General features: G+C 61.2%; 58 protein-coding genes and 2 pseudogenes (2 of these 60 only partly in view). 22 read left to right on the forward strand and 38 right to left on the reverse strand.

Features of this window, described 5'->3' with window-relative positions; translation table 11 throughout:
- A protein-coding gene (locus AC1D2R_RS01110) for an aldo/keto reductase (protein WP_477963922.1) crosses the window boundary here: on the reverse strand, positions 1-307 show its 5' end (the start). The gene continues 644 nt to the left of window position 1, outside the view; 307 of the gene's 951 nt are visible here — the first part of the coding sequence; its start codon is at positions 305-307; its stop codon lies off the left edge, out of view.
- 180 nt (positions 308-487) lie between these two features.
- Between AC1D2R_RS01110 and AC1D2R_RS01115 the strand changes: the two genes are divergently transcribed.
- Positions 488-1,474, forward strand: coding sequence for a Gfo/Idh/MocA family protein (locus AC1D2R_RS01115; protein WP_477963924.1), 987 nt, complete (start codon positions 488-490; stop codon positions 1,472-1,474).
- Here the strand turns inward: AC1D2R_RS01115 and AC1D2R_RS01120 are convergent, their stop codons facing one another.
- Genes AC1D2R_RS01120 through AC1D2R_RS01135 form a run of 4 tightly spaced genes read right to left on the reverse strand, consistent with a single transcriptional unit; the run spans position 1,475 to position 3,967 of the window.
- The gene (locus AC1D2R_RS01120; protein WP_477963926.1) at positions 1,475-1,867 is read right to left on the reverse strand and encodes a GtrA family protein; all 393 of its coding nucleotides are present in this window, start codon (positions 1,865-1,867) and stop codon (positions 1,475-1,477) included.
- A complete protein-coding gene (locus AC1D2R_RS01125) occupies positions 1,860-2,222 on the reverse strand; it encodes a DMT family transporter (protein WP_477963928.1) in 363 nt (120 codons plus the stop codon). Before AC1D2R_RS01125 ends, AC1D2R_RS01120 begins: the two co-directional genes overlap by 8 nt.
- Before the next feature lie 11 nt (positions 2,223-2,233).
- A complete protein-coding gene (locus tag AC1D2R_RS01130; protein WP_477963930.1) occupies positions 2,234-2,938 on the reverse strand; it encodes a class I SAM-dependent methyltransferase in 705 nt (234 codons plus the stop codon).
- 27 nt (positions 2,939-2,965) lie between these two features.
- The gene (locus AC1D2R_RS01135) at positions 2,966-3,967 is read right to left on the reverse strand and encodes a glycosyltransferase (protein WP_477963932.1); all 1,002 of its coding nucleotides are present in this window, start codon (positions 3,965-3,967) and stop codon (positions 2,966-2,968) included.
- A 155-nt stretch (positions 3,968-4,122) separates the two neighbouring features.
- On the opposite strand from AC1D2R_RS01135, the gene AC1D2R_RS01140 reads away from it, so the two are divergent.
- Positions 4,123-5,964 (forward strand): hypothetical protein, encoded by a 1,842-nt coding sequence (locus AC1D2R_RS01140; RefSeq protein ID WP_477963934.1) that lies wholly within the window; start codon positions 4,123-4,125, stop codon positions 5,962-5,964.
- Between the two features lie 124 nt (positions 5,965-6,088).
- Here AC1D2R_RS01140 and AC1D2R_RS01145 read toward each other — a convergent pair whose 3' ends face one another.
- The 3 genes from AC1D2R_RS01145 to AC1D2R_RS01155 form a co-directional block, all read right to left on the reverse strand.
- Positions 6,089-6,433, reverse strand: a complete 345-nt coding sequence (locus AC1D2R_RS01145; RefSeq protein WP_477963936.1) for a hypothetical protein — start codon at positions 6,431-6,433, stop codon at positions 6,089-6,091.
- On the reverse strand, positions 6,433-7,536 hold the full coding sequence (locus tag AC1D2R_RS01150; RefSeq protein WP_477963938.1) for an IS5 family transposase: 1,104 nt from the start codon (positions 7,534-7,536) through the stop codon (positions 6,433-6,435). Before AC1D2R_RS01150 ends, AC1D2R_RS01145 begins: the two co-directional genes overlap by 1 nt.
- A 75-nt stretch (positions 7,537-7,611) precedes the next feature.
- On the reverse strand, positions 7,612-7,854 hold the full coding sequence (locus tag AC1D2R_RS01155; RefSeq protein WP_477963940.1) for a hypothetical protein: 243 nt from the start codon (positions 7,852-7,854) through the stop codon (positions 7,612-7,614).
- 177 nt (positions 7,855-8,031) lie between these two features.
- Between AC1D2R_RS01155 and xseA the strand changes: the two genes are divergently transcribed.
- Both xseA and AC1D2R_RS01165 read left to right on the forward strand, forming a co-directional pair.
- On the forward strand, positions 8,032-9,621 hold the full coding sequence (xseA, locus tag AC1D2R_RS01160) for an exodeoxyribonuclease VII large subunit (protein ID WP_477963942.1): 1,590 nt from the start codon (positions 8,032-8,034) through the stop codon (positions 9,619-9,621).
- Positions 9,622-9,633: 12 nt separating this feature from the next.
- Positions 9,634-10,224 (forward strand): NAD(P)H-dependent oxidoreductase, encoded by a 591-nt coding sequence (locus AC1D2R_RS01165; RefSeq protein ID WP_477963944.1) that lies wholly within the window; start codon positions 9,634-9,636, stop codon positions 10,222-10,224.
- Here the strand turns inward: AC1D2R_RS01165 and AC1D2R_RS01170 are convergent, their stop codons facing one another.
- Entirely contained in the window at positions 10,225-10,707 is a 483-nt protein-coding gene (locus tag AC1D2R_RS01170) for a MarR family winged helix-turn-helix transcriptional regulator (protein WP_477963946.1), read from the reverse strand.
- 98 nt (positions 10,708-10,805) lie between these two features.
- Between AC1D2R_RS01170 and AC1D2R_RS01175 the strand changes: the two genes are divergently transcribed.
- Positions 10,806-11,717 carry an EamA family transporter gene (locus tag AC1D2R_RS01175; RefSeq protein ID WP_477963948.1) on the forward strand — a complete coding sequence of 304 codons (912 nt, stop codon included), beginning with the start codon at positions 10,806-10,808 and terminating at the stop codon, positions 11,715-11,717.
- Here AC1D2R_RS01175 and AC1D2R_RS01180 read toward each other — a convergent pair.
- Together AC1D2R_RS01180 and AC1D2R_RS01185 are read right to left on the reverse strand one after the other, a co-directional pair.
- Complete coding sequence (locus AC1D2R_RS01180; RefSeq protein ID WP_477963950.1) at positions 11,665-12,918, reverse strand: aminopeptidase; 1,254 nt, start codon at positions 12,916-12,918, stop codon at positions 11,665-11,667. The genes AC1D2R_RS01175 and AC1D2R_RS01180 overlap by 53 nt on opposite strands.
- Positions 12,919-13,002: 84 nt before the next feature.
- A complete protein-coding gene (locus tag AC1D2R_RS01185) occupies positions 13,003-13,719 on the reverse strand; it encodes a glutathione S-transferase family protein (RefSeq protein WP_477963952.1) in 717 nt (238 codons plus the stop codon).
- 19 nt (positions 13,720-13,738) lie between these two features.
- On the opposite strand from AC1D2R_RS01185, the gene AC1D2R_RS01190 reads away from it, so the two are divergent.
- On the forward strand, positions 13,739-14,245 hold the full coding sequence (locus AC1D2R_RS01190; RefSeq protein ID WP_477964613.1) for a MarR family winged helix-turn-helix transcriptional regulator: 507 nt from the start codon (positions 13,739-13,741) through the stop codon (positions 14,243-14,245).
- Between the two features lie 2 nt (positions 14,246-14,247).
- Here the strand turns inward: AC1D2R_RS01190 and ybaK are convergent, their stop codons facing one another.
- The 3 genes from ybaK to AC1D2R_RS01205 are packed head-to-tail and all read right to left on the reverse strand — an operon-like array spanning position 14,248 to position 16,134.
- Entirely contained in the window at positions 14,248-14,721 is a 474-nt protein-coding gene (gene ybaK, locus AC1D2R_RS01195) for a Cys-tRNA(Pro) deacylase (protein ID WP_477963954.1), read from the reverse strand.
- A 3-nt stretch (positions 14,722-14,724) separates the two neighbouring features.
- A complete protein-coding gene (locus tag AC1D2R_RS01200; RefSeq protein WP_477963956.1) occupies positions 14,725-15,075 on the reverse strand; it encodes an ArsC family reductase in 351 nt (116 codons plus the stop codon).
- Positions 15,076-16,134, reverse strand: a complete 1,059-nt coding sequence (locus AC1D2R_RS01205) for a M14 family zinc carboxypeptidase (protein WP_477963958.1) — start codon at positions 16,132-16,134, stop codon at positions 15,076-15,078.
- Positions 16,135-16,840: 706 nt separating this feature from the next.
- Between AC1D2R_RS01205 and AC1D2R_RS01210 the strand changes: the two genes are divergently transcribed.
- Positions 16,841-18,070, forward strand: coding sequence for a glycosyltransferase (locus AC1D2R_RS01210; RefSeq protein WP_477963960.1), 1,230 nt, complete (start codon positions 16,841-16,843; stop codon positions 18,068-18,070).
- 92 nt (positions 18,071-18,162) lie between these two features.
- Positions 18,163-18,726, forward strand: a complete 564-nt coding sequence (locus tag AC1D2R_RS01215; protein ID WP_477963962.1) for a methylated-DNA--[protein]-cysteine S-methyltransferase — start codon at positions 18,163-18,165, stop codon at positions 18,724-18,726.
- Positions 18,727-19,113: 387 nt separating this feature from the next.
- Here AC1D2R_RS01215 and guaA read toward each other — a convergent pair whose 3' ends face one another.
- The 3 genes from guaA to AC1D2R_RS01230 form a co-directional block, all read right to left on the reverse strand.
- Positions 19,114-20,676: a glutamine-hydrolyzing GMP synthase gene (guaA, locus tag AC1D2R_RS01220; RefSeq protein ID WP_477963964.1), complete on the reverse strand. Its 1,563-nt coding sequence runs from the start codon at positions 20,674-20,676 to the stop codon at positions 19,114-19,116.
- Positions 20,677-20,769: 93 nt separating this feature from the next.
- Positions 20,770-21,408 (reverse strand): 5'-methylthioadenosine/S-adenosylhomocysteine nucleosidase, encoded by a 639-nt coding sequence (locus tag AC1D2R_RS01225; protein WP_477963966.1) that lies wholly within the window; start codon positions 21,406-21,408, stop codon positions 20,770-20,772.
- Positions 21,405-21,860 (reverse strand): PaaI family thioesterase, encoded by a 456-nt coding sequence (locus AC1D2R_RS01230; protein WP_477963968.1) that lies wholly within the window; start codon positions 21,858-21,860, stop codon positions 21,405-21,407. Before AC1D2R_RS01230 ends, AC1D2R_RS01225 begins: the two co-directional genes overlap by 4 nt.
- A 214-nt stretch (positions 21,861-22,074) precedes the next feature.
- Between AC1D2R_RS01230 and AC1D2R_RS01235 the strand changes: the two genes are divergently transcribed.
- Entirely contained in the window at positions 22,075-23,145 is a 1,071-nt protein-coding gene (locus tag AC1D2R_RS01235; RefSeq protein ID WP_477964615.1) for a glycoside hydrolase family 25 protein, read from the forward strand.
- A gap of 29 nt (positions 23,146-23,174) precedes the next feature.
- Here AC1D2R_RS01235 and AC1D2R_RS01240 read toward each other — a convergent pair whose 3' ends face one another.
- Positions 23,175-23,627, reverse strand: a complete 453-nt coding sequence (locus AC1D2R_RS01240; RefSeq protein ID WP_477963970.1) for a TspO/MBR family protein — start codon at positions 23,625-23,627, stop codon at positions 23,175-23,177.
- Positions 23,628-23,764: 137 nt separating this feature from the next.
- On the opposite strand from AC1D2R_RS01240, the gene AC1D2R_RS01245 reads away from it, so the two are divergent.
- Positions 23,765-24,856 (forward strand): DUF2252 family protein, encoded by a 1,092-nt coding sequence (locus AC1D2R_RS01245; protein ID WP_477963972.1) that lies wholly within the window; start codon positions 23,765-23,767, stop codon positions 24,854-24,856.
- On the opposite strand, the gene AC1D2R_RS01250 is transcribed toward AC1D2R_RS01245, so the two are convergent.
- The 11 genes from AC1D2R_RS01250 to AC1D2R_RS01300 form a co-directional block, all read right to left on the reverse strand.
- Positions 24,842-25,939: a DUF1513 domain-containing protein gene (locus tag AC1D2R_RS01250; RefSeq protein ID WP_477963974.1), complete on the reverse strand. Its 1,098-nt coding sequence runs from the start codon at positions 25,937-25,939 to the stop codon at positions 24,842-24,844. The two genes, AC1D2R_RS01245 and AC1D2R_RS01250, sit on opposite strands and share 15 nt — an antisense overlap.
- Before the next feature lie 4 nt (positions 25,940-25,943).
- On the reverse strand, positions 25,944-27,038 hold the full coding sequence (locus AC1D2R_RS01255) for an imelysin family protein (protein WP_477963976.1): 1,095 nt from the start codon (positions 27,036-27,038) through the stop codon (positions 25,944-25,946).
- A complete protein-coding gene (locus AC1D2R_RS01260) occupies positions 27,038-28,543 on the reverse strand; it encodes a di-heme oxidoreductase family protein (RefSeq protein ID WP_477964617.1) in 1,506 nt (501 codons plus the stop codon). The genes AC1D2R_RS01255 and AC1D2R_RS01260 overlap by 1 nt, the downstream gene beginning before the upstream one ends.
- 130 nt (positions 28,544-28,673) lie before the next feature.
- Positions 28,674-29,954, reverse strand: a complete 1,281-nt coding sequence (locus AC1D2R_RS01265; RefSeq protein ID WP_477963978.1) for an imelysin family protein — start codon at positions 29,952-29,954, stop codon at positions 28,674-28,676.
- Between the two features lie 149 nt (positions 29,955-30,103).
- Entirely contained in the window at positions 30,104-31,084 is a 981-nt protein-coding gene (locus tag AC1D2R_RS01270; protein ID WP_477963980.1) for a GlxA family transcriptional regulator, read from the reverse strand.
- A complete protein-coding gene (locus AC1D2R_RS01275) occupies positions 31,077-32,288 on the reverse strand; it encodes an MFS transporter (RefSeq protein WP_477963982.1) in 1,212 nt (403 codons plus the stop codon). The genes AC1D2R_RS01270 and AC1D2R_RS01275 overlap by 8 nt, the downstream gene beginning before the upstream one ends.
- Before the next feature lie 100 nt (positions 32,289-32,388).
- The gene (locus AC1D2R_RS01280; RefSeq protein WP_477963984.1) at positions 32,389-33,678 is read right to left on the reverse strand and encodes an RsmB/NOP family class I SAM-dependent RNA methyltransferase; all 1,290 of its coding nucleotides are present in this window, start codon (positions 33,676-33,678) and stop codon (positions 32,389-32,391) included.
- A gap of 169 nt (positions 33,679-33,847) precedes the next feature.
- Positions 33,848-34,210 carry a septal ring lytic transglycosylase RlpA family protein gene (locus tag AC1D2R_RS01285; RefSeq protein ID WP_477963986.1) on the reverse strand — a complete coding sequence of 121 codons (363 nt, stop codon included), beginning with the start codon at positions 34,208-34,210 and terminating at the stop codon, positions 33,848-33,850.
- Between the two features lie 564 nt (positions 34,211-34,774).
- Positions 34,775-35,647 carry an SDR family oxidoreductase gene (locus AC1D2R_RS01290; protein WP_477963988.1) on the reverse strand — a complete coding sequence of 291 codons (873 nt, stop codon included), beginning with the start codon at positions 35,645-35,647 and terminating at the stop codon, positions 34,775-34,777.
- On the reverse strand, positions 35,647-36,807 hold the full coding sequence (gene queG, locus AC1D2R_RS01295) for a tRNA epoxyqueuosine(34) reductase QueG (RefSeq protein WP_477963990.1): 1,161 nt from the start codon (positions 36,805-36,807) through the stop codon (positions 35,647-35,649). The genes AC1D2R_RS01290 and queG overlap by 1 nt, the downstream gene beginning before the upstream one ends.
- Before the next feature lie 12 nt (positions 36,808-36,819).
- Positions 36,820-37,512: a glutathione S-transferase family protein gene (locus tag AC1D2R_RS01300; RefSeq protein WP_057472384.1), complete on the reverse strand. Its 693-nt coding sequence runs from the start codon at positions 37,510-37,512 to the stop codon at positions 36,820-36,822.
- Positions 37,513-37,726: 214 nt separating this feature from the next.
- Here AC1D2R_RS01300 and AC1D2R_RS01305 point away from each other — a divergent pair, with 214 nt between their 5' ends.
- Positions 37,727-38,524 carry an undecaprenyl-diphosphate phosphatase gene (locus tag AC1D2R_RS01305; RefSeq protein ID WP_477963993.1) on the forward strand — a complete coding sequence of 266 codons (798 nt, stop codon included), beginning with the start codon at positions 37,727-37,729 and terminating at the stop codon, positions 38,522-38,524.
- Between the two features lie 514 nt (positions 38,525-39,038).
- On the opposite strand, the gene AC1D2R_RS01310 is transcribed toward AC1D2R_RS01305, so the two are convergent.
- From AC1D2R_RS01310 to dnaN, 6 genes are all read right to left on the reverse strand, one after another.
- Positions 39,039-40,019, reverse strand: a complete 981-nt coding sequence (locus AC1D2R_RS01310) for a complex I NDUFA9 subunit family protein (RefSeq protein WP_477963995.1) — start codon at positions 40,017-40,019, stop codon at positions 39,039-39,041.
- Positions 40,020-40,129: 110 nt separating this feature from the next.
- A complete protein-coding gene (locus AC1D2R_RS01315) occupies positions 40,130-40,417 on the reverse strand; it encodes a DUF1330 domain-containing protein (protein ID WP_477963997.1) in 288 nt (95 codons plus the stop codon).
- A gap of 25 nt (positions 40,418-40,442) precedes the next feature.
- The gene (gene pyrF, locus AC1D2R_RS01320; protein WP_477963999.1) at positions 40,443-41,138 is read right to left on the reverse strand and encodes an orotidine-5'-phosphate decarboxylase; all 696 of its coding nucleotides are present in this window, start codon (positions 41,136-41,138) and stop codon (positions 40,443-40,445) included.
- Position 41,139: 1 nt separating this feature from the next.
- Positions 41,140-41,727 carry a histidine phosphatase family protein gene (locus AC1D2R_RS01325; protein ID WP_477964619.1) on the reverse strand — a complete coding sequence of 196 codons (588 nt, stop codon included), beginning with the start codon at positions 41,725-41,727 and terminating at the stop codon, positions 41,140-41,142.
- Positions 41,728-41,729: 2 nt separating this feature from the next.
- A complete protein-coding gene (gene pmtA / locus AC1D2R_RS01330) occupies positions 41,730-42,323 on the reverse strand; it encodes a phospholipid N-methyltransferase PmtA (RefSeq protein WP_037065543.1) in 594 nt (197 codons plus the stop codon).
- Positions 42,324-42,433: 110 nt separating this feature from the next.
- Positions 42,434-43,552: a DNA polymerase III subunit beta gene (dnaN, locus tag AC1D2R_RS01335; protein ID WP_477964001.1), complete on the reverse strand. Its 1,119-nt coding sequence runs from the start codon at positions 43,550-43,552 to the stop codon at positions 42,434-42,436.
- A gap of 310 nt (positions 43,553-43,862) precedes the next feature.
- On the opposite strand from dnaN, the gene rsmI reads away from it, so the two are divergent.
- The 10 genes and pseudogenes from rsmI to AC1D2R_RS01385 all read left to right on the forward strand — a co-directional run bounded on the left by rsmI (position 43,863) and on the right by AC1D2R_RS01385 (position 51,681).
- Positions 43,863-44,720: a 16S rRNA (cytidine(1402)-2'-O)-methyltransferase gene (gene rsmI / locus AC1D2R_RS01340; RefSeq protein ID WP_477964621.1), complete on the forward strand. Its 858-nt coding sequence runs from the start codon at positions 43,863-43,865 to the stop codon at positions 44,718-44,720.
- A pseudogene (locus tag AC1D2R_RS01345) lies at positions 44,713-45,067 on the forward strand (YraN family protein). Before rsmI ends, AC1D2R_RS01345 begins: the two are co-directional and overlap by 8 nt.
- 126 nt (positions 45,068-45,193) lie before the next feature.
- On the forward strand, positions 45,194-46,492 hold the full coding sequence (locus AC1D2R_RS01350; protein ID WP_477964003.1) for an extracellular solute-binding protein: 1,299 nt from the start codon (positions 45,194-45,196) through the stop codon (positions 46,490-46,492).
- Between the two features lie 73 nt (positions 46,493-46,565).
- Positions 46,566-47,447, forward strand: coding sequence for an ABC transporter permease subunit (locus AC1D2R_RS01355; protein WP_477964005.1), 882 nt, complete (start codon positions 46,566-46,568; stop codon positions 47,445-47,447).
- A 10-nt stretch (positions 47,448-47,457) separates the two neighbouring features.
- Positions 47,458-48,300: a sn-glycerol-3-phosphate ABC transporter permease UgpE gene (gene ugpE / locus AC1D2R_RS01360; RefSeq protein WP_477964007.1), complete on the forward strand. Its 843-nt coding sequence runs from the start codon at positions 47,458-47,460 to the stop codon at positions 48,298-48,300.
- 11 nt (positions 48,301-48,311) lie between these two features.
- Entirely contained in the window at positions 48,312-49,415 is a 1,104-nt protein-coding gene (locus AC1D2R_RS01365) for an ABC transporter ATP-binding protein (RefSeq protein WP_477964009.1), read from the forward strand.
- Between the two features lie 105 nt (positions 49,416-49,520).
- Complete coding sequence (locus tag AC1D2R_RS01370; protein WP_477964011.1) at positions 49,521-50,024, forward strand: cupin domain-containing protein; 504 nt, start codon at positions 49,521-49,523, stop codon at positions 50,022-50,024.
- Positions 50,025-50,120: 96 nt separating this feature from the next.
- The gene (gshB, locus tag AC1D2R_RS01375; protein WP_477964013.1) at positions 50,121-51,068 is read left to right on the forward strand and encodes a glutathione synthase; all 948 of its coding nucleotides are present in this window, start codon (positions 50,121-50,123) and stop codon (positions 51,066-51,068) included.
- A 58-nt stretch (positions 51,069-51,126) separates the two neighbouring features.
- Positions 51,127-51,533 (forward strand): annotated as a pseudogene (locus AC1D2R_RS01380) (magnesium chelatase domain-containing protein); the annotation flags it as partial.
- Positions 51,534-51,579: 46 nt separating this feature from the next.
- Positions 51,580-51,681: a magnesium chelatase subunit ChlI family protein gene (locus tag AC1D2R_RS01385; RefSeq protein WP_477964015.1), complete on the forward strand. Its 102-nt coding sequence runs from the start codon at positions 51,580-51,582 to the stop codon at positions 51,679-51,681.
- An 81-nt stretch (positions 51,682-51,762) separates the two neighbouring features.
- On the opposite strand, the gene cysK is transcribed toward AC1D2R_RS01385, so the two are convergent.
- Both cysK and AC1D2R_RS01395 read right to left on the reverse strand, forming a co-directional pair.
- Complete coding sequence (gene cysK, locus AC1D2R_RS01390; RefSeq protein WP_477964017.1) at positions 51,763-52,725, reverse strand: cysteine synthase A; 963 nt, start codon at positions 52,723-52,725, stop codon at positions 51,763-51,765.
- Positions 52,726-52,857: 132 nt separating this feature from the next.
- Entirely contained in the window at positions 52,858-53,475 is a 618-nt protein-coding gene (locus AC1D2R_RS01395) for a LysE family translocator (RefSeq protein ID WP_477964019.1), read from the reverse strand.
- Between the two features lie 234 nt (positions 53,476-53,709).
- Between AC1D2R_RS01395 and AC1D2R_RS01400 the strand changes: the two genes are divergently transcribed.
- The gene (locus AC1D2R_RS01400; protein ID WP_477964021.1) at positions 53,710-54,228 is read left to right on the forward strand and encodes a Dps family protein; all 519 of its coding nucleotides are present in this window, start codon (positions 53,710-53,712) and stop codon (positions 54,226-54,228) included.
- A 2-nt stretch (positions 54,229-54,230) separates the two neighbouring features.
- On the opposite strand, the gene AC1D2R_RS01405 is transcribed toward AC1D2R_RS01400, so the two are convergent.
- On the reverse strand, positions 54,231-54,432 hold the 3' portion of the coding sequence (locus AC1D2R_RS01405) for a DMT family transporter (RefSeq protein WP_477964023.1). It continues 695 nt past the right edge of the window; only the last 202 of its 897 coding nucleotides appear in the window; its start codon lies beyond the right edge, outside the window; the stop codon is at positions 54,231-54,233.

The following is a 54,432-nucleotide window of genomic DNA, read 5'->3' on the forward strand; positions in this document are numbered from 1 at the left end:
AAGTCTCCTTGAGCGTCTTGCCTTGGCCCATGTCGGAGCCGACCTTGGTGATAATGATGGCTTTGTCGCGCGGGACCTTGGCGCGCTTCAGCCACTTGCCGATGATCTCTTCTGAATCTCCGCCCTTGTTTCCCGGCACCCAGGAGGAATAGACGTCGGCGGTGTCGATCGTGTTGAGACTTGCGTCGAAGAAGGCGTCGAGAATCTCGAACGAGGTTTTTTCATCGGCGGTCCAGCCAAAGACATTGCCCCCGAAGACGATCGGCGCGATCGAAAGACCGGTTTTTCCCAGACGGCGCATATCCATGACGCTCTCCTAACGTGCTGAAGTGATTGAAATTGATGCCACGGCAGAACACCGTCCAGTGCTACCATAGCGCGCGGCGGCCATGATGGAAACCAGCTCCACGAATTGTGATCGCGCCATTGCGCCGCAGCCGGCGCCTGACTAAAGTCGCACAAAAATCTAGCGAGGAGAGCTCAAGCCATGCTGCGTTTCGGTATCATTTCGACCGCGAAGATCGGTCGCGACCTTGTCGTTCCGGCCATCCAGGACGCGGAAAACTGCGTCGTGACGGCCATTGCCAGTCGTGATCTGGCCAAGGCGCGCCAAATGGCTGACCGCTTTTCCGTGCCGCATGCCTTCGGCTCCTATGAGGAGATGCTGGCCTCCGACGAGATCGACGCTGTCTACATTCCGCTGCCCACCGCGCAGCACGTCGAGTGGACGATCAAGGCGGCCGACGCCGGAAAGCACGTGCTTTGCGAGAAGCCGATTGCGCTGAAGGCCGATGAGATCGACAGGCTGATTGCCGCACGCGACCGCAACAAGGTGCTGATCACCGAGGCCTATATGGTCACCTATACGCCGGTGTGGCAAAAGGTGCGCTCACTGATCGCAGAGGGCGCGATCGGCAGGCTTCAGCACGTGCAGGGCGTTTTCACCTACTTCAACCGCGATCCGGGCAACATGCGCAACATTCCCGAGCTCGGCGGCGGCGCGCTTCCCGATATCGGCGTCTATCCGACGATTGCCACGCGCTTTGCGACCGGCAAGGAGCCGCTGCGGGTCCAGGCCGTGACCCGGCGGGATCCTGAATTCGGCACCGACATCTATTCGAGCATCAAGGCTGATTTCGGCGACTTCGAGTTGAGCTTCTACGTGGCGACCCAGCTTGCCAATCGTCAGGCCATGGTCTTCCACGGCACGGATGGCTTCATCGAGGTGAAATCGCCGTTCAATGCCGACCGCTGGGGCGCCGAAGAGATCGAACTCACGAACCGCAGCCATAACGAATCGACCGTCTTCCGCTTCCCCGACAGCCGCCAGTACAAGCGCGAGGCCGAAGCCATCGCGCGTGCTGCAAAGGGCGAAAACGAGGAGGTGGTCACGTTGGAAAGCTCGAAGCTCAACCAGACCTTCATCGACGCCATCTACCGCGCCAGCGAGAAGGACGGCTGGGAAGCGGTGTGATCACGTGCGGAAAGCGAAGCGCACATAACCGAAAACTGCAAAGCAGAGCGACGCGGCGGATGCGAGAACCATCGCCGCCAGCGGCTGTAGGGAAGGCAATGTCGCGACAAGCGCGGCATAAAGGCCATAGTTCACGAACATCGCAATCACCAGGATCGCGACTATGCCGGCGCGTCCGATCGATAGCGTACCGTGCGCCGCAAGATCGGCGTAACGCAACAGCGGCAGCATAATTCCAAGCGCAGCAAACAGACTGAGCGCCCGTGCCGTGAACGGCTCGGGCACAACGTCCAAAAGCAGGTGGAGAAACACGCCATCCGTCGCCAAGCCGAGCAGCGACAACAAGGCAAAGCGCACAATCAACCCACTGCAGTTCGGGTGGGTCTCAGCCATTGATCGCCAGCATACCGGCCACGATGAAGACGGCACCAATCACGTACCGGAGAGTGAGCGCCTCGCCCAGGAAGACCTGCGCCAACAGGGGAACGAAACAGAACGTCAATCCCATGAAGGAGTAGGCGATCGTCAGGGGGACCGCCTTCAGGACATAGATCCAGATGATTGTGCCGAGTCCGTAAAGAACGAGAGCGGCGAGCAGCACGGGATTGAGGAGCAACCCAAAGACGTTGCGGACACTGAGTTCGCCTGCGGTGGCGCTCGTCAGCTTGAACAGAACCTGCCCGGATGCGATCAGCAGAGGCGTGCCGATGAGCCCAATCCAGGTGCCGACCGAAAACGTGGAAAGCATCGAAGCGTCCTTCAAGCCGCAGTGTCCCTGTCTTCCGAATAGAATATGTCTCGGCCGACATCTTCGCAGACATAGGCCGGCGGCACGGGATGGACCGCCCTCAGGAAGGAATGCGTATACGGGAAGAAGTTGAAATGCGGGTTGAACGTGTAGCGGTATTCGCGTTCCCGCGGCACGACGATGATGAGCCGGCGTCTTGCGATACGGCGTAGCTCTGCGATTGCTTTCTGATAATCGAGAATATGCTCGATCACATGCGTGCAGATAACGGTATCGAATTCGCCGTCGGCAAATGGAAGAGCCTCGACTTTGGCCGCGACATATTCGATGCCGGAGAGCCGCGATGCGTCGTCGATGACAAAATCGACACCTGCGAGACGGTTGAGCTTTGGGCGCGCAGACCGGATTCGACTAAGCAGCGCCCCTGTTCCGCAGCCGACATCGCAGACGCTGTGCCCCTTGATCGACCCAATGATGCGGCTGATGCACGCCGCCGAATTATCAGTACCTTCGTGGACGCGGGGATGATTGCGGTAAAGCTCGGCATACTCTTCCGGCGAGAGGAATGGAGCGCGTTCGCGGAACTTCGCCAGATGGGTGATATGGTCGCCCCAGACACGTTGCGCAGCCCAGCGGAATGCGCCGGAATCACGAACAACCGGCGGCAGGATATCCTCGAGCACGAAACGAATGCGATTGGTGGTTTCTCTATTCATAGAAGGACGGGACCTCGAGCGGAACAATCATACGATGCGCGCGGCCATGCCGCTTCGAGCCGCTTCCGCGTCTTTTACGAGCGTTGCGCCGTGGTGGCGAGCGGCGACATTCAAGTAATGGATGCGCAGCTGTTCGGCACGGGCGCGCGCAACCGAATCGAGGATCAGGCCGGCAGTGAAGACCATGAAGGAGATCATCATCAAAGCCATCGACAGAACCCACGTCGGCATCCGGGTTACCAAGCCTGTCTCGAAATACTCTGCCAGCACTGGTGCCATGAAGCCGAGACTTGTCAGCATGAAGAGCGCGCTGAGGATGCCGAAGAATGCAAAGGGCCGTGTCTCCTTCATCAGCATCGCAAACATCCAGAGGATCTTGGCGCCATCCTTGAAGGTCGACAGTTTGGAGTGCGAGCCTTCCGGCCGGCGGCCGTAGTCGAGTTCCAGTTCGCTGACCGGAAGTTTCAGCCGCGAGGCGTGAACGGACATTTCGGTTTCGATCTCGAAGCCACCTGAGACGGCAGGAAAACTCTTCACGAAGCGGCGCGAGAACACGCGGTAGCCCGAAAAGATATCCGTAAAATCCGTGCCGAAGATCGTTCGATAGAGCAGATTGAAGAGCCTGTTGCCGAATGCGTGACCCTGTCGTCCGGCATCGTCGTGCACGCCGCGGCGGGTTCCAACGACCATGTCGGCTCGCTCGGTCAAAAGCGTGCGGATCAGCTCTTCGGCATCGTCAGGCGAGTAGGTCCCATCGCCATCTGCCATGATGTAGATGTCGGCGTCGATGTCGGCAAACATGCGGCGCACGACATGACCCTTGCCCTGGCGGCGCTCGCGGATGACATGGGCACCGGCAAGCATCGCGTGCAGCGCTGTTCCATCCGTGGAATTGTTGTCGTACACGTGGATCTGCGCGCCGGGCAGCGTCGCAATGAAACCGCGAACGACGGCACCGATCGTCGCCGCCTCGTTGTAGCAGGGTAGCAGGACGGCAATATTCAGACTGTCGATACGCGCTCCGGCCATGATCACACCCGTTACGAAGAAATCCCGGCAACTCTAGACGCTGGCCGTTAACAAGTAGCTATGAAGCCTCCGAACGCGACGACAGGCGCCGCTTTACGCTTTTTTGACACGCCGGTCGTAATGTGCTCGCCGTCACTCAATGACGAGATCAGCCCATGGCGACTGTTGCCCCGATGCTTGGCGATTCAACATCCGTGTCCTGGCGTGAGAAGCTGCGAACGGCCATGGCCACGCTGTGGCCGTCTGTGGTCGTATATAGCGTTCTCCTGGTGGTCGCGATCGCGGCGCTCAAGATCCCGAATGCGAAGGACTATGTTGGTGCCGACAACGATGACGGCATGCGGCTCGTCGAAGTGCGCGATTTCCTGAACGGCCAAGGCTGGTTCGATCTCACGCAGTACCGCATGGGTCTCGGGACCGGCACGGTGATGCATTGGTCGCGGCTGATCGACCTTCCGATCGCCGCGCTGATCAGGCTTTTCGGTGTATTCCTGCCGCAGGAGCGTGCAGAGGCGCTTGCGCTTGCCATCTGGCCGCTCTCTTTGATTGTTCCCAGCCTCTGGGGCATGGGGCTTGCCGGCCGGCGCATCGGCGGCGTGCTCGGGATGCACCTTTGCCTGGCGCTGGCGGCATTCCTGCTGGTCACCAGCAATCGCTTCCTGCCCGGATCGATCGACCATCACAACGCCCAGTTCGCGCTTGTAGCGATCATGACGGCGATGCTGCTTGACGAGGACAACAGGCCACTGAGCTACGCCGTCGCCGCATTTGCGGCGGCACTGGCGATTGCTATCGGTGTGGAGACCATGCCGTTCGTCGCTGCTGGCTGCATTGTGGTTGCACTGGCGTGGGCCTGGGACGGCGAACCGTTCGCACCTGCCGCAAAAGTGTTCGGTCTCACCCTGGCGCTGTCGATCAGCGTCTTCTTCTTCGGCACTGTTCCGCCGCGGCTTTATGCAGCGGTGACCTGCGACAACCTTTCGCTCGGTTACTACAGCCTCTCAGCAATCGGGGGAGGGCTTCTGCTGTTTGCCGCGGCCTTCGCCAGCCGCGCGAGCCGCCTGGTTCGTTTCGCCGCTCTCGCCGGCGTCGGCGCGGCCGTTCTGGTGTCGGTGGTCGTGATCGCGCCGCAGTGCCTGCACAACCCGCTGTCCGATCTCGATCCGATGCTGATCGAACTGTGGCTCGACTATGTCTCGGAGGCGCAATCGATTTTCGGGGCCAACCATCAGGATCCGTACACGATCGGCTTCTTCTACGCGACCGGCCTGTTTGCAATTGCGGTTTGCGTCTTCCGTCTTGTCTATGGCGACCGCGTGCGCCTCCATCTCGTTCTTCTCTTCCTGCTCGCTGTCAGCTGGGGCATCGCGACGGTTCAGATCCGTGGTTCGATGTTCTCCAATTTGCTGGCCGTATTCCCCCTGACGCTGCTGATTGTCGACATGCGTCGGATCTCCAACGGCGACAGCGAGAATGTTGCGGCCGCTTTCTGCTACATCTCGAGCGTCCTCCTGAGCGTTGCAGCCGTTTGGGGTCTGGCGGGCGGGTTTCTCGGCATCCACATGAACAACGAGGCTGCCGAAACGGCGGCGGCAAAAGACAAGCCCTCGTGCTCGTCGCGGGAGACGATTGCGCCCTTGGCCGACCTTCCTCCCGGCCTGGTGGTCGCACCCTCCGACGTGGGCGTATCTATTCTGCGCTTCACCGACAACAGGATTCTCTCCGCTCCCTATCATCGGAACCAGGGAGGCATGCTGACCGAGATGCACATCGGCCTGGCGCCGGCGCAGGACGCGGAAGCCTTTCTGCGTGGTACAGGGGTGAGCGTGCTGGTGTTCTGTGGGGATAATCCGCAGACCAGGCAGATCGCCAAGATCAAGCCGGACGGTCTCTACGCGCAACTCGAGAAGGGAAACGTCCCTGCATATCTGCGGGCCTTGCCAAGACCGGAAGGTTCGCCGGTCCAATTTTTCCGCTACGTGCCGACCGGCTTTTGACAGTCAGAGCAAACCGAGGAAAATCGCGTAGCGGTTTTCCGTCCGGAATTGCATCGGGACCAAGAACCCGAGCAGCGTTGGAGGCTCCCTTTTGCAGGAGCTGCCTAGCAGGCTGTTGAAGAAGTCAGTCGCGTTCGCACACGAAACCGGAATCGTCTCCGTTGTGGACGTAGATGTGTCCGACAAGGCGTCCAGCGGAGCCGAGAGCTGCCCATCCACGGCCACAGACCAGGTCGCTCTCGTCTTGTCCTTCCCATGAGAACTCTGCACAGGCTGATCCATCGCGTGCGCCATAGCGAACATCGAGAAAGCCCTTGAGCGCGACGAATGCGATTTCGCCGTCCGCTGTGCCCTGGAATGTCAGATGCGCCTCTTCGACGAGATCGAGGACGTCGTTGTCCCAGTTGTCCATCTCGACGATGCGCCAACGACCGGCGAAGGCCTTGGCGAAGGTGGAAACTCTCGCCATCAGCCTGTCTCCGTCATGAGCTTCGGCAGCCGCACCAGATTGTAGGCGGCGGCCGCGAAGGTGAACGCCCATCCGACGCGATCGCGCCCGCGGAACTTCGTCTTATCCTGCCCCGCGACGGTTTTGATCCAGCCGAACGCCTCTTCGATGCGCTTGCGGATACGCAAGCTGGCCTTATAGCCGCAATGACGCGTCGTGCGTCCATCAATGGCCGAACGGCGACCGTTGATGTTCTGCGTCACGTGGGGTGTCACCTTCATCGATCGCAAATCTTTGACGAAGTCTTTTGTGTCATATGCTTTGTCGGCACCCAGCGTGATCGCTTGTGGCCGCTCAGCGAAGGGTTCTATCATGGCAAGCGCCGCGACACGTTCGGCATATCCGCTGGCCTCTGTTAGGCAGGCATCGACCAGTAGGCCATGGCGGTTCTCCATCAGCCCATGGCCCATAAAGCACAGCTTGGCCTCCTTGCCTTTGCCTTTCTTATAAAGCCTTGCATCCGGGTCGGTCGTTGAGGCATGCGTCTCGTTGGAACGCCTTTCGCCGTGGAAGTCTGCTTCCGCATTCCGACCGCCGCTATCTGATGGTGGTTCGCCATTATCGCCCCTTGGGCCGTCCTTCGGCTTGAAGCTCTTCATCGACGCCCAGGCCTCGATCAGTGTGCCATCGACAGAGAAATGGTCCGTTGACAGCAGCCGCTTTACCTTGGGCTGGGAAAGGATTGCACCCAGGAACTTCGCAGCGATGTCGCCATCAAGCAACCGGTCGCGGTTCTTCGAAAACACCGAGTGGTCCCAAGCCGGATCGTCAATGCCGATGTCAACAAACCAGCGGAAAAGAAGGTCGTATTCCAGCCGCTCCATTAAAAGCCGTTCAGAACGGATCGAATACAAGGCTTGCAAAAGCATGGCCCGTAGAAGCTTCTCAGGCGCGATCGACGGCCGTCCGATCGGCGAATAAAGCGCCGAAAAATCTCGTTCCAACAAAAGAAGCGCTTCGTTCACGATCTGCCGGATGGCCCGTAAAGGATGATCTTTTCGAACCCGATCCTCAAGATCGACATAGCTGAAGAGTTCGCCTGTCCTCACATCGCCGCCGCGCATCCATCAGCTCCAAATCGCAATACAGCGAGTGAATCATGACCAGAGCCCGGGCGCTAGGGCTTTTTCAACACCCGGCTAGACGAACCGCGCCCTTTCACGAGCGCGCTCGATAGCGTGAATGCCCAGAAGGCATAGCAGCAGGCTCAGATTGTAGGAGCCAATGGCCGTAAAGAGATCAAGCACCGACGTTGCCCCGGATGCGGTCAATGCCGCGCATACGTAGGCCAGGCAGACGAAAAAGCCGACGAGGACCATGGAGAACAACGAGCGCATCGGCGCGGTGGTAAAGCCAAGTGCGGCGGCAGTCAGAGCGATCATCCAGTATCTCCCGAATCACCGGCAGTATAGGTGCGGCAGCTTTGACGAACAATTAACGGGTCCGGCAATCCCCAGCTTCCTGTATGCCCGACGCCGATACAGCAAAACGATATTCCTGCGATTCCGTTCCCATCGTGCGGGGCTGCTCTTTCGGACGGCTTCGGATAAAAGAAGCGCATGAGCAGCATCTTCGAGAATGATTCGCCGAGCAATCTTGCCGAATACTCGGTTTCCGAGCTCTCCGGTTCCATCAAGCGGACCGTCGAGACAGCCTTCGATCAGGTGCGGGTGCGCGGCGAGATTTCCGGCTATCGCGGGCCGCATTCCTCCGGTCACGCTTACTTCGCGTTGAAGGACGATCGCTCGCGTATCGATGCGGTTATCTGGAAGGGAACCTTCTCTAAATTGAAGTTCCGCCCCGAGGAGGGGATGGAGGTGATCGCCACCGGCAAGGTGACGACATTTCCCGGCTCGTCCAAGTATCAGATCGTCATCGAGACGCTCGAGCCCGCCGGTGCAGGCGCGCTGATGGCGCTGATAGAAGAGCGCAAGCGCAGGCTCGGCGCCGAGGGCCTGTTCGATCTCACCCGCAAGCGGCGCCTGCCGTTCATGCCCGAGGTAATCGGCGTCATCACGTCGCCAACCGGCGCCGTCATCCGCGATATTCTGCACCGCATCTCTGACCGCTTCCCTGTTCGTGTAATCGTCTGGCCGGTCAAGGTTCAGGGTGAGGGGTCGGGCGAGGAGGTGGCAAATGCCATCCGCGGTTTCAACGGCTTCGAAGCGGCCGGCCAAATGCCGCGCCCCGACGTCCTGATCGTTGCGCGTGGCGGAGGGAGCCTCGAAGACCTCTGGAGCTTCAACGACGAGCTTGTGGTGCGCGCTGCGGCCGAGAGCGGGATCCCGTTGATTTCGGCCGTCGGACACGAAACCGACTGGACGCTCATCGACTACGCCGCCGACGTGCGTGCGCCGACGCCGACCGGCGCTGCCGAGATGGCCGTTCCGGTCAAGGCGGAATTGGAGGCCCAGATCGCCGGGCTGACGGCTCGTCTTCAGGGCTGCATGAACCGTCATATGGATCATCGCCGGCAGTCGGTGCGCGCCCTGATGCGCGCGCTGCCGTCGCTCGACCAACTCCTGGCGCTGCCGCGGCGCCGCTTCGACGAGGCCGCTGCCGGCCTTGGACGTGGTCTCGAACTCAACACGATCAACAAGCGGCGAAGCTTCGAGAAAACGGCCGCGCATCTGCGGCCGGATGTGCTGTCTAATCGCCTTGCCGAGCGGCGGCGGATGCTGGTCGAGCGCATGACAAGGGTGGAACGAACGGTCGAGCGGCTGATCGACCGGTCGAGATCGCGCGTCGGTCGCGCCGATGCGGTCTTCTCGTCGCTGCCTGCACGGCTGAAGACGCAGACGGCCCGCATGCGCGATCATCTGGCCAATCTTTCGCGCCACGCCGATACTGCTGTCCGACACCAACTGACGCGAGCTCGCGGCGAGCTCGCGTCGCAGGACCGCGTGCTGCAGTCTCTTTCCTACAAGAACGTGCTCAAGCGCGGCTATGCCGTGATCCGCGACGACGAGAACCGTCCGGTATCGCAGGCGGCCATGCTGCCATCGGGCGCGGGCATCTCGATCGAGTTCGCCGATGGTCGCATCGGCGCCATCACGATCGATGGGGGCGAGGCACCCTCCAGTGCCAGGAAGCGGACCGCGAAGCCCTCTGAGCCCGGCACGCCGCCGAAGCAGGGCAGTCTTTTCTAGAGGGGTTGCGGGATGCGCATCTTGATCGTTCTTGCCCATCCGCTCGAAGACAGCTTCGCGGCGGGAGTGGCCGCCACGGCGCAGCAGGTGCTGAGCGCAAAGGGCCATAGCGTCGACCTGCTCGATCTCTATCGCGAGGATTTCGATCCGCGCCTGTCACCGGCCGAGCGCGGGGGCTATTTCGACATTCCCTATGATGTCTCCGGCGTGTCCGGCATCGTCGGGCGGCTGCAGGCTGCCGATGGGTTGGTCCTCGTCTTCCCGCAGTGGTGGTTCAATTTTCCGGCCATCCTGAAAGGCTTCTTCGACCGCGTGCTGGCACCCGGCGTGGCCTTCACGCACGATCTGGCAGGTGGTCGCATTGTGCCGAAGCTGACGAACATCAAGCTGCTCTGGGCGTTGACGACGACGGGTTCCCCCTGGTGGCTTGTCCACCTCTACATGGGCAATCCGGTTCGCCGACTGCTGAAGCGCGGCATTTCGAACTTCTGCGCAAAGCGCCTGAATTTCCGCATGCTCAGCCTGCACGACATGGACAGGGCAACGCCTGAAAAACGGGCGGCGCATCTGGAGCGGGTGCGCAAGGCGCTGAGCACCCTCTGACTATTCAAAGGCCGAGAGAAATCTGCGCAGCAGCGCATCGAGCTCTGCCTTTTCGTCGCCTGTGAGGCTCTGCGTCAAACGCTGCTGATTGGCGACATGGGCGCCCACGGCGTTCTCAACCGTACCGAATCCTTCGTCCGTCAGCGCGATGAGCACACTGCGGCGATCGTCGGGGTTGACGACGCGTTCGACAAAGCCGGCTTTCTCCAGCTGGTCGATGCGGTTTGTCATCGTTCCGGAACTCACCATCGTCATGGCGAGAAGATCGCCGGGCGACAGGCGATAGGGCGCACCGGAGCGTCGGAGCGTCGCAAGCACATCGAACGAGGATGAGGAAAGGCCGTGCTGCCGGAGCACCTGCTCCACCTCGCGGGCCAGATGCGTCGTCAGGCGCTTCAAACGCCCGAGGATGCCCATTGCCTCGGTCTCGAGGTCCGGACGCTCGTGCCGCCATTGCGATAATATCTTGTCGACGCGATCCATATCCTATGTCTCCTGAAGCGGCAGTGATATCAGCAACTATCTTGACGTCAAGATAAATGCGCGTAGACTAAGATTATCTTGATGTAGAGATTGTTGATATGAAGAAAAATCCGACCTATGTCGCCGACGTCCTCGCAACCGCGCTTGCGCCGGCGATCTGGGGAAGCACCTACTTCGTGACGACGTCGTTCCTGCCGCAGGGCTATCCGCTGACCGTCGCCCTGCTGCGAGCACTGCCCGCCGGCTTGTTGCTGCTGGCGATCGTACGAACGCTACCCTTCGGCGTCTGGTGGTTTCGCGCTTTCTTTCTCGGCGCGCTGAACTTCTCGTTCTTCTGGGCGATGCTGTTCGTTTGTGCCTACCGGCTGCCCGGCGGCGTGGCTGCGACGGTCGGCGCCGTCCAGCCGTTGATCGTCATCGTGCTCTCATGCTTGGTTCTCGGGAGACCTATCCGCGCCTTGGCCGTTGCCGCGGGATGTGTCGGAATGGCGGGCGTCGCGTTGCTTGTGCTGACGCCCACTGCAGCACTGGATCCGGTTGGCGTAGCGGCGGGCCTAGCCGGTGCCGTTTCCATGGCGTTCGGCACCGTCCTGACGCGCCGATGGACGCCGCCGGTCTCCAGTCTCACCTTTACGGCATGGCAGCTCACGGCAGGCGGACTGTTGCTTGTGCCGGTCGCCCTTCTTGCCGAGCCGGCCTTGCCGGTTCCGACGGGCGCCAATATTCTGGGCATGACCTATCTCGGCCTGATCGGGGCCGCTGCAACCTATTTGCTGTGGTTCAGGGGGCTCGCCCGCATCGAGCCTTCGGCGGCAGCGTCGCTCGGATTCCTAAGCCCGGTGGTTGCCACCCTGCTTGGGTGGCTGGCGCTTGGCCAAATCCTGACGCCCGCACAGTTTTGCGGTTTCGCAATGGTGTTGGCGAGCGTCTGGCTCAGTCAGCGGACGTTGATGCCTGTCAGGCCCACTCGCCCCAACGCATCACCGGAACCCGCGAGCCGTCCGGCTTGATGCCATCGATATCGACCTTGTCGGAGCCGATCATCCAGTCGATATGGATCAGGCTCGAATTGCCGCCCTGCGCCTTGATCTCTTCCTGGCTGAGGCTTGCCCCGTTGAGGAAGCACTTCGAGTAGCACTGGCCCAGCGCGATATGGCAGGAGGCATTCTCGTCAAACAGCGTGTTGTAGAAGAGGATGCCGCTCGCCGAGATTGGCGACGAATGCGGCACCAGCGCGACTTCGCCAAGCCGGCGCGCACCCTCGTCCGTATCCAGTACCTTGTTCAACACCTCCTCGCCGCGCGAAGCCTTCGCGTCGACAATCAGGCCACCCTCGAAGCGCACCTGGATATTGTCGATCAACGTGCCCTGGTGCGATAGAGGCTTGGTGCTCGAGACATGACCCTCGACGCGCAAAGCATGCGGCGTCGTGAACACCTCTTCGGTCGGGATATTGGGATTGCACGTGATCCCGTTCTTGGCAGTCGAGGCACCGCCGTGCCATTCGTGGCCGTCGGCCAGCCCGATTGTCAGGTCGGTGCCCGGTCCTTGGAAATGCAGGGAGGCGAAGCGCTCGCCGTTCAGCCAGCTGGAGCGCTTTGCAAGGTTGGCGTTATGCTCGGTCCAGGCTGCTATCGGATCGTCGAGATCGACGCGCGACGCGGCAAAGATCGCCTTGGCCAGCTTGGCAACCGCAATCGGTTCCGGATCGTTCGGGAAAACGAGTTTCGCCCACGACGGATTGGGATAGGAGACGATGTTCCAGTTGACGTCGAAATTCGAGATCTTCTCGAGCGCGGGCTTGTAGGCCGCGGAGTTTGCGCGGTTGGCCCGGCCGACTTTCGCCGGATGCTGTTCGGAAAGCAGCATCGGATTGTCGCCGGCAACCGCAAGGCGTGCGGCACCACCCTCGTAGGCTTTTGCCATCCCCTCATAGAGCCAACTCGAGGCGCGGTCGAAGCTCTGGTCGTTGCCGTATTGATAACGTGCGAGGGTCGATTCCTCGTCGGAATAGAAGGCTGTTACCAGCCCCGCACCGGCAATATAGGCATGCTTGGTGATCAGCCGGACGAGAGGAAGGGCGACGACCGGTGCGGTGATGACGAGATCCTGCCCGCTTTTCAGCTGCAGCCCGACCTTGATGGCCACTTCCGCCAGCTTTTCGAGCTTGACGGGATCCACGGAGTTCTGGCCTTGGGGCATATAGTTCATGGTCGATCACCTTCTGAAACAAACGGACAGCCTCGTAGACTTAGACGCCTTTGCGGCGAAAATGAAGCCGTCCATGGTGGGTATTCAGGCTGCTGACGACGACGCCTGTTGCAACAGCGCCGCATCGTGACGCTTCAGGAAGGCCATCAGTCGCTCGGGATAATCCTCCTCAACAGCCGCCCTGACGCTCGGCCGCTCGGCGAGTGCCTTTCGCCATGTTTTCAGCCGTTCGAGCCCGGTAAAGATCCCGCTGTCGCCGATCGTGTCGAACACATCGAAATAGCGGAAGATCGGCGCGTAGACAGCATCCACCAGGCAGAAGTCGCTCCCGGCGAAATAGGGTCCGCTCGCCAGTTCGGCCTCGATCGTTGCAAATCTCGATGCCAGCACAGTCCGCTTGGCGTCGAGTTGCGCCGGATCCTGCGTGGTCTCGTAGACCCAGAGATCCGACAGGATAGACGAGCCGAATTCCATCCAGCCGCGGTGGCGCGCGCGGGTCAGCGGATCTGCCGGATGAAGCCGCGGCCCGTCCCGCGTCTCCTCCAGATACTCGCAGATGACACTGCTCTCAAAGAGGACCTCCTGGCTGCTGTCGCTGCGCCTGATGCGGAGCAGCGGCACTTTGCCAAGCGGGGAAATCTCTAGGAACCAATCCGGCTTTTGCGCGAGGTCGATGTTGATCCGCTGAAACGGGACGGTCTTTTCGAGAAGCGCAATCGCGGCTCTCTGGACGTACGGGCAGAGGTGATGGCTGACCAGCGTCAGCGCTGGCTGGAACATGTCGATGCTGGAAGCGGGCATGGCCTATTCTCCATTATGGATGCAAATGCATATAATAACGCTTGCCTGTAGGATCAAGATAGATGCAGATGCATGTATGGAAAAATTCGCAGACACCTCAAAACCCTCGAACGCCGTAACCGACGCGTGGATCAATCTCATGCGCGCCCAGCAGCGGCTGCTCGGATCGATCGAGTCCGACCTCAACGCAGAGCAGCTGCCGCCGCTGGGCTGGTACGACGTTCTTTGGGAGTTGGTGCGCGCTGAGGCCGGCAGGCTTCGCCCCTTCGAGATCGAGCAGCGGACGCTCCTGGCGCAGTATAATGTGTCGCGCCTGATCGATCGGTTGGAGAGGGAAGGGCTTGTCAGGCGCGAGACCTTCGATCAGGACGGTCGCGGACGGTGGTTGGTTGTCACCGATGCAGGACGGGATCTGCAGAAGCGCATGTGGCAGGTCTATGCCAAAGCCATCGAGCGCCACATCGGCACGAAGCTCGATGAACAAGATGCCCGCACCCTTGCCAGGTTGCTCGCGCGGTTTCTCTGACCTCAGGCGATCAGGGGTGCGGCCACTGCCTTCAAGGCGGTCAACGCAACCTTCGGATCGAGCCTGACCTGCAAGCCCCGCTGGCCGCCATTCAGGTAGACGAGCCGCTCCGCCAGCGCTGTTTCCTCGATCGCTGTTGGCACGGGTTTCTTTTGGCCGAACGGACTGATGCCGCCGACATGGTAGCCGGTCAGGCGCTCGGCGTCCGCCGGTTTCATCATGTTGGCCGATTTCCCGCCAAACGCACTTGCGAGCTTCTTCATGCTGACTTCGCGGTCCGAGGGCACGACGACGCACACCGGCTTGCCGTCGACTTCCGCCATCAGAGTCTTGAGGACGCGATGCGGCTCCTCGCCGAGCGCTTCGGCCGCCTGCAGACCGACGCGCTCGGCATTCGGGTCGTAGTCATAGGTGTGAACGGCAAAGCTGACGCCGGCCTTGGCGAGAACCTGCGTGGCACGGGTGGTCTTCGACATCGGTCACGCCTTGAAGAAACTGTCGTAGCCATCCGACTTGAAGCCGATCATGAGCTTGCCATTCGCCTCGACGACCGGACGCTTGATCATCGATGGCTGTTGCAGCATCAGGGCGATCGCCTTGCCCTCGTCGAGATCGTTTCGGTCGGCCTCCGGCAGCTTGCGAAAGGTGGTGCCGGCGCGATTGAGAACGGTTTCCCACCCGGCTTCCTTCGTCCACACCTGCAAATGCGCCCGGTCGATGCCGACGGCCTTGTAATCATGAAACGTGTAGGCGATACCGTGCTCTTCGAGCCAGCCGCGCGCCTTCTTCATCGTGTCGCAATTTTTGATGCCATAGATCGTGACGGTCACTCAATCCTCCAGCGTTCCGGCCTTGCGTTCCGCCTTGCTTGCAGTCTTGCAGGCGATCTTCATCAGGTCCGTGCGGCGGCGCACGAGGCGCTCGGAGCTGCGCGTGATGATCAGACCCGCCTGCGGTGCGCGGACCTCGGCGGTGCCGTCTGCCATACCGGGACGGGTGATCAGTGTCGCCAACAGATCGCCTTCGGCGACGTGTTCGCCAATATTGCGGTGGAAGAGGACGGTGCCTGCCTCCGGCGCACGGATCATCTCGACATTGTCGAGCGCCACTGCCGGGCCGCTGAACTGTGCCAGTGCGACGGGGATATCGATTGCACCGCGGTTTGCGAGGAACCGAAACAGTCCCTCGGCATCCTTCTTCGCCAGATCGGAATAGACGTCGCGACGGCCGCGAAGCTCGACCGTCACCGACAGCTTGCCCGGCAGCTGCGATGCCTTTTCGCCAGCTTTCTCGTGTTTCCAGGCGAAGGCGACCGCCTCTTCGAAGGCCGAGCTCTCGCCGTCGGAGAGAAGAACGGCCTCCATGTCCATGGCCGATGCCAGATCGGATGCCTGCGGCCAGAACGCGTCGTCGATATAGGCATACTGCAGCGATTCGTCATCGCAGTGCAGGTCGATGACAAGGTCGCAGCCGAGCGCCATGTGCAGCAGCTGCCGCTTCAGTTTTTCGACGGCTGCGAAGCGATCCAGGTTCTCGACGAGCCCATTGCGATCACTGACCGAAATCAGCGGGAATTCCCGATTGAAATTGGTGCGCGATCCGAGATCGAACCGGCCCTGAAGTTCACCGAAATGCGATTGTGCAGCACCGATCGGATTGGCATGCGGCACGACGATGATGTCGCTCCGGATCTGTCCCGCACTTTCCGCCTGGCGCAATCCTTCGCATAGGAAGTGGACAAGAACGGTGCCCGGCAGTTCGTTCGCGTGGAGCGCCGCCTGGATGTAGATCTTCGGCGCCTTGGGATCGCTGCCCTTGAAGCGGAGAACGGGGAGACGCCATTCGATACCGGCGGTGTCACCCGCAATAATGATCTCTGAAGTATTCATAGCTCTCCCTGCCGTCACGTCATTGCCGCAGGAGCTTTAAGCAACTTACGCTGTCTGAGGCAAGCCGTTATGCTCGAGCCTGCAGCGGCCAGCGGCCGATATGGTCGCAGGCACCATCGCTCGCGCGATTGCGGATCAGAACGAACTCCCGCGCCACAATTGTTACCCGTGCACATACATCTGCCGCAGCAACTCGCGGCCTCAGTTCCCGGCGAGTGCGATACCCTTGCGCGGCGGCGTCCCGACCGCTGCGACGTGATCGAACGGCAGCTCGAACCGGCAGGTGTCGATTGCGTTCCGCTGCCCTGCAAGCAGCGGAAATGACCTCGTCCGAAATTCTCGTGCTGTGATCGACGTTGTAAAGGGTTCCAGGAAGGAGCTCTGGCGGGCGCGGCGAACCGAACGGAAGATAGGACTGCTGCGGCAGCCATGCCTGCATATTAAGGCATTGGTCGAGCGCCCGCTGTTCCCGGCAAAACGGCAAAAAACAGGTTCTCTTTGCCAAATCTTGACGATTGCGAGTCATTGTCGGCAAAGCGAAGTCGAAGGACGATTGCGTGTTCTGTTCGTGCATGACCATCTACCGGAGCATTTGCCCCGCCTCTCGTTCCTCAGGGGATGAGTGGATGGTAGCACCCGATGATCGAAAGACAAGAACAAAAGAAGAACATTTAACCATGTCGGTCTCCGTCAGCGGACTTTTGTCATGCGTATTCTGATGGCGTGCGCCGCGTTTCCGCCGTTCATCGACGGCGGTGGTCCGATTTCGGCGATGATGGTGGCCAAGCTGCTGCTTGCGGATGGGCACGATCTGGAAGTCGTCAACGTTTCGGGCGAAGACAAGCACGAGATTTACGACGGCGTTCCCGTGCGCCGACTGCGGACTCTCAATATCGACTGGAACTACCGCCTGCCGCGGCCGCCGTGGAAGAAGCTCCTCTGGCACGCACTGGAGAATTTCAATCCAAGGGCATTTGTCGTGATGCGGCGCGAGATACGCCGGTTCAAACCTGACATCGTGCTCACCGACAGCATCGAGAATATCAACGTCGCCACCTGGGCTGCGGCGAGAAGCTGTGGCGTGCCGGTCTGCCATATCGTGCGCAGTGCGTTCCTTATCTGCTGGAAGGCCAGCATGCGGCGCGGCAACGACAACTGCGTGCGCGCCTGTTCGTCGTGTCAGGTGTCGTCCTGCGGCAAGAAATTCTTCTCGCGCTACGTCGATGCGGTGATCGGCGAGACGGATTTCATCATCGGTCGCCACCTCGAGCATGGCTATTTCCCGAACGCCAGCAGCCACAAGGTGCCGGGCGCCATTCCGACCGTCGTGCGCCGCGAGCCCCGATCGCCGCCTTCGGGGCAGATGCGTTTCGGCTTCATCGGCGTTCATGATCCGGTCAAGGGTCTTGATACCCTGGCGCTCGCCGCCCACCGCCTCGTCAACAATCCGACAGTCGCCTTCGTCATCGCCGGCAATGCCAAGAGCGATTACGCGAAATCGTTGCCGCAGAAGTTTCCAAAGGAAAATACTCGGTTTCTCGGCTGGACGAAACCGGAGGATTTCTTCTCGCAGATCGATGTCCTCGTCGTTCCTTCTCTCTTCCGCGAGCCGTTCGGTCGGGTGGTGATCGAAGCCTTCTCGCAGGGCGTGCCCGTCATCGGTGCCCGCTCCGGCGGCATACCGGAATCGATCGATCCGGGCGTCGACGGTTTTCTGTTCGATGCGGGCGACGAGGTCGCACTGGCAAGGCAGATTGCCGATATGGCCGTGTCACGGGAGGCGATCCCAGCACTGTCGCGTGCTGCACTTGATGCGGCTAGACGCTATGAGCCGCAAAAGATAGCCGCTGGCTTCAACGCCGTCTTTGCCGGGCTGAGACCCGAAAAGGCGGAGACCTCGGGGGAGGAAACACCCTCGCTTGAGGCGCGCGGCTAGGGCGGAGGAAATCGCCGAAGGCGCAAGAATCGGGTTGAATTCGAAGCGCCGCTGCACGATTTTCATGGCATGCCCAAGACGGAGGCTGGACCATGGGACAGGCAACGCACCATTATGTAATCTTCGAGACCGCCGGCGGTTTTTGCGGCATCGCCTGGAACGAAGTCGGCATCACGCGTTTCCAGTTGCCGACTAGAAGCGCCGATGCGACAGAGCACCTTCTGCTGCGGCATATTCCAGGCGCAGAGCCGGCCGCGCCGACCCCTGAGGTGGCCGAGGCGGAAGCGGCCGTGAAACGCTATTTCGAGGGAGAACAGACGGACTTCTCCGACATAAAGCTCGATCTCGACGGCCAGGACGCCTTTTTTAGGCGGATCTACGACGCCGCGCGACAGATCGGCTGGGGACATACGACCACCTATGGTGCGCTGGCAAAGCAACTCGGTGTCGGCCCCGAGGCCGCGCGCGATGTGGGCCAGGCGATGGCCAGGAACCCGGTTGCCCTGATCATCCCCTGCCACCGCGTCCTTGCCGCCGGCGGTAAAATCGGCGGCTTTTCGGCGCCCGGCGGCTCATTGTCCAAGATGAAGATGCTCGAACTAGAGGGCGTCAACCTCGATCCGCGGAAGCCGGCACAGCAATCGCTGGATTTCTGACGGGACAGGCAGGCACGAGTCCATTGAAGCAGCACGCGTCTTCTCACTCAACCGATTGGCCTCAGGCCTCGCGCATGGTTTCGTACCCCGCAGCTAGGGCTGCCCTTATGAACGTATGGTCGAAAGAAGCGAACTCTTCACAGTGCGTCGGTCTGCCCATATGCAGGGCATCGGGGAAGTCCTTTCCCTGTTCTGCTGCGCAATACCCATTCGACTTTCAGTATGACTGTGACCGCGACAAAAACGGCGACTCCATCGAGATCTAGCGACCGCGCATTCGAGATCTAAGCGGGGATGGCAGGGCTCGGTTGGCGGGGACACTTGGAACGGATCAAGCTCGCTGGAACGACGCCGCTGCCGTTTTGCATCGGCGTCGCTGTTGGGCCGTCATTCCCACTCGATCGTGCCGGGTGGCTTCGACGTCACGTCGTAGACCACGCGGTTGATGCCGCGTACTTCGTTGATGATGCGGGTCGCCGCGCGGCCGAGGAATTCCATGTCGTAGTGGTAGAAATCCGCAGTCATTCCGTCGACTGAGGTGACGGCGCGCAGCGCGCAGACGAATTCGTAGGTGCGGCCGTCGCCCATGACGCCGACGGTCTGCACCGGCAGCAGTACGGCGAAGGCCTGCCAGATGGCGTCGTAGAGACCGGCTTTGCGGATCTCGTCGAGATAGATGGCGTCGGCCTCGCGCAGGATCTCCAGCTTTTCGCGGGTGATGCCGCCCGGGCAGCGGATCGCGAGGCCGGGACCAGGGAAGGGGTGGCGGCCGATGAAGCTGTCGGGCAGGCCGAGCTCCTTGCCGAGCACGCGCACTTCGTCCTTGAAGAGTTCGCGCAGCGGCTCGACGAGCTGCATGTTCATGCGCTCCGGCAGGCCGCCGACATTGTGGTGCGACTTGATCGTCACGGATGGGCCACCGGTGAACGAAACGCTTTCGATCACATCTGGATAGAGCGTGCCCTGGCCCAGGAAATCGGCGCCGCCGAGCTTCTTGGCTTCTTCCTCGAAGGTCTCGATGAACAGGCGGCCGATGATTTTGCGCTTGGTCTCGGGATCGCTGACGCCCTCGAGTTCGCCGATGAACTTGTCGGCCGCATCGACGTGGATCAGGTGCAGATTGTAGTGCTCGCGGAACATCTCGACGACATTGGCCGCCTCGTCCTTGCGCATCAGCCCGTGATCGACGAGCACGCAAGTCAGCTGGTCACCGACGGCTTCGTGGATCAGAAGTGCGGCGACAGAGCTGTCGACGCCGCCGGACAACGCGCAGATGACGCGCTTGTCGCCAACCTGCTTGCGGATGGTGTCGACCGCCTTCTGGCGATAGGCCGACATCGACCAGTCGCCCTTGATGCCGGCGATGTGGTGAATGAAGTTGCCGATCAGCTTGGCGCCGTCGGGCGTGTGAACCACTTCCGGGTGGAACTGCACGCCGTAGTACTTGCGCTTCTCATCGGCGATGAAGGCGTAAGGTGCATTGGAGGAGGTCGCGACCACCGCAAATCCCTCCGGGAGCGCGGTGACGCGGTCGCCATGGCTCATCCAGACTTGATGGCGGGAACCCTTGGACCAGAGGCCTTCGAACAGCGGGCAATCCTCGTCGACGTCAAGGAAGGCGCGGCCGAATTCGCGGTGATGGCCGCTTTCCACCTTGCCACCGAGCTGCGTGCACATGGTCTGCTGGCCGTAGCAGATGCCGAAGATAGGCAGACCGCTTTCGAAGATGATCTGCGGCGCGCGTGGCGAACCCTCGTCAACCGTCGAGGCGGGGCTGCCGGACAGGATCACGGCTTTCGGCTGGAGGCGCTTGAAGCCTTCTTCGGCGGACTGGAAAGGAACGATTTCGCAGTAGACGCCCGCTTCGCGCACGCGGCGCGCGATCAGCTGGGTTACCTGGCTGCCGAAATCGACTATGAGAACGCTGTCGGGATGTGCTGTCTGGGTCATGGCGAGCCTTTAATGAAAAGCACCCGTTCTTGCAATGCGGGAAATCCGCAGCAGCCGGATTTTATTGTGCCGATTGTCCCGCTTCTGCAGGGCCTAGAACCAGAATACGCCGTCTTCGAGCGCCGTAAACAGGCTGTCGACGGCATAGGAGAGCTTGCGGTCGACCACATGCAGATATTCCGTCCAGCCGGAGATGTGCTGCAGTTCCTCGACGCCATCGGAAATACCGCGAAGTCCGATCAGCGGCAGTTGGTAGGCCTGGCAGGCGCGCAGGACCGCAAATGTCTCCATATCGACCATGTCGGCTGCAATGCCTCCGTATGCCGCGCCTGAAACGACGTTTCCCCCGGTGGAAAGGCTGGCCTCGGCAATGCCGGGTATCCGCAGCGGCAGGTCTATTGTCACCGGAAGATCGAGAAAAGGCGTGCGCCCTTTCTCGAACCCAAGCGCGGATGCGTCCATGTCCCGATAGGAGACGGAGGTCACCTGATAGACTTCGGTCTGTTCGAGGCTCGATGAGCCCGCCGAGCCGAGCGAAACGACGAGTTGCGGTAGATCGCCCGCATGGTCCAGCTGCGTCAGCGCCCTGGTAAGGACCACTGCGGCTTCCACCGGGCCGACGCCCGTCATCAGCGGCTCGAAGCGCGAGCGCAGGAACGGGCCGTACTCAGCCTCGGCCGCCATCACGAACAGAATGGATTTCCCCGCGACCGATTTCAACTCGAACTTCATCCAGTAATTCCCTCTCTTCCGCGGATAATCATCATGGTGCTCGTCATCGAGGCGATGAGTTTCGCCGGTCCGTCGCTGAGCGCATAGCCGCGTCCATCGGCGACGATGATGTTCGATCCGGGCTTGGTGATCTCGCCTCGGAAGAGGAAGCGGTCGCCGCGCCCCGGCGACATCAGGTTGACCTTGAACTCGATGGTCAGGATCGAAGCCTCGGAATCGATGACGCTGTAGGCGGCAAATCCGCAGGCGGAATCGAGTGCCGCGGAAATCACGCCGGCATGCAGGATGCCGTGCTGTTGTGTGAGTTTGACATCGAACGGCAGCTCGATCTCCACAGTGGCGCGCTCGACGCGGGTCAATTCGGCGCCGATCGTATGCAGCGCCGCCTGGCGCGCAAAGTTCTGGCGGATTCGCTCGCGGAAATCGCCGCTGTCGTTGTCGTTGTCGTTCATTGTGATTTGCCCTCTTGCGAGCGTGAAAGTGGCATGGTGCGCTGCATTCGACAAGCGCGCCTGGGAAATCAATTGATGGCCGCTCGGCGACGCGGTTTCTGCTGTCGTAAAGATTGGATTCAGCTTTTTTTGGTAATTCTCCATTAGCCACATGAGTCCCTGGTTCCCCATGACGGGGAACCTGCTGTCGAAAGTTGTTTGCGTGCGTGTACTTATGCGTCTGTCGGCCTTGCCAGCAATCGTCCTTGTCTGCGTGACTGCTTCGGGCTGCACATCGAGTTCCGGCCCTGAGAGTATTCTGGCTTCCATGCCGTCGCGGGAAACGACCAGCTCTGTCGCAAGGCCAAGCGCTCCGGTGCCCGCCATGGATGTCGCCGAAGCTGCACCCCAGCCGGCGTCGCCGCAAAAGCAGGAGCTGACCTGGACTGGTCACGTGCCCGAACCGCAGGCATTCCTGCCTCAGGCGAGTACGGCGGCGATGCCACTTCCGGGGGGGACACCGCTTCCGGCGGAGAGGCCGGCTGCTGCGGAGCAGCAGGTCGCATTCGTCGTTCCGACGAGGCCCGCCGCGAACCCGGCGCCGCAGACGCGCACGAGAATTTACAGCCACCGGTTCCGCGACGCCAAACCGATCAATTTCGGCTCGTCCTCGCCAAGAAAGCTTGCCGTCCACGGTGTCGACGTCTCGCGCTGGCAGGGCGATATCGACTGGCAGACGCTGCAGTCGCAAGGTGCGAACTTCGTCTACATAAAGGCGACCGACGGCGGCGATCATCTCGATCCGATGTTCCGGAAAAACTGGCGCGATGCCAAGCAAGCCGGGCTGAAGCGGGGCGCCTATCACTTCTTCTACTGGTGCCGGACGGCAGGCGAGCAGGCCGATTGGTTCATCCGCAACGTTCCGCGGGACGCCAACGCGCTTCCGCCTGTCATCGATGTCGAGTGGAATGGTGAATCGAGTTGCAAGAGGCAGCCATCCCGCGAGCACGTGCTCGAAAAGATGAAGGTCTTCATGGATAAGCTGGAGCGACATTACGGCCAGCGCCCGGTGATCTATACGGCTCCGGATTTCTATCGTGATAATCTGCAGGGCGCGTTTCTTGACTATCCCTTTTGGCTGCGCTCCGTCGCGGCCCACCCCTCTAAGCGCTACCCCGGACGGAAATGGATCTTCTGGCAGTATTCTGGCTCCGGCCTTTCCCATGGGGTTGAGGGGCGGATCGATCTAAACGTGTTCCACGGCAGCGAACGCGACTGGCACGACTGGCTGGGGCAATCCGGCTGAGCGAAAGCAACAGGCCGCCTTGATATCGCTCAGTTCAGATAGACGATCGACGCGTTGAGCACGGTCGCGAAGGCGACCCAGCACCCATAGGGGACGAAGAGAAGGGCGGCGATCCGGTCGGCGTTCCAGCGGTTCCTGATGAAACCAAGGATCAGCACAAACAGCACGGCGATGATGGCGAGCGCGACGGGCGGCATCCGCAGGTCGAAGAAGAACGGCGACCAGATAAAATTGAGCACCATCTGGCCCGCCCAGATCAGCATGCCGACGGACAGGTGTCCGCGCATCCAGGTGCGTGCACCGGCGATCCCGATCAGGACGTAGAGAACCGACCAAGCCGGTCCAAATACCCAGTTGGGCGGATTGAAGGGTGGCTTGGCGAGCGATTGATACCATTCGCCGGGAAGATTGTTGGCGCCGATGGCCAGGCCGCCGCCGAGCGCGATGGCGACGAAGATGAAATAGATCGGGGCTTTGTTCATGCGGCCGAAATAGGGCGGTGGAGGAAACGGGCCAGATGGGTGGCCCGTGCGATTTAACCGCGCAGGCCGACGATCGCGATTGCCTCCCGCGCCGCAACACCTATTCTCCAACAAATGTGAATTTGGGACAGACCGCCATGGCAACGATCTCACAGTCCTTACGCGATTATGAGGCGTGGCTTCACGGTCAGCTTGGGGCCGATCTTGTCGAGGCGGATATCGCAAAGAAGCACGCGAAGATGGGCACGAACGCTTTCGTCTTCCTGCGTGCGACCTACTGGCGCTGGGCCGAGACGATTTTCGATATCTGTCCCGGATTTGCGATGGCACCACAGGTCCTTGCGATCGGCGATACGCATCTGGAGAACTTCGGGACCTGGCGCGACGCCGAGGGACGCCTTGTCTGGGGTGCCAACGACTTCGACGATGCTGCGGTCATGCCCTACTCGCTCGACCTCATTCGACTGACTGCGAGTGCGCTTCTGGCTCGAAGCGAAGACGGCCCGCCGGCGCATGTAATCGCCGAATCGATCCTCGCCGGCTATCGGCGCGCCATGCAGGCACCGGTGCCGATCATTCTTGAGCGGGATCATAAATGGCTGCGCAAGGCTCTGCTGCTTCCCGATGCCGAGCGTCGCGCGTTCTGGGACAGGTTCGCAGCCTTGCGACCGGGCAGCAAGCCGGTTCCGCCTGCATATGCCGCCGCGCTTGGGAAGGCTTTGCCGGCAGACTGCAGCGCCTATGTCCCAAAGCCACGGGCGGCCGGAACGGGCAGTCTTGGCCGCCCTCGCTTCGTTGCCTATGCGGAGTGGCAGGGCGGACCGGTGCTGCGGGAAGCAAAGGCGATGCTGCGATCGGCCTGGTCGCTTGCGCACTCGCTCCAGGACGATTCTAGTGGGAATCACACGATCCATGCCGTCGATATCGCCGCCGGGAGAATGCGCTGCCCCGATCCGCACTATAGGCTTTTGGGCACCATTCTTGTGCGCCGCCTTTCCCCGAACAGCATCAAGATCGAAATCGATAGGAATGCCGAGATGCTGTTGTCGCCCGACATGCTCGATCTGATGGGTTTCGAGATCGGCAACTGCCATTCCAACGATCCGGCGTCGGCCACGGCAATCGAGCTCGATCTCAGGCCGCGCACCGGAACCTGGCTCTCCGATGCTGCGAAGGCCGCGGCCGCAGCGGTTGCCTTCGAGCAGAAGGCCTGGTCACAGGCGACGTGACGCCGCGATGCGGACAATGTGCTGGTCCCAGGCAACGTCGCTGCGCTCGGCCAGAAAATTCCCGTCGTAGCTGGAGACAGCAAAACCGCCTGTCGCCGGGGCGATGCCGGCCGCGTCTGGAACCACGTCTTCACGTAGCACCCTGCCGCTCCCGGCGTCGATGGTGACGGAGGCGCCGCCCTTCGGCGACGTGACGCCGACAAGGCCGTCCTTGCGGTTGACGGCGATTGCGCCAACGTAGTTGGACAGTCGCCGCGTCGTCTCCTCTGGCAGATCGACGAAGCGCAGATCCTCTCCCTTGGCGAAGGAGCCTATGAGCGGCGGCAGGTCGTTTCGGTGCCCCTCATATTGGCAGGCGAACCAGATGCGGCCGCTGTCATCGATGTCGACATGGCGGGTCGAGACCTTTGCCCATTGCGGCGGCAGCGAATGCTTCTCGATGAGGGCACCCGTTGCGGCGTCGATCAGCGTCAGCGACGGCTGCATGTTTTTAAGGTTGAGTTTCGTGCGGCCGAAATCCGGGTGGGTCTCGATGCCGCCATTGGCGACAACAAGCATGCGGCCGTCGTCGGAAACCGTCATGTCGTGCGGGCCGACGCCATAGGTTTCGAATTCGCCGATGCGGACGAAGCGGTTGCTCGCATCATAGAGACCGATCATGCCGCGGTTCGCATCGAAGTCGTTCTCGCTGGCATAGAGGATACGGCCATCCGGCGAGAAGGACCCGTGGCCATAGAAGTGTCGTCCTTCGGCGGCGGCGATCACGATGGGCTCGCCCTTGCCGCGGGGATCGAAGATCATCGCATAGGTGCCGGGACGGCGGGCAAATGCGACGGTCTCGCCCGTCGCGGCGCTGAACGCCATACCATGAGCGCGCGCCGGCAGCGCCACCTGGTCGACGATCTCGCCGCGCTCGGTCACGGTGGCGACCGCGTAGGAACCGTCGGCAGTCCGCATTCCCGACGCATAGACCGCGTCAGAGCGCTCCAGCGCCATCAGCGCACCGGGCCGCAGGGCGGCCAGGAAGGTCAGCCCGGCGGCCTTGACAAAGCTGCGCCTTTCGATCGCCGAGCTGCTCCACATCGGATCAATCGCCGTCTGAGAACGAGAAGCCGGCGGAAAGGCCGATCGCAGCGCCATAATCGTCGCTGATCTTGGTGATCAGTTCGCGGGTGCTGACGAGGAGAGCATCCAGCTTTGCCTTTTCCGGCTCGCCGATGGCGACCTGGATATCGGGATTGAGCTTTGGCACGGTCTCGAGCAGTGACTTGAAATTGGCATCGATCGCTTCTGCAATCGGCTTCTTGTCGGCGGGCAGCAGTTCGGCCATGCCGGCCTTCTGCCAAAGAGCACGCAACCCTTCCAGATTGGCCGTCATCGACTTCCAGGTGTTGTTCGAGCGCCAGTAGATCGCCATGCGCGGCCGGGGTGAGCTGTCCTTGCCCTTGTAGAATTGCTCAAGCCGCTGGTCGCGAACCGTCTCGGCGCCATGAACCAGAATGCCGAGCAGCGCGGTGACGGCTTCCTTGTTGTCGGCGAACTCTTCGCTTTGCGGGCCGGGGTGCTTCCAGCTTCCCTGGACGCCATCCGGTTTTTCCCAGGCGGCGACCACCTCGCCCGCCTCGCGCTGAATGTTGCCGGCAACGGCAGCGCCATAGAGGCAGCGGAAGCCGTTCCTCTGCTTGATCAGCTCTTCTGAGCCGCTGCCGTAGAGCACGTATTCCAGCGCCGTCAGCCCTTGCAGGGCGACGCTCTTGCCGGCGATCGCATCGACAGTCGTGTCCTTCGGATCCGCCTTGGCGAGTAGCGCCTGTACCTGTTTCAGGCCGACGCCCTTGCGGTCGGGATAGAAGAGGATGTGTTCGAAGAGATTGTCCTGGATGACAGGCCCGGTCTGAACGATTTCAATCACCGACCAATAGCGGATCGTGTCGTCGAAGGCCTGCTTTGCCTTGTCGAGCGTCTGCTGGGTGCCGTCCTCGCAGAGATCCTTCATCGCGGTGGTCAGGCGGGCTGCCGATTGCTGGGCGTTGCGATATCCGGGACGGATCACTTCGTCGACGGCGCGCTGCATGACGGCTTGGACGGCATCCTCGTTTAGGCCCGATTGCGGTGCGGCGGTTTGGGCGGCGGCGGAAGAGGCAAGGGCAAGCGATAGGACGAGAGGTTGCCAAAGGCGCATCAAAGGGACTCCAGGAATGTAAACAGTGCCTGCCTATCATCCCTGGGCAGGGAAGCGAAAGCGTCACGTGCCATTTGCGCCTCACCGCCATGCCAGAGAATAGCTTCCGTGAGGTTTCGGGCGCGGCCGTCATGAAGGAAAAAGCTGTGCCCGCTGACAGTCTGGGTCAGACCTATACCCCATAGCGGCGGCGTGCGCCATTCACGTCCGCTTGCAAGTCCGACTTGTTGTCCGTCGGCAAGCCCGTCGCCCATATCGTGCAGCAGGAAATCGGAATAGGGCCAGATCAGCTGGAAGGCTTGCGCCTTGTCGAGGCTGTCGCGGCGCGTCACGAACTTCGGCATGTGGCAGGATACACAGCCGGTTTCATAGAAAACCTGCTTACCTTTCAGCGTTTCCGGAAAGCTGGCCTTACGGCGGGCCGGGACCGCAAGGTTGGCCGAATAAAATGTCACGAGGTCGAGGATCGGATCTGGCGCCTCTTGGTTTCCCAGCCGCTTCTGCACGCCCGTCGGCATAGTCAAGCACTTGGCTTCGGCCTTCGTGCAATCGCCGAGCGCATCCGGCTGGTCCGGCGTGGAGATGCCGATGTCGTTGGAAAAGGCATCGGCGCTCTGGTCGCGAACCGAGGCATTCTGCGCCTTCCAGCCGAAGCGGCCGAGTGCGATATTGCCGGTGCGGTGATCACGCACGATCGCCGCCTTTCCCGATATCCCGTCGCCGTCGGTATCGTCCGGATCGGCATGTGCCAGGATATCCGCCTCCGGTATGGCCTCGATGAGGCCGAGCCCGATCATCGCGGGAGCAACGCGCGGCGAGATCGTCGTTGCCGCATCGAGCGGCCCGTAGCCGAGGTTGTTCACGGCGTAAGTCGGCCGGCGCAGCGAGATCGTCTTGCCGTCTCCAAGCGTCACCGGCTCTTCGGCGTAGCGGATTGCCATCTTCCCCTCCGAGGCAAGGCCGGGGACAGCGAGATCCTGCAGCTGATGGCCGTAGATCGGATCGGGAAAGTTGACGATCTCGGCGCTGGCGATCGAGCGCTGCTCGTCTGGTGTCGTCGCCACGCGCGACAGGCGCAGGAACATCGACGTCGCGCTGGCGCCGCCTTCCGGCGGCTTCCCGCGGCCGTCGTTGACGTGACAACTCATGCAGGAGCGGGCGTTGAAGAGCGGGCCCAGGCCATCGGATGCCTGCGTCGAAGACGGGGCGGAAACCCAGAGCTTCTTGAAGAGCGCGTTCCCGAGTCTGAAAGGCTGCTCTTCTTCGAAGGGGATGGTCGCGGAGATTTGCGAGAACGAATCCTGCGTTACCGGATCGATGGAGGTGGCGCCACCTGCCTGCATCGCCTCGTATTGCTCGGCCTTGGAAAAATCGGTGGTCGGCCGTGTCACATCGGCGACGCGCTCCATGTCGGCGTCGGAAAGGTCGGTCCGTCTTGTCGGCCGATCGAAACCGGACGCGACGGCGAGGGGGAGGCCCGCGACGGTGGCACCAATCACGGCCATCAACAGGCGGGAAAGTCGCTGCCGGCGTCTTGTACCATGTGCAAGGCCCTGGGGCGGGGTGAACGCGACGGCGGTATCTGACATTTCAGGTTCGGGCCGCTTCGGCAAACGAAGCGGTCCGCCTTTTCACTTATTGGAAGACCGCGGTAGGATTATCCAAGCTGTCGGAACCTTCAAGCTTAACGGTCCCGAGATCGAGCGCGCCAATAACGCGCTGCACAGACTTGGTCTGGTCGACGAGGCCGTCAATGGCAGCCTGGACAACAGCGTTGCCCTTCTTGTTGCCCTCGCCGATCATCTGGTCGTACTTCTCGACGGTCTCGCCGCGCTTGGCCATGGCATGCATGGCGTCGAGTGTCTTGTTCAGCTTCGCCTGCATTTCCTTGTCGAGCTTCTTGTCCTTGGCAGCGACGAGGTCGTGCAGCGACGGGCCCTTCAACTTTGTGCCGTCGACGCGAGTGTAATCGCCCGTGTAGGCAGCGGCGATGCCGATCGCATCATTGAGGTGCGAGTTGTAGGTGTTGTCGGAGAAGCAATCATGCTCTTCTTCCGGATCGTGCAGGATGAGACCAAGCTTCATGCGCTCGCCGGCAAGTTCGCCGTACGAAAGGGAGCCCATGCCGGTCAGGATCGCGACGAGGCCGGACTTCGGATCGGCTTCGACATGCTTCGTCGCCTCGCCGCCCGGTGCCCAGTTGTCCGTCATTTCCTGAAGATCGGAAACGAGCAGCGTCGAGGCGGACTTCAGATACTCGCCGCGGCGGTCGCAATTGCCGTGCGTGCAATTTTTGACGTCGTAGTCGGTTGCAGGACGATTGCCGGCGCCGGGGCCGGTCCCGTTCAGATCCTGGCCCCAGAGGAGGAATTCGATGGCATGATAACCGGTCGCCACGTTGGCTTCCACGCCACCGGCCTCTGCCAGCGTGTCGGAGAGGAATTCGGGCGTCAGCTTGGAGGCGTCGATATCCTTGCCGTCGATCTTGATGGTCTTGTTGGCGATCACGTTGGCGACGAAGAGGGAATTCTCATCGCTCTCCGTGCCGTAGGAGGCATCCACATAATCGATCAGGCCTTCGTCGAGCGGCCAGGCGTTGACCTTGCCTTCCCAGTCATCGACGATCGGGTTGCCGAAACGGTAGACTTCGGTCTGCTGGTAGGGAACGCGCGCCTTGATCCAGGCAGCGCGGGCAGCCTTCAGCGTCGCATCGGTCGGCTCCTTCAAGAGGGCGTCGATCGCGGCGTCGAGTGCCTTCGCCGTCGTCAGCGAGTCCTCATACTTTGCATGGGCGACTTCCGTGTAGTGCTTGACCACGGCCGCAGCGTCCGTTGCCGCGTAGGCGGGAATGGCGGACAATGCGGTTGGGGCCACCGCCAGCGCCAGGGCTGCGCAAAAATTCCTGTTGAGTTTCATGGATCCTCTCCTGTGACGGACGTTCCGTCTGAAGTCCGGCGGAATCTCATCGCGTAAAACCAAACTGGTGTCAAACACTCTAGTTTGGAATTGTTTTAAGGAGGGAATATCGGCGTTGCGAGCCGGTCGCCGGTTGTCTGGACGGTATATCAACCCTGCCGGCTGAAGCGTTCGCGGTAGTCGAGGGGACCGATGCCGAATTGTCGCTGCATGACCCGGCGCAGGTTCTGTTCGTTGCCGAGACCGACAGCGGCCGCGATGGTCTTGAACGGCAAGCTCGTTTCTTCCAGCGCACGGCAGGCCGCCTCGAGGCGCATCATCTCGACAGCCTTGGCTGGTGTCCGCCCAACTTGCGACACATACAGCCTTGCGAAGGTACGCGGGCTCTGCCCCGCCTTTTCGGCGAGCCTCTCCACCCGCAGGTCCGCGTGGAGGTTTTCGGCCATCCAGGCATGCAGTGCGGAGAAGCGGAAGGACTTCGCGTCCTTCAGCGAAAAGACGGTGCTGAACTGGTTTTGGCCGCCGGGCCTTGTGACGAACACGACGAGCTGCCGCGCCGTATCGACCGCAACGCGATGGCCGAGATCGACCTCGACGAGTGCCAGCGCCAAATCGATGCCCGCGGTAACCCCGCCTGAAGTCCACAGTCGCCCGTCGTTGACAAATAACCGGTCGGGCTCCAGGTTGATCGCCGGATGCCGCCGGGACAATTCCTCCGATCGCGACCAGTGGGTGGTCGCCCGCTTGCCGTCGAGAAGTCCGGCGTCCCCGAGCAGGAAGGCGCCGGTGCAGACGGAACAAAGCCGACGCACCGCCGGCCCGTTGTCGGCGAGCCAGGTGACGAGCCGGTCGAGCCCGAAGGTGTGAGCACTCGTGCTGGGAAGGCCGCCGGGGACGATCAGCGTGTCGATTTCGCCGGGCTGCACATCGTGGAGCGCCGAGGTTTCGATGACGACCCCGGGAGCGGTTCTGATCGGCCCGCCATGCTCGGAGGCGATCACCAGCCGGTACCCTGATGTCGATGCCTCGTTCCGCAGTCGCCCCGCGGTTTCGAAGGCTTGCAACGGCCCGGCGACGTCGATCAGGTTAACGCCGCCGTAGGCAATCATGACGACGAGGCGATCAGGCAATTCCTTCTCCGAACGTTGCACGGCGGGCGCTCTTCCATCTCATCACAAGCAGCAGGCAGACCGCAAGAGCTGGAAGGACGAGGAGGTTGAGGATAGACCAGTCGAAGCCCTCCAGGATGGCGCCCGACGTCAGGGTTGCGAAGGTTGCCGCGACGTTGCCGAGCAGGCCGGACAGCGCCTGCGTCTTGCCGCGCTCGTTTGCGCGATAGGATTGCGCCAGAAGCGTCGTTCCGCAGACGATCATCAAGTTCCAGCCGACCCCGAGCGCTAGCAGTGCAAGGTGGAATGCCAGCAGTGTCGTCGAACTGGTGGCAATCGCAACGCAGCAGGCCATCAAGGCGACACCGACGCAAAGCATGCGCATGACGCCGAAGCGGGCGACAAGCCGCCCGGCGAACAGGGATGGTGCGAACATGCCGAAGAGATGCCACTGGATGATGCTTGCTCCGTCGTCGATGCTGAAGCCGCAGGCGACAGCCGCCAGCGGCGAGGCAGTCATGACGATCAGCATAGTTGCGGAGGCTGTCATCGTCGTTGCGACCCCGGCGACGAATATCCGCTGATGCGCAATCTCGCGAAGCGGGCGTGCCGGCAGCGCATCTCCCTTCGACTGAGCGTCCACCATGCCCAGATCCCGATAGAAGAGCAGGAAAATGAGAGCCGAGAGGACGGCGAGCGCGGCAACCATTAGGTACGAACCAGCAAAGACAGTATCGAATGCAATGTCTTTTGCCCTGCTGGCGAGCACTGGACCGACGATGGCTGCGATGACGCCGCCTGCCAGAACGGTCGAGATGGCTCGGCTCTTATAGTCTTTCGGCACCGAGTCTGCCGCCGCAAAAGCGAAGAACTGGGCAAATCCCTGGAATGCCCCAACGCCTGCGGTGCCAAGGCAGAAGAGCCAGAAATTGCCGTGGACGATCGACCAGACCGAGATCAGTCCGCCCGTCGCGCCGCAGAGCGCACCGAGCGCGAAACCGATGCGCCGTCCTAGGCGCTCCATGATGAAGGCAGCAAAAACCGTCACGATCGCCGCGCCCACCGTGATCAGCGCAAAGGGAAGGGTGGCGAGAGCCTTGTCCGGCGCCAGCTGATAGCCGGTAATGCTCGTCAAAGTCAGATCGACGGAAATCGCGCAAACGTAGAGTGCCTGGCAGAGGGCCAGAATTCTGGCATTGCGCCTTCCCATGTCCATGCCGCTCATCAAAGTCTCCCGATTTCCTGAAGTGGATCGGCTAGACTATCGATGACGTCATTTTTGGCAGCAATGACAAATGTGCATCAAATTCTGCCAAACGGCGCCACTATGGCTTTCGCTGCATCCGGCAGAAGAAGAAACCGTCTGTGTCGGTCGACGCCGGGGTAAGCGTGACAGTCTTGCCATCGGAAGAGCGGGGACGGAGGCTGTCCTTGCCGAACAGGGCGTCCCAGGCGGGCAGAGCGCTTACGATCTCGAAGTCCTGATTTTGCGTAGTGAAGCGGCGTACCTGCTCCTCATTCTCCTGCGGCAATACCGAGCAGGTGACGTAGATCAGCTCGCCACCCGGGCGCACGAAGGCACTCGCCTGCGTCAACGCTTCCTGCTGCTGCGCGGTGCGCTCTTCGAGGTTTTTTTCGGTAAGGCGCCATTTCGTATCGGGGCGGCGTCGCCATGTGCCTGTTCCAGTGCAGGGGGCGTCGACCAGAACCTTGTCGCAGCGCTCGCTGAGGCTCTTCAATGCCTTCGCATCGTCGTGTACCTGGACATTGCGGGTGCCGGCACGCTTCAGCCGTTCGATGATCGGCGCCAGCCGTTTGCGGTCGGCATCATAGGCGTGGACCTGGCCCTTGTTGTGCATCGCCGCCGACATGGCGAGGGTCTTGCCGCCGCCGCCGGCGCAATAGTCGAGAACCTGTTCGCCATCCCTGGGCAGAACCAGATCGGCAACGATCTGCGATCCCTCGTCCTGAACCTCGAACCAACCTTTCTGGAACGAAAGCTCGGCCGTGACGTTTGGAAGACGAGAGGCACCTTCGCCGGCGGGGATCCGGATACCGTTGCGCGCGATGCGGGCCTCTTGCGCGCCGGCTCGTTCGAGCACCTTGAGGGCCTTTTCGCGGCTCGCCTTCAGGATGTTGGTGCGCAGATCGAGTGTGGGCCTGCCGGCTAGCGCCTGCGCCTCGGCAAGCCAGGTGTCGCCGAAGGCGCGTTCGAAGGAGGGCTGAACCCATTCGGGGATGTCGCCCTGAATACAAGCGGGAGCATTGGCGAGCTGTCGGCTGTGGAATGAGGAGAGTGCGGCTTCGGAAAGTGCAGGCGGCGCGAACTTGTCGTCGGCAACCTCGGTGGCGAGCGTTTCCGGTGTGAAGCCCCATTGGCGGAACATGACGGCGTAAGCGATGGCGGATGCGCTGTCATCGTCCATCAGCCAGGCATGGGACAGGCGCATGCGCAGCGCGTCGTAGACGATGTTGCCGATGGCGGCGCGATCGCCGGACCCGGCAAAGCGGTGAGCGAGGCCCCAATCCTTGAGGGCGTCGGCCACCGGCCGTCTGCGGGCGTCGATATCTGCAAGAACCGAAATCGCCCCTTCGAGCCGTCCGCCCAACCGCATTCACACAGCTCCTAGTCGCCTGAGGTCAAAATACCCGGTCAAAACACCGGGCTTGTGAACAATCCGCAGGAAGCGCGACAGACGCAGCGGATTGTACACAAGTCTAGAACCGCGTGGTAAACGCGATTGGCGGCAAGAGCAAGCGGCCCATTCGGATGCGGGCGACGGCTTAGCCTATGATTTCGTAGCAGACCTTAGCTGTACCGCTGCTGACCATGCCGATGTTCTGGGCGGCAGCGCGGGAGAGGTCGAGCACGCGTCCGCGAATGAACGGACCACGATCGTTGATGCGAACGACGACGCTGCGGCCGTTGTTGCGGTTGGTAACTTTCAGCTTCGTACCAAATGCCAGTGAACGATGTGCTGCAGTATTGATGGTTGGGTTCATACGTTCCCCAGAGGCAGTTTTGGAGTGAAGTGCGTACCATGAAGCACCACCACAACCATTTGCAGCAAAACCCTCCATCGGAAGGATGGTAGAACAGGCTGCAATAGTTGCTACGGCGATAATAGAACGGCAGATTTTCTTCAAAACGGATCGTCCCTCAATTGTTGAACTTACGCCTTTGCGGGCGGCGGGGCTTAAATCCGCCGAAAAGTGGCGAAAAAGTGCCTTTGTGCATCACGGAATATTGCAGTCTGTAATATTTGTGATGAGTCGGCGAATGATTCGAAAAGGTGTCAAGGGAGTGGAGGGTAAAAAAAGATAATGAAATCAAATAAAATGAGAACATTTTTTGCGAGCATGACTCCCCGCAACCAAAGATCACAAAATTAACGAAAATAATTTTTCGTGATCGCCATAATTGCTGCCGCATTTGGGCAAATTCAAAGGCCGTTAACCATAAACGGGAGCTAAATCTAGCTGCGCCATATGGGTAAGTAGGAATTTCCTACCGCTCTATCGCATGCGATATTGATGACGCGAAGTGATTTCAACTGGGATAACATTGCAACTTCTGGCGGCAGGGACGACCCGAGCCGTTTGGGAAGTGCGATCGTCCGGGTGACGATCCAACTTGACGTGCGGACCGGCCGTTGCCGTCCGGCTCGATCAACAAAGCTCAGCGAAAAATCGCCCGGCTCTTTTTGCAGTTTAGCCTCGCCACCGATCGTTCTCGACAAGCTGTGCGAGCGAGGCGGGGTAGGTCGGAAACGCGAATACAAAGCCGGCGGCCTTCAGCTTGGCGTTGGAGACGCGTTTGTTCTCGCCATAGAAGGACCGCGCCATCGGCGTCAGTTCGGCAGTCTCGAACGGCTGCTCTGCTGGCGGCTCGACGCCCATCAGGCGTGCGGCCTCGACAATGACATCCTGCGGCGGGCCGGGCATGTCGTCGGTCACATTATAGATGCCGCCGAGCTGGCGATCCGCCAGAAACCGTGTTGCGGCGCCGATATCCTCGACCCGGATGCGGTTGAAGACCTGGTCTTTCTTGATCAGCCGGCGAGCGGTACCGCGTTGAAGATTGCAGAAGGCATTGCGTCCCGGACCGTAAATGCCGGAGAGCCGCAAAACGGTAGCCGGCAAGCCGAGGCCCTGGCCGATCTCCATCCACGCGTCTTCGGCCTCGAGCCTTTCCTTCGAGCGACCGGAGACAGGAACGCACGGCGTTTCCTCGGTGACCCAATTGCCCCGGTGGTCGCCGTAGACGCCGACGGTGGAGAGATAGCCGATCCATCCGAGTTGCGGCATCATCTCCCGGATGCTCCCGCCGGCCAGTCGTATCAGGGGATCGCCGGCTTCGCGCGGAGCGATCGATTGCACAAGGTGGGATGCCGATGCCATCGCAGCCAGCAAATCCGCCTCGACAACGTCGCCGTCGAACACGAAGGCATCGATGCCCTGCTTGCGCAGCGCCTCGGCCTTGTCAGGCGAGCGGGTCGTGCCGGAAACCCGGAAGCCTTCGGCAAGAAATGCCTTGGCGATGGCCGTACCCGAATAGCCGCAGCCGAAAATCACAACATGCATCACGCCGCTCCCGCCAGTCGCCATTCGTGCAGCACGTCGCTGTCCGACTCATCCGATGGCCTTTGTGCCGCAAAGGTCGCAAATTCGCTAGTCTCCAGCAGACGCGAAAGTGCCCACACGGCCATGCCGCGCACCGCGGGAGAGGGGTCCAGCGAAAGCTCCCGGCATCGTCCGACAAATCGCCGCTCGCGGGAATTGCCTGCTGCAATCAGCACGTTACGGATAAAGCCGTCGCGGCCGATGCGTTTGACCGGCGACCCGCTGAAGAATGTTCGAAAGGCGGCGTCGTCGAGCGTCAGCAGGTACTCGATCGACGGCTCCTTTAAGTCCTCGCGTGCCCGCAGCTTCAATTCGGACGCTTCCCGGGCGAACTTGTTCCACGGGCAGGCGGCAAGACAATCGTCGCAGCCATAGATCCGGTTGCCGATCAGTGGCCGCAGATCCGGTTCGATCGGTCCCTTGTGCTCAATCGTCAGATAGGAGATGCAGCGCCGCGCATCGATCTGGTAGGGCGCCGGAAATGCGTTCGTCGGACAGGCATCGAGACAGGCGCGGCATGAGCCGCAGTGGTCGGCCTCCGGTTCGTCGACGTTGAGCTTGGCAGTGGTGAACATCGAGCCGAGAAAAAGCCAAGAACCGTGGACGCGACTGACGAGGTTGGTGTGCTTGCCTTGCCAGCCGAGGCCCGCCGCCGCCGCCAGAGGTTTTTCCATGACAGGTGCCGTATCGACGAACACCTTTACATCGGCGCCTGCCCGGGCCGCGAAGCGCGTTGCGATCTCCTTCAGCCGACCCTTTATCACGTCGTGGTAGTCGCGGTTGCGAGCGTAGACCGAAATCGCGCCCTTTTCGGGCTTTGCGAGGATGCCACGCGGATCCTCGTCCGGGCCGTAGTTGAGCCCGAAGACGACGATGGATTTCACCTCGCTCCAGAGAGTGCGCGGATCGCCGCGCCGGTCGCGCGTTTCGGCCATCCACTCCATCGTGCCATGCCGTCCGGCATCGATGAATTCGCCCAGCCTGTCTTTTGCCTCCGGTATGGAATCCGCACCAGTGATCCGACAGAGATCGAAACCGAGACCATGCGCCTCCGCCCGCACGAAGGCGGTCAGGGTGTCGCGTCGTTTTTGCTCCTTGGCCTCTGCTGTTCGTTCGGGCATGGAGGGCCCTCGTCAGAAATCCAGATCGGCGTAGTGAGAAACCGGCGTCAGGCCGCGCACGCGCTCGGTGAGCAACGGCCGGAACGAGGGCCGCGACTTGAGGCGCTGGTACCAGTCCTTGACCATTGGCGATTCCGACCAGTCGATCTCGCCGAGATAGTCGAGGATCGAAATAGAGGACGCTGCGGCAAGGTCGGCGTAGCTCATCCGCTCGCCGGCCAACCACTGGCGCGAACCGGCAAGCCAGGTCAGATACTTCATGTGCTGGCGGATGTTTGCGCGCGCCGTGCGCAAGATCTTCGAGTCGGGCGCGCCGCCACCCTGATCGGCCGTCATCTGCAGCTTGTAGACACGCTCGCGGGCGAGCGGTTTGGTCACGTCCGTTTCCATCTTCTGCATGAACCATTCCGTCAGCCGGCGGATTTCAGCCCGCTGGAACGGGTCTTCCGCAAGCAGCCGCCGGTCACGCTTCAGCACACCGTGCGTCTCGTCCAGATATTCGGAAATGACACTGGCCCCGCAAAGCGCCCGCATGCTGTCGTCGACATAAACGGGCAATGTGCCGGCCGGGTTGAGCGCCAGAAAGTCGCGGCGCTTCTCCCAGGTCTGCTCTTCGATCAGGTCTGCCTGGTAGCCGTATTCCGTCAGAATCAGCCGGACAAAGCGTGATGCGGATGACATGGGGTGATGATAGAGCGTGGGCATCGATACTCGGATTTTCTGATGGGTGGTCGCACGTCGAAGGAGCGCGTCGATTATAGCGCCCTATTCATGACTCATTAGTTGAAGCTATAGGAGTTTGGCTCCGCCAACACAAGCGAGTCGGACCGCCCCGACAGCTGACAAAGGAAATGGATGCCGTCCCCCAGCGGCATCATCGCAATCCAGGTCCGACCGGACTCTAAACGGGAGACAATTTATGGACTACATAAACTCTATAATTCTAGGCATAATTGAAGGGATTACCGAGTTTCTGCCGATCTCGAGCACCGGCCATCTCATCATTGCGGAGCAATGGCTCGGCCACCGGTCGGATATGTTCAACATCGTCATTCAGGCAGGCGCCATTCTCGCCGTCACCATCATCTACTGGCGTCGACTGTTGGATCTGGTGCTTGGCTGGCGGGATCCGCAGAACCGCTCCTATGCCGCCAAGCTGATCGTCGCCTTTCTCATCACGGCGGTCCTGGGCCTTATCGTCAAGAAACTCGGCTTCCAGTTGCCCGAGACCGCGACGCCGATCGCCTGGGCGCTTATCATCGGCGGTATCTGGATGATATTTGCCGAATGGGCTGCCGCGCGCCGGCCGCCCCACAAGGAAATCACCTGGCTTGTCGCCATCCTGGTCGGTATCGCCCAGGTGGTTGCCGGCGTCTTTCCCGGGACGTCTCGCTCCGGCGCGACAATTTTCGTTGCCATGCTGGCAGGTACAGGCAACCGCGCTGCGGCGACCGAATTCGCCTTCCTCGTCGGCATTCCGACCATGTATGCGGCGAGCGGCTACGAATTGCTCAAGACGTTTAAGGATGGCGGAGCGGCAAACGAAGACTGGACCGGTCTCGGGATCGCCTTCGTCGTGTCTACGGTAGTCGCTTTCATCGCCGTGAAATGGCTGCTGTCCTATATCCGGAGCAACCGTTTTACGATTTTTGCCATCTACCGCATCATTCTTGGCGTTGTTCTGCTGGGACTGGCTGCGTCGGGCTTCATCGCCTGAGGCGCTCACCAAGTCCAGCATTCGTGCAGTCCATGCGCGAACGCTGGTAAGAAAAGCCGGCGCCGAGACGCCGGCTTTTCGTCAATGGCTAATGGATCCGGTCTCGCAGGGATCGACACCATAAGCTGGCGAGCATTCGCCCTTGACCGCTGCAACCGAACCGGGAGCAACGAAGGAGCCTGCCAGAATCACCAGCGCCGCACACGCAAACAGAAGCGCGATTGACCTACCCATTGAAGAAAGCCTTTCAAAAACCGTTGATTGCGCACAGAGGCGCTGAGTCCGTTGGAGGACGCGCGGGGTGTGTAGTCAGTGAAATGACAAATAGCAATAAATGTTCCAGTTAAATTTGTTGTTAATTCTGCTAAATATTACCTGCTGCTTTTATGCAACGGCCGTGCTCAATGCGCCGGCAAAAAAACACGCGCAACTTGCGCGAATCTGGAAATCTCTTCCACGAAAAACGCCGCCCGCGGAAATCGCGAACGGCGCTGACAGTCCGATGGAGCAGGGATCAGGCCGCCTTCCCAGAGCTGGTGTACTGGCCGTGCGGGCGATACTGCACCAGGTAGGAGGGAAGTACCGAGGTGACCATCGTCGGCGCGATGCCGAGTCCCTTCAGCGTGCGGCCTTCGGTTTCTGCGTCCTTGGACACGACATTGTCCTTCTTCAGCAGGCGCACCTGGTCGGGCGTGATCGGCGGCGCAACGAACGGCACCAGCGAAGCGACACTTCCGATCAGCGAAGCGACGCTGAAGGGTATCGATACGAGGCGGTTGGTGCGGCACGTCACCTTAAGCATGACCTCTAGACATTCACGGAAGGTCAGCACTTCCGGGCCGCCGAGTTCGTAGATCTTGCCGCCGGCAACCTTGCCTTCTACCGCCTTCGCGACAGCCTCGGCAACATCGACGACATAGACCGGCTGGAACTTGGTATTGCCACCGCCAACGAGCGGCAGGATCGGCGCGATGCGGGCCATATCGGCAAACTTGTTGAAGAAACCGTCTTCCGGTCCGAACACGATCGACGGCCGATAGATGATGGCATCTGGCTTGATCGAGAGGATGGCCGCTTCGGCGCGACCCTTAGTGCGGCCATAGCCCGAGTCGGACGTCGCATTGGCGCCGATGGCCGACAGGTGGATCAGCTTCGCGCCGACGTCGCGAGCCGCTTCAGCAACCGCGCGGCCGCCGAATTCCTGGACGGCCTCGAAGGAGTTGCGGCCGGTCTCAAAGAGGATGCCGACGCAGTTTACGACGAAATTGGCACCTTCCACGGCGCGATCGACGGAGTTGCGGTAGCGCAGGTTCGCCTGAACGAAGGAGATCTGGCCGACATTGCCGAGCGGTTGCAGGAAACCTGCGAGATCCGGCCGGCGAACGGCAACGCGGATGCGGTAGCCGCGCATTGCGAGCGCACGAACGACATGCCTGCCGATGAAGCCGGATCCTCCGAACACGGTGACGAGTGGCGGCAGGTTGGCAAGTGTCATGGCAAGCTCCTCGAAATGCTCAATGCAAGGGATCGATCTGTGTTCGTCTTAGACCAATCGGGGCGCCCCGAAAAGGGCCCTCGCGCCGCAGTTCTCACGCGTGAAATCGTCTAGATGCCTTCGACAATGACCATCTCGGCCTCGGCGACTTCCTGGCGGATTTTCGCTGCCATCTGGTATTCCGGCGAATTGTAGCAATCGACGGCGTGCTGCATCGAGGGGAACTCGATGACGACGTTGCGGGCGCGGGCCTTGCCTTCGAGTTCGGTGAGCGCGCCGCCGCGGGCGAGGAAGTTTGCGCCGTACTTCTCGAAGGCGGGCTTTGCCGCCGCCACGTAGTCCTTGTAGCGCTCGGCGTCACGAACATCGACGCGCGCGATCCAGTATCCCTTTGCCATCTGAATGCTCCCTGGCTTGAACGATTTATTGAAGTGCGGCTGACATCTCGGCAAGGATCGCCCGTGCCGCTTCGCTGGGGTCGTCCGCTCTGACAATGGGGCGGGCGACGACGAGGTGGCTGGACCCCGCCTTCAACGCGGCAGCCGGCGTCATCACGCGCTTCTGGTCGCCCTTGTCGCTGCCTGCCGGGCGGATGCCGGGGGTGACGAGTGCCATGTCGGGCCCGATGATCTTGCGCACGGCCGAGGACTCCTCCGCGGAGCAGACGATGCCGCCCATACCGGCAAGATGCGCTTGCTCGGCGCGGCGCAGCACCAGCGTATGCGGATCATATTCGTAGCCGGCTGCGATGAGATCCTGCTCGTCCATCGACGTCAGCACCGTGACGCCGAGCAGGCAGAGGTCCGACCCTCTGGCCGCCTCGACCGCCGCCTTCATCGCCCTCGGGTACGCGTGCAGCGTCAGCATGGACATGCCCATCTTGACGATGTTCTCGACGCCAGAGGCGACCGTGTTGTCGATATCGAGCAGTTTCATGTCGAGGAAGATCTTCTTGCCGCTTTTGGCGAGATCCCGAGCAAATTCAAGGCCGCCGGCGAAGGCGAGCTGGTAGCCGATCTTGTAGAAAACGACGTCGTCGCCGAGCGTTTCGACCATCTTTTCGGCCTCGCCAAGCGTCGGAACATCCAGTCCGACAATCAGCCGCTCGCGTGCGTCCATGTCACATCCATCCCAGCCACTTTTCGATAGGCGTCCAGTCGCACGATAAGCGCCGATCTGCAAGGCTGAAACAATAGAGATTGCCGCCGCCCGCGGGCTGGTCGCGGTCTCGCCCGATTGGGCTGCCCTGGAGATGGCACTTGAGCAACGTCCCGACGCCGCCGTGCCCGACAAAGGCGATGGGGCGGGTGTCGCCGTGCCCGGCCAGAATGCGCTCCACCGCAGATACGATCCGACTCTGCGCATCAATCGCGCGTTCCCAGCCTTTGAAGCTTTCCTCGGGATGCGCAAAGAACCAGTTGGCGGCTTCCTCGAATTTCGGCGGCGGCAGGAAGCCGGTCGCCGACCGGTCGTTTTCGTGCATGCCTTCGGCGATCTCGATGTCGATGCCTGCCGCGGCCGCAAGAATGTCGGCCGCCTCGATTGCCTTGGTCTCGTCGCTGGAAACGATCCGCCGCAACTGTTGCGCCCAGGCGGAGTTGGCAGCCATGTGCGCGCGAGCCGAGCCAATCTCGGAAAGCCCCCATTTTGGAACGGGAATCGCCGGATCGATCTTCACTTGGGGATGGGTGATGTAGAGGCCGAACACGCTCAGCCGCGCCGGTAGATCCACAGCTGTGCGGGGGGGATGTTGCGGACGATGAAGTCGAAATGCTGGATATGGTAGCGGTCGGGCCGCGCGATGATCGGCGACACGGCGCCATAGGAAATCTGCACGACCGGCCGGCCGGCCGGCAGGCGATCAAGCAGGCTCTCGAGCAGGGCGGTGCGCGCCTGCATCGGGAAGTTCAGCAGCGGAACGGCCGAAATGACGGAATCGAAGGTCTGGCCCTTCAGCGCGCCAAGCGTCTTGTCGAGATCGAACGCGTCGCCGTTGACGAAATGGACGCCGGGGTAAAGCCGCACAAGATGTTCGTAGAAATCCGTCGAATACTCGATCGCGACCAGCTTTTCCGGCTTGATGCCACGGCCCAGGATCGCCTTGGTGATCGCACCGGTTCCGGGACCGAGCTCCAAGACCGGCAATCCTGAATGCGGATTGATGACGCTCGCCATCTTCCGCGCGGTAATGGAGGAGGTTGGAACGATGGAGCCAACGGTCTTTGGACCCTGCATCATTCCCTTGAAGAAGCGGATCTCCTCGTCAAACTTCTTGCCCAGCCGTTCCTTCAGGCGCAACGCCATGCCGTCCTCCTATATGCAACACACAGCCCAGCATCTAATTGCAGGCAGTGGAACGAAAAACAAGACCAAACGTCGCAATTGACAAAGTTTGCGAGACAAATGCGACGCGTCTAAACGCGCATCGGCATCAGTACGTAGAGCGCATCGTCACCGGCCGTGTCGCGAATGAGCGTCGGCGAGCCGGCATCGGCGAGAAGGAAGATCGCCTGGTCGCCTGAGAGCTGCGCCGTGATGTCGAGCAGATACTTGGCGTTGAAGCCGATCTCCATGGCGTCGGTATCGTAGCCGACCGCGACTTCTTCCGTTGCGCTGCCGGAATCCGGATTGTTGACCGTCAGCAGGAGCTGGCCGTCCGAGAGCGCCAGCTTCACGGCCCGACCGCGTTCCGAAGAGATCGTCGAGACGCGGTCGACGGCCTGGGCGAATGTGGTGCAGTCGACACGCATTTCCTTGTCGTTGCCGGTCGGGATGACGCGCTGGTAGTCCGGGAAGGTGCCGTCGATCAGTTTCGAGGTCATGACGACCGAGCCGATGCTGAGGCGGATCTTGGCATCGGAGACCTCGACCGTGACCATTGCATCCGGGCTGTCGACCAGTTTCTGCAGTTCACCCACTGTCTTGCGTGGAATGATGATGCCTGGCATGCCTTCCGAACCCGAGGGTGCCTTGACATCGGCGCGGGCAAGGCGGTGGCCGTCGGTGGCAACGGCACGCAGCTTCAGGTCGCCTTCACTTTCGATCGTGTGGAAGAAGATGCCGTTCAGATAGTAACGGGTTTCTTCGGTCGAGATCGCGAACTGGGTGCGATCGATCAGCATCTTCAGGTCCGTCGCCTTCAGCTTGAACGTATGGCTGAAGGTGCCGGCCGTCAGATCGGGAAAATCGGATTCCGGCAGGCATTGCAGCGAGAATTTCGAGCGGCCGGACTGGACCGTCATCGAGCCGCCGTCTGTGCTAGTCGCAAGCAGGACTTCCGAACCGTCGGCCAGCTTGCGCACGATGTCGTAAAGAAGATGGGCGGGAACGGTCGTGGCACCTGCCTGCTCGACATTGGCCGGCGTTGCCTCGGTAACCTCGAGGTCGAGATCGGTCGCCTTCATGTCGAGGTTCTGGCCCTCGGCCCGCAGCAGGATGTTGGACAGGATCGGGATGGTGTTGCGGCGTTCGACCACGCGGTGGACGTGGTTCAGCGACTTCAAAAGGTTTGACCGCTCAATAGTAATACGCATGGGATGCTACCGCTTTCGACCGTTACTGCCCGAGCGCGCACCGCGCACCCGACGAATGCCTTTGCCCAAACTTGGGACCGGAGGAGTGGATGGGCAAAATGGCAGAATTTTGCGGATGATTGCAAGAGGCGCGAACGGGTGCGTCGGCGCAAATGCCGTTTTCCCCGGGGATGCTCACAGAAATCGGGGCTCTTGCCGAAGTACGAGCCCTCGCCCATAAAGGCCGGGAGCCAGAAAGGGCAAAGATATCTTGAGCAACGATGAAGCAACAACCGAGAGCGGCCGACAGCGCAGCTTTCGCCTGCACAACATGGCCGTTCCCGCACGCCCGCTGGAACCGGCACTGTATCTCGTCGCAACGCCGATCGGAAATCTCGGCGATATCACGCTGCGTGCGCTTGAGACGCTTGCCGGTGCCGATGTGCTGGCCTGCGAGGACACGCGGGTGACACGCGTCCTGCTCGACCGCTACGGTATCCATAACCGCCCCTACGCCTATCATGAGCACAACGCCGATGAAGTCGGCCCGCGCTTAATGCAGGCGCTGGAAGCAGGCAAGTCGGTCGCTCTTGTTTCCGATGCCGGCACGCCGCTCGTCTCCGATCCCGGCTATCGGCTGGCCCAGAGCGCTATCGAGGCGGGGCATCGTGTCGTTCCCATCCCCGGCGCCTCCGCGCCGCTTGCTGCCCTCGTCGGCTCCGGGCTGCCCAACGATGCCTTTCTCTTCGCCGGCTTCCTGCCGACCAGGGACAAGGCGCGCCGTGATCGGCTAGCGGAATTTGCGGCCGCCCCCGCAACGCTTATGTTCTTTGAATCCCCGCATCGCATTGCCGCGGCGCTGGTTGCCGCTGCCGACGTGCTCGGCGGGGACCGCCTGGCGTCCGTCTGCCGCGAACTCACCAAGACCTACGAGGAGTTCCGCCGCGGCACGCTGGCCGAACTGTCGGCTCACTATGCCGATGTCGACAACGTCAAGGGCGAGATCGTCCTCGTCATCGGCCCGCCGCCGGAGCGGCCGGTGGAACAGGCGGAGGTCGACACTATGTTGGCGGATCTGTCGAAGACTCTGCCGACGGCAAAGGCGGCTGCAAAGGCGGCGCGCTTGACCGGGCTTCCTCGAAAGGAACTTTACCAGAGGCTTCTCGACATGAAGAGCAGCGATGGCTGACAGAAACGACGCCAGCAATCGGCGCGGGGCGCTTCGCGGGGCCACGTTTCCGAACATCTTGTCGTCGTCCTCCTGATGCTGAAAGACTATTGCATCGTCGTCCTGCGGGCGCGGCCAGATGGATATCATTGCACGCAAGCGCAATGTCGCGGTTTTCGGCGAGGTGAAGGCGCGGCGCGACGAAATGAGTGCGATCGACGCCGTGTCGCATACAGTACTGAATCGCATCAGGGCAGCGAGCGACCTGTGTTGGCGCGTCAAAGCGAATACGTTTTGCTTTCGCAGCGTTACGATATAGTTGCAATCCTCCAAGGCGACTGCCGCGCCATTTTCCGTATACTTTTTGAGGATGCTTGCAATCGCGTGCAAAAAGGTAGTGCTGTAACACTCATGTCATAAAAGCATCAAGGGGTCGTCACAGAAGGTCTCTATTTCACTCCTCACCCCAACAACTGGTGGAGAGGGATTTAGCCATGATCAAGAAACTTTCGATGGCGGCCATGGCCGTGAGCTTTTCGGCCTCGTCGTCCTTTGCCGCGACCAATATCACCTGGTGGCACGGCATGGGCGGGCGCAACGGGGAAGTCATCAACGAAGTCTCGCAGAAGTTCAACGCTTCGCAGTCGGCCTGCAGCCTGACCCCGGTCAGCAAGGGCACCTACGAAGAAGCGCTCGCCGCCGGCATTGCCGCCTTCCGTTCGGGCGAGCAGCCGAACATCCTGCAGGTCTTCGATGCAGGCTCCGCGACCATCATCAATGCCAAGGGCGCCGTCATTCCGGCTGAAGACCTGATCAACGAAGCTGGCTACAAGTTCGATCGCGAAGCCTTCATCCCAGGCGTTCGCAATCTCTATGCCGCCGCGGATGGCAAGTTCGTCGGCATGCCGTTCAATTCTTCTGCTCCGATCATGTACACCAATCCGGAAGCGCTGAAGAAGGCCGGCGTCGAAGCGCCGAAGACGTGGGAAGAGTTCGAGGCGATCGCGCCCAAGCTCAAGGAAGCCGGCTTCATTCCGCTCGTCCAGTCGCAGCTGACCTGGGAGTTCACCGAGAACTTCTTCTCGCGCAACAACATCCAGTTCGCGACCAACAACAATGGCTACGACAGCGTTGTCGACACCAAGCTCAAGGTCACCGACCCGAATCTCATCATGATGTTCGACAAGTTGAAGTCCTGGTCTGACGAAGGCTACTTCAAATACTACGGCGCCGGCTGGAGCGACAACCAGAAGCCGTTCGAAGAAAACAAGGTCGCTCTCTGGATCGGCTCGTCCGGCTCATTTGGCGGTCTGAAAAAGACGGCGACGATGCCGTTCTCGGCAACCTTCCTTCCCTACTGGGGCTCGATCAAGGGCGCCGGCACCAACACCTTCATCGGCGGCGCTGCCCTCTTTGCAATGTCCGGCAAGTCTGCAGAAGAAAACAAGTGCGTCGCGGCCTTCTTCCAGTTCCTCACCTCGCCAGAGATCCAGAAATTCTACCACCAGGCAACCGGCTACGTCGCCATCACCGAGGCGGCCTACCAGCTCGCCAAGAAGGAAGGCTACTACGAGAAGGAGCCGGTGGCGGAAGTCGGCATCCAGCAGCTGAAGCTGCAGGGCGGCGAATGGTCCAAGGGCTATCGCCTCGGCTTCTACCCGCAGATCCGCGAAATCATGGAACGCGAATACGGCCGCATCTTCTCGGGCGAAACGTCCGTCAAGGATGCCTTCGACACGATCGAGAAGGAAGGCAACCAGCTCCTCGAGCGCTTTGCCAAGACCTCCGGCTGATCAAGCCCATCGCTGAAAACATTGGTTCCGGGGGCGCGCGCCGTCTCCGGAACTGTTTTGCAAAGGTCCCGCCATGAAGCGCGTGCAGTTTTCCTCGCCAACGCTGCCCTACCTCTTTCTGCTGCCGCAGATGGCGGTGATATTCATATTTTTCTACTGGCCGTCGGTGCAGGCGGTGAAGTCCTCATTTTTCCTCGAGGATCCCTTCGGTTTCGGCTCCAGCTTCGTCGGCCTCGCCAACTATACAGGCGTTCTGGAAAGCGCCGAGTATCGTAGCATTGCCGGCTTCACGGCGATCTTTACCGCATTGGTGACATTCTTCGCGCTGTCCATCGGGCTTCTGCTGGCGATCAAGGCCGACGCAGTCATCCGCGGCAACTCCGCCTACAAGACGCTCTTGATTTCGATTTATGCCATCGCCCCGCCGGTTGCCGGCCTGATCGGCATGATGTTCTTCGACCAGCACATCGGTCCCTTCGTCCGGTTCGCAGCCCTTTTCGGCTGGGACATGAAGGTCGGCCTGAACTATTTCGACACGGCCTTCGCGATGGTCGTCGTCTCGGTCTGGAAACAGATCCCGTACAATTTCATCTTCTTCCTTTCCGGGCTGCAGGGCATCCCGGTCTCGGTGCGCGAGGCCGCAGCGCTCGATTGCCGCTCCGGCTTCCGCCGGTTCTGGGCCGTCATCCTGCCGCTGCTTGCACCCACCGCCTTCTTCCTCCTGGTGATCAACGTCACCTATTCGCTCTTCGACACCTTCGGCATCGTCGACGTCATGGTGAAGGACAAGGCTGCCAACAACCCAATCACGCTGGTCTACAAGGTCTACATGGATGGTTTCCGCGGCAACGACCTCGGCGGCTCGTCGGCACAGTCGGTCATTCTGATGATCGTCGTCTTCGTGCTTACCGTCTTCCAGTTCCGCTTCCTTGAGCGGCGCGTTCACTACAATTGAGGAGCGCGGGATGTACCGTCTCAAGATAGTCGATCATGTCGTTCTGTTGCTGGGCGTCTTCATTATGGTGGCGCCCGTGGTCGTCGCCTTCATGACGTCCACGCACGAGGCCGCCGAAATCCACCGCGAAGGTCTGACGCTGACCTGGGGCAATCACTTCACAGAGACCTATGGCGCGGTGCTGAGGCGCCAAGGCGGGTTCACCGGCCAGGTCACCGGCGCCCGCATGCTGATGAATTCGCTGATCCTCGGCATCGGCTTCGCCGTCGGCAAGATCGTCCTGTCGATGCTTGCCGCCTACGCGATCGTCTATTTCCGTTTCCGCTTGGCGACCCTGTATTTCTGGATGATTTTCACGACGCTGCTTTTGCCGCTCGAGGTGCGCATCCTGCCCTCCTACGAGGTCATGCACCAATTGCATCTGATCAACACCTATACAGGCATGATCGTGCCGCTGCTGGCGTCTGCGACGGGCACGTTCTACTTCCGCCAGTTCTTCAAATCGATCCCGGACGAGCTTCTGGAAGCGGCCCGCATCGACGGCGCCGGTCCCGTCAAGTTCTTCATCGACGTCATCGTGCCGCTCTCGCGCACGATGGTGGCGGCGATCTTCATCATCATGTTCGTCTACGGCTGGAACCAGTATCTCTGGCCGATGCTGATGACCAACGACGAGAGCTTCTACACGCTCGTGCGCGGTATAAAGCAGATCCTTCTGGTCTGGGTAGGCGCGCAGATTCCCGATTACAACGAAGCCTTTGCCATCGCGATCCTCGCGATGCTGCCGCCTGTCATCATCGTCGTGGTGTTTCAGCGCTGGTTCATCAAAGGCCTCACCGAAAGCGACAAGTAAAGGAACGTCCGATGGCGGCCATCGAAATCAATCAGGTCTCCAAGATCTACACCGGAGACGTCCATGCGGTGAAGTCGGTCGATATCGACATCAGGGACGGGGAGTTCATCGTCCTCGTCGGTCCGTCCGGCTGCGGGAAATCGACCCTGCTGCGGATGGTCGCCGGCCTGGAGGAGATATCCAGGGGCGAGGTCAAGATCGGCAAACGCGTCGTCAACACGGTCGATCCCGCCGAGCGCGACATCGCCATGGTCTTCCAGAACTACGCGCTCTACCCGCACATGACCGTTTACGACAACCTCGCCTACGGCCTGCGCAACCGGAAGACGCCGAAGGCCGAGATCGACGCGCGTGTCGCAGAAGCCGCGCGCATGCTGCAACTCGAGCCCTATCTCGACCGCAAGCCGAGGGCGCTTTCCGGCGGCCAGCGCCAGCGCGTAGCGATGGGACGCGCCATTGTCCGAAAGCCGGCCGCGTTCCTTTTCGACGAACCGTTGTCGAACCTCGACGCCAAGCTGCGCGTGTCGATGCGGGGCGAGATCAAACGCCTCCAGCGCGGGCTAGGAACCACGTCGATCTACGTGACGCACGACCAGCTCGAAGCCATGACGCTCGCCGATCGCCTCGTCGTACTGAACGGCGGAGAAATCGAGCAGATCGGCGCACCGCTCGAAGTCTACCATACCCCGGCCTCCACCTTCGTCGCGAGCTTCATCGGATCGCCGGCCATGAACCTGCTCAACGGCGAGCTGCACGGTGACAAGCTCGCACTTGGTCCGAGCTTGATCGACTTGGCGGGGATTGCACCGACATCGGGTCCGGTAACCGTCGGCATGCGCGCCGAGGATCTCCGTGTTGCGACTTCTTCGGAGCACGCACTGCCGCTGACGGTCGATTATGTCGAGGAACTCGGTTCGCAGCGCCTGCTCCACGGTCTCCTCGGCGACCAGCCACTGACCGCAGTTGTCTCGCCCGAAACGGCGCTTTCCTCGGAGCTGCGCCTCTTCATTGCGCCGGAGAAGCTGCATTTCTTCGCCCACGACACCGGCAAGCGGATCGGCAGCGCAACGGGACAGCGGAGTGCGTCGGCTCCCGTGCACGAAGCCGTGCGATAGAACACGGGACCAGGTGGTTAAATTTCTAGCAAACGTCTGAACCGCTCCGTTACGACTCTCTGCTATGTCGGCACACGATAGGGGTAGAGTGAGAAGGGGGTTCTCATGGCTGTGAAGCTGATGCTTGCGAGCGCGATAGCGATGGCTGTGCGTTCCGTGCCTTATGTGGTCACGCCGCCGCGCGGCAAGTCGTTCGTTGCGCATTCGAGCGATGATCTCCCGATGAAGTCGACGCCGATCAATCCGGACTGGGTCGTCAACGGCGATCCGCAGGCGCGCACGGCAGAACATTCCCGCGGCCATGACGATGCGGCGCTCACCGCGATATGGGATTGCACGGCCGGCGAATTCCGCTGGTTTTTTGGCTGGGACGAAACCGTGATGATCCTCGAAGGCGAGGTCCACATCACCGCCGAAGATGGAACCGAACGCATGCTGTGTGCCGGCGATGTCGCCTTCTTTGCGGGCGGCACCTGGGCAACCTGGCGGGTGGAAAATTACGTCCGCAAGGTCGCCTTCCTGCGCAAGCCTTTTCCGAAGCCCGTGGCACTGGCTTATCGGCTGCGAAACCTCCTTCGCAGTGGCGGACAACGGGGCTTGGCGGCCTGAAGAATCCGCGCTTTCGATAGTCGGAAGCCATTGATTGGCCGTTGCGTTCACGCCTGTCGCGGCCTACATCTGTCCGGCAATAGCTAAGGGACGGAAATGGCCAAGATCAAGAACGTAGCGGTCCAGATGGACCATGTCGCCGGCATCAACATTGCGGGCGATTCCACCTTTGCCATGAGCCTCGAGGCACAAAGCCGGGGCTACAAGCTTTTCCATTACACGCCCGAGCGCCTGAGTTTCCGCGACGGAAATCTCTACGCGACTGTCGAGCCGATGATCCTGCGCGACATCAAGGGTGACCATTTCGAACTCGGTGCGCCCGAGCGCGTGGATCTGTCCGCCATGGACGTTATCCTGCTCCGCCAGGACCCGCCTTTCGACATGGCCTACATCACCTCTACCCACCTCCTGGAGCGCATCCATCCGAAGACGCTGGTGGTGAACGATCCCGCCTGGGTGCGCAACTCGCCGGAGAAGATCTTCGTAACCGAGTTCGCCGATCTGATGCCGAAGACGCTAATCACCAGGGACGCGGCGGAAATCCGCCGCTTCCGCGACGAAATGGGCGACATCATCCTGAAGCCGCTCTACGGCAATGGCGGCGCCGGCGTCTTCCATTCAACCAAGGATGATCGCAACCTCTCCTCTCTGCTGGAGATGTTCGGTCAGCTTTTCCGCGAGCCTTTCATCGCCCAGCAATACCTGCCTGACGTCCGCAAGGGCGACAAGCGCATCCTGCTGGTCGACGGCGAGCCGGTCGGCGCGATCAACCGCGTGCCCGCCGAGCACGACAGTCGCTCCAACATGCATGTCGGCGGTCGCGCCGAAGCGACGGAGCTGACGGCGCGCGAGACGGAAATCTGCGCGCGCATCGGCCCGGCACTGAAGGAGCGCGGTTTCCTGCTGGTCGGGATCGACGTGATCGGCGACTACATGACCGAAATCAACGTCACCTCGCCGACGGGCATCCGCGAAGTTCGCAAGTTCGGCGGCGGCGATATCGCGAGCCTCCTCTGGGACGCAATCGAGCGCAAGCGCGCATAAGCCGACCTTTTCCGGTCTTTGTGCTGCCTTTGCAACTCGCTGCGACGTGCTTGTCACACAGATCGTCGAGCTTCCCGACAAGGCGGTTGCAGAAAGCCGCGTGCGCGTTCACGCGGCGCTGCATGCCAAGAGGCTTGCGCTGCAGGCCAAGAGGATCGCCGTCAATTTGGCGCCGGCCGACCTTTCCAAGATGGGGTCGCATTTCGACTTTCCGATCGCGCCGCCTGATGGCGGCGCTTGGGGCCGTTCCCGCGGATGCGCTGTCCGGTTACGTCGTCATCGGCGAACTCAATCTCGACGGCACGATCGGCGCAAATGCCATGGGCAAGGGCCTGATCTGCCCGGCAGGAAGCGGCGAAGCAGCCTGGCCCGGTGCCGATCTCGTCTCCTCGCGCCCGCAGCCTGATCGCGCTAGCCAACCATTTTCATGGCACCCAGGTGCTGTCGCGCCCGGAACCCTCGATCGCCCGATTCGGGCGGTCTGCAGTTGCTGCGTGATGCCGCAGAGAGAATGAAATTCTCGGCGCGCGGCTACCATCGTGGGTTGAAAGTGGCGTGCACGCTGGCCGACCTCGACGGCAAGGAGTCGGTCGGGCGCATCCATCTCGCCTAAGCCATTTCCAATCGCATGGACGGCGGCGGCCCGAATAGGGGCGCCGAAGCGCCCCCCAAAAACCAAGGCAGCTGGGATGGTTTAACTGCCGAGGCCTTCGAACAGCGCGGTCGAAAGATAGCGCTCCGCGAAGGACGGGATGATGACGACGATGTTCTTGCCGGCATTTTCCTCGCGGATTCCGACCTTGATGGCAGCGGCGAGCGCTGCGCCGGAGGAGATGCCGACCGGCACGCCTTCGAGCTTCGCCACATGGCGTGCCGTCTCAAGGGCTTCGGCGCTGCTGACGGTGACGATCTCGTCGTAGATATGCGTGTCGAGGATCGCGGGCGCGAAGCCGGCGCCGATCCCCTGGATCTTGTGCGGTCCAGGCTGGCCGCCGGAAAGAATGGGCGATTCCTCGGGCTCGACGGCGATGACCTTGATGCCTGGCTTCTTCGACTTGAGCACCTGGCCGGCGCCGGTGATCGTGCCGCCGGTGCCGATGCCGGAGACGAGAATGTCGACGGCGCCTTCCGTGTCGTTCCAGATTTCCTCGGCAGTCGTCTTGCGATGGATCTCGGGGTTGGCCGGGTTCTCAAACTGCTGCGGGATGACGGCGTCGGGCAGGGTGGCGGCCAGCTCTTCGGCCTTGGCAATCGCCCCCTTCATGCCCTTCGGACCCTCGGTCAACACCAGCTCGGCGCCCAGCAGCGCCAGCATCTTGCGGCGCTCGATCGACATGGTCTCCGGCATGGTAAGGATCAGCTTGTAACCCTTTGCCGCTGCCGCGAAGGCGAGCGCGATGCCGGTATTGCCCGATGTCGGTTCGATCAACGTCGTCTTGCCGGGGGAAATCCTGCCCTGTGCTTCCAGCGATTCGATCATCGCCACGCCGATACGGTCCTTGACGGAAGCAATCGGGTTGAAGAACTCAAGCTTGGCCAGCAGGTTCGCCTTGACGCCCTTTTCCTTGGCCAGCTTGTCGAGCCGGACGATCGGGGTGTCGCCGATCGTCTCCGTAATCGAGGAATAGATGCGGCCGCGGCCTGGTTTCTTCGACATTATGCTCTCCCATGGTGAAATGTGGGGAGAGAATAGGGTCAAAGGCCTGCGGAAACCAGAGTGGCTTCATCCATGAAACCGTCGCTTCAGAGAAAAAAGCCTTTAGGAATCATAGTTTGTCGGACGATTTTTTCACGCGGCCCGCGTCGCGATGAAGGCTGCCGTGCCGGCCAGAATGCTGGCCGCGACACGGTTGAGCGCCCGTAGCGCCCGCGGCTGCTTCAGCAGCGTGCGGGCGCGCGATGCGAGCATCATGTAAGGCACGAGCACAACGAGAAGGACGACGAACGTCGTGACCAGAAGGATCCCGTATTCGCGAGGCCCGATGCTGTTGATATCAATCAGGGTCGGCACCAGCGCCACGTAGAACAACATCGTCTTCGGGTTGCCCAGCGTGACGAGCAGGCCGGACAGAAAGCTCAGGCCGATATTGCTGGATTTCTGCGCCGCGATGTCCTGCGGCAACAGCCCGGCCGTCCATAGTTTGTAGGCGATGTAGCCGAGATAGAGCGCACCGACGATCTTGATGATGATGAAGACTTCGGTGAAGGTCTGGGCCACGAATGCAAGCCCGAGAATGACGGCCGTCAGGTAGGTCATGTCACCGAGTACGAGGCCGAGACCCATGAAGAAGGTTTCGCGGAAATTCGAACCGAGCGCACGGGCGACAATCGCCGTGATGCCGGGGCCTGGAATGGCGGCTGCGATGAACAGCGCCGCTGCATAGGCGAAGAGAGCGGTGAACGACATTGAGGCCTCCCGGTGTTGGCCGCTTTCTACGCCACCGGCCTTTGCGTTTCAAGAGATGTGTCTGCGCCAGTTTTGGCCGCAACGGCTATTGACGGAGACAATCACGGTTCTACTTCTGGAGGCGATGCCAGGAGCATGACGGGAAGCCGGCGCCGATGCCTGCTGCACCGGGGACCCATGAAATCGCTCCGGCATCCCGCAAACCCACCGCCACGTCTGGCGAAGGAGACCTTGATGAGCCCCACCGCAGTCGAAAAGCGCAAGATCGCGCCGCTCGCCACTCCGACCGATCTGAAAAGCAATGCCATCCAGGACATCTCTGGCGCCCTTGCGGCGCTTCTTGCCGATACCTTTGCAATCTACATGAAGACCAAGAACTTCCACTGGCATATGTCGGGGCCGCACTTCCGCGATTATCACCTGCTCCTCGACGAGCATGCCGACCAGATTTTCGCGATGACGGACGAGCTGGCAGAGCGCGCCCGCAAGATCGGCGGCACGACGCTGCGCTCGATCGGCCATATCGGTCGCCTGCAGCGCATCAACGACAACGACGCCGATTATGTGACGCCGGAAGACATGCTGGCGGAACTGCGCGACGACAACAGGCAGCTGGTCTCGCTGCTTCGCGAGACCCACGAGGTGTGCTCCGAGCACAATGACGTCGCCACCACCAGTCTTCTGGAGAACTGGATCGACGAGGCCGAGCGTCGTACGTGGTTCCTGTTCGAGATGACCCGACAGCCGAAGTAAAGTCAGCCGGCACGGGCGCGCAGCAACCGCGTGGGCGTCCATCCAAGGTTCATGCCGGCCGCGGCGAGTAGAATGACCGCCGCCCCGGCGATCTGCAGCGGCTGCAGCGCGTGCCCGAATGCGATGCGGTCCACGATGATCGCGGCGATCGGGTAGATGAACGACAGCGCGCCGGTCAGGTGTATCGGCAATTTCTGGATGGCG

Source organism: Rhizobium sp. P1_C7 (assembly GCF_056406295.1).

What these genes read in the sequence shown, in the direction of transcription:
- AC1D2R_RS01385 (WP_477964015.1), top strand. Translation starts at nt 51,580, where the DNA reads ATGAAATTCTCGGCGCGCGGCTACCATCGTGGGTTGAAAGTGGCGTGC.
- AC1D2R_RS01355 (WP_477964005.1), top strand. Translation starts at nt 46,566, where the DNA reads ATGAAGCGCGTGCAGTTTTCCTCGCCAACGCTGCCCTACCTCTTTCTG.
- AC1D2R_RS01115 (WP_477963924.1), top strand. Translation starts at nt 488, where the DNA reads ATGCTGCGTTTCGGTATCATTTCGACCGCGAAGATCGGTCGCGACCTT.
- AC1D2R_RS01140 (WP_477963934.1), top strand. Translation starts at nt 4,123, where the DNA reads ATGGCGACTGTTGCCCCGATGCTTGGCGATTCAACATCCGTGTCCTGG.
- AC1D2R_RS01185 (WP_477963952.1), bottom strand. Translation starts at nt 13,719, where the DNA reads ATGCCCGCTTCCAGCATCGACATGTTCCAGCCAGCGCTGACGCTGGTC.
- AC1D2R_RS01190 (WP_477964613.1), top strand. Translation starts at nt 13,739, where the DNA reads ATGCAAATGCATATAATAACGCTTGCCTGTAGGATCAAGATAGATGCA.
- AC1D2R_RS01370 (WP_477964011.1), top strand. Translation starts at nt 49,521, where the DNA reads ATGGCTGTGAAGCTGATGCTTGCGAGCGCGATAGCGATGGCTGTGCGT.
- AC1D2R_RS01225 (WP_477963966.1), bottom strand. Translation starts at nt 21,408, where the DNA reads ATGAAGTTCGAGTTGAAATCGGTCGCGGGGAAATCCATTCTGTTCGTG.
- AC1D2R_RS01265 (WP_477963978.1), bottom strand. Translation starts at nt 29,954, where the DNA reads ATGAAACTCAACAGGAATTTTTGCGCAGCCCTGGCGCTGGCGGTGGCC.
- AC1D2R_RS01215 (WP_477963962.1), top strand. Translation starts at nt 18,163, where the DNA reads ATGGGACAGGCAACGCACCATTATGTAATCTTCGAGACCGCCGGCGGT.
- AC1D2R_RS01180 (WP_477963950.1), bottom strand. Translation starts at nt 12,918, where the DNA reads ATGAACTATATGCCCCAAGGCCAGAACTCCGTGGATCCCGTCAAGCTC.
- AC1D2R_RS01275 (WP_477963982.1), bottom strand. Translation starts at nt 32,288, where the DNA reads ATGAGCGGCATGGACATGGGAAGGCGCAATGCCAGAATTCTGGCCCTC.
- AC1D2R_RS01170 (WP_477963946.1), bottom strand. Translation starts at nt 10,707, where the DNA reads ATGGATCGCGTCGACAAGATATTATCGCAATGGCGGCACGAGCGTCCG.
- AC1D2R_RS01290 (WP_477963988.1), bottom strand. Translation starts at nt 35,647, where the DNA reads ATGCATGTTGTGATTTTCGGCTGCGGCTATTCGGGTACGGCCATCGCC.
- AC1D2R_RS01155 (WP_477963940.1), bottom strand. Translation starts at nt 7,854, where the DNA reads ATGATCGCTCTGACTGCCGCCGCACTTGGCTTTACCACCGCGCCGATG.
- AC1D2R_RS01125 (WP_477963928.1), bottom strand. Translation starts at nt 2,222, where the DNA reads ATGCTTTCCACGTTTTCGGTCGGCACCTGGATTGGGCTCATCGGCACG.
- AC1D2R_RS01135 (WP_477963932.1), bottom strand. Translation starts at nt 3,967, where the DNA reads ATGGCCGGAGCGCGTATCGACAGTCTGAATATTGCCGTCCTGCTACCC.
- AC1D2R_RS01300 (WP_057472384.1), bottom strand. Translation starts at nt 37,512, where the DNA reads ATGCCCACGCTCTATCATCACCCCATGTCATCCGCATCACGCTTTGTC.
- AC1D2R_RS01305 (WP_477963993.1), top strand. Translation starts at nt 37,727, where the DNA reads ATGGACTACATAAACTCTATAATTCTAGGCATAATTGAAGGGATTACC.
- gshB (WP_477964013.1), top strand. Translation starts at nt 50,121, where the DNA reads ATGGCCAAGATCAAGAACGTAGCGGTCCAGATGGACCATGTCGCCGGC.
- AC1D2R_RS01400 (WP_477964021.1), top strand. Translation starts at nt 53,710, where the DNA reads ATGAGCCCCACCGCAGTCGAAAAGCGCAAGATCGCGCCGCTCGCCACT.
- pmtA (WP_037065543.1), bottom strand. Translation starts at nt 42,323, where the DNA reads ATGGCGTTGCGCCTGAAGGAACGGCTGGGCAAGAAGTTTGACGAGGAG.
- AC1D2R_RS01260 (WP_477964617.1), bottom strand. Translation starts at nt 28,543, where the DNA reads ATGGCCGTGATTGGTGCCACCGTCGCGGGCCTCCCCCTCGCCGTCGCG.
- AC1D2R_RS01255 (WP_477963976.1), bottom strand. Translation starts at nt 27,038, where the DNA reads ATGCGCCTTTGGCAACCTCTCGTCCTATCGCTTGCCCTTGCCTCTTCC.
- AC1D2R_RS01205 (WP_477963958.1), bottom strand. Translation starts at nt 16,134, where the DNA reads ATGAATACTTCAGAGATCATTATTGCGGGTGACACCGCCGGTATCGAA.
- AC1D2R_RS01395 (WP_477964019.1), bottom strand. Translation starts at nt 53,475, where the DNA reads ATGTCGTTCACCGCTCTCTTCGCCTATGCAGCGGCGCTGTTCATCGCA.
- queG (WP_477963990.1), bottom strand. Translation starts at nt 36,807, where the DNA reads ATGCCCGAACGAACAGCAGAGGCCAAGGAGCAAAAACGACGCGACACC.
- AC1D2R_RS01235 (WP_477964615.1), top strand. Translation starts at nt 22,075, where the DNA reads ATGCGTCTGTCGGCCTTGCCAGCAATCGTCCTTGTCTGCGTGACTGCT.
- AC1D2R_RS01245 (WP_477963972.1), top strand. Translation starts at nt 23,765, where the DNA reads ATGGCAACGATCTCACAGTCCTTACGCGATTATGAGGCGTGGCTTCAC.
- pyrF (WP_477963999.1), bottom strand. Translation starts at nt 41,138, where the DNA reads ATGGACGCACGCGAGCGGCTGATTGTCGGACTGGATGTTCCGACGCTT.
- AC1D2R_RS01310 (WP_477963995.1), bottom strand. Translation starts at nt 40,019, where the DNA reads ATGACACTTGCCAACCTGCCGCCACTCGTCACCGTGTTCGGAGGATCC.
- AC1D2R_RS01120 (WP_477963926.1), bottom strand. Translation starts at nt 1,867, where the DNA reads ATGGCTGAGACCCACCCGAACTGCAGTGGGTTGATTGTGCGCTTTGCC.
- AC1D2R_RS01230 (WP_477963968.1), bottom strand. Translation starts at nt 21,860, where the DNA reads ATGAACGACAACGACAACGACAGCGGCGATTTCCGCGAGCGAATCCGC.
- AC1D2R_RS01250 (WP_477963974.1), bottom strand. Translation starts at nt 25,939, where the DNA reads ATGTGGAGCAGCTCGGCGATCGAAAGGCGCAGCTTTGTCAAGGCCGCC.
- dnaN (WP_477964001.1), bottom strand. Translation starts at nt 43,552, where the DNA reads ATGCGTATTACTATTGAGCGGTCAAACCTTTTGAAGTCGCTGAACCAC.
- rsmI (WP_477964621.1), top strand. Translation starts at nt 43,863, where the DNA reads ATGGCCGTTCCCGCACGCCCGCTGGAACCGGCACTGTATCTCGTCGCA.
- ugpE (WP_477964007.1), top strand. Translation starts at nt 47,458, where the DNA reads ATGTACCGTCTCAAGATAGTCGATCATGTCGTTCTGTTGCTGGGCGTC.
- cysK (WP_477964017.1), bottom strand. Translation starts at nt 52,725, where the DNA reads ATGTCGAAGAAACCAGGCCGCGGCCGCATCTATTCCTCGATTACGGAG.
- AC1D2R_RS01175 (WP_477963948.1), top strand. Translation starts at nt 10,806, where the DNA reads ATGAAGAAAAATCCGACCTATGTCGCCGACGTCCTCGCAACCGCGCTT.
- ybaK (WP_477963954.1), bottom strand. Translation starts at nt 14,721, where the DNA reads ATGTCGAAGACCACCCGTGCCACGCAGGTTCTCGCCAAGGCCGGCGTC.
- AC1D2R_RS01210 (WP_477963960.1), top strand. Translation starts at nt 16,841, where the DNA reads ATGCGTATTCTGATGGCGTGCGCCGCGTTTCCGCCGTTCATCGACGGC.
- AC1D2R_RS01240 (WP_477963970.1), bottom strand. Translation starts at nt 23,627, where the DNA reads ATGAACAAAGCCCCGATCTATTTCATCTTCGTCGCCATCGCGCTCGGC.
- AC1D2R_RS01165 (WP_477963944.1), top strand. Translation starts at nt 9,634, where the DNA reads ATGCGCATCTTGATCGTTCTTGCCCATCCGCTCGAAGACAGCTTCGCG.
- AC1D2R_RS01130 (WP_477963930.1), bottom strand. Translation starts at nt 2,938, where the DNA reads ATGAATAGAGAAACCACCAATCGCATTCGTTTCGTGCTCGAGGATATC.
- AC1D2R_RS01365 (WP_477964009.1), top strand. Translation starts at nt 48,312, where the DNA reads ATGGCGGCCATCGAAATCAATCAGGTCTCCAAGATCTACACCGGAGAC.
- AC1D2R_RS01280 (WP_477963984.1), bottom strand. Translation starts at nt 33,678, where the DNA reads ATGCGGTTGGGCGGACGGCTCGAAGGGGCGATTTCGGTTCTTGCAGAT.
- guaA (WP_477963964.1), bottom strand. Translation starts at nt 20,676, where the DNA reads ATGACCCAGACAGCACATCCCGACAGCGTTCTCATAGTCGATTTCGGC.
- AC1D2R_RS01145 (WP_477963936.1), bottom strand. Translation starts at nt 6,433, where the DNA reads ATGGCGAGAGTTTCCACCTTCGCCAAGGCCTTCGCCGGTCGTTGGCGC.
- AC1D2R_RS01150 (WP_477963938.1), bottom strand. Translation starts at nt 7,536, where the DNA reads ATGCGCGGCGGCGATGTGAGGACAGGCGAACTCTTCAGCTATGTCGAT.
- AC1D2R_RS01315 (WP_477963997.1), bottom strand. Translation starts at nt 40,417, where the DNA reads ATGGCAAAGGGATACTGGATCGCGCGCGTCGATGTTCGTGACGCCGAG.
- AC1D2R_RS01350 (WP_477964003.1), top strand. Translation starts at nt 45,194, where the DNA reads ATGATCAAGAAACTTTCGATGGCGGCCATGGCCGTGAGCTTTTCGGCC.
- xseA (WP_477963942.1), top strand. Translation starts at nt 8,032, where the DNA reads ATGAGCAGCATCTTCGAGAATGATTCGCCGAGCAATCTTGCCGAATAC.